Source organism: Acinetobacter sp. WCHAc060033, assembly GCF_004209125.1.
Lineage (GTDB): Bacteria > Pseudomonadota > Gammaproteobacteria > Pseudomonadales > Moraxellaceae > Acinetobacter > Acinetobacter wuhouensis.
The window spans coordinates 1-57,671 of sequence record NZ_SGSW01000020.1 but is presented as its reverse complement, the minus strand read 5'-3'; the positions used below and the strand labels follow the sequence as shown (position 1 = coordinate 57,671).

At 38.5% G+C, this 57,671-nt stretch carries 52 protein-coding genes and 1 pseudogene (1 of these 53 running past the window's edge); 35 read left to right on the top strand and 18 right to left on the bottom strand.

The genetic code is table 11. The features are described from left to right. From EXE10_RS10820 to EXE10_RS10790, 7 genes are all read left to right on the top strand, one after another. On the top strand, positions 1-779 hold the 3' portion of the coding sequence (locus EXE10_RS10820) for a D-arabinono-1,4-lactone oxidase (RefSeq protein WP_130113368.1). It extends 520 nt beyond the left edge of the window; the window shows 779 of its 1,299 coding nt (coding positions 521-1,299); its start codon lies off the left edge, out of view; it ends in the stop codon at positions 777-779. A 76-nt stretch (positions 780-855) separates the two neighbouring features. Continuing rightward, on the top strand, positions 856-2,016 hold the full coding sequence (locus EXE10_RS10815) for an alanine racemase (protein WP_130113367.1): 1,161 nt from the start codon (positions 856-858) through the stop codon (positions 2,014-2,016). A 443-nt stretch (positions 2,017-2,459) separates the two neighbouring features. Continuing rightward, complete coding sequence (thrS, locus tag EXE10_RS10810) at positions 2,460-4,382, top strand: threonine--tRNA ligase (protein WP_130113366.1); 1,923 nt, start codon at positions 2,460-2,462, stop codon at positions 4,380-4,382. 5 nt (positions 4,383-4,387) lie between these two features. Further along, positions 4,388-4,939 (top strand): translation initiation factor IF-3, encoded by a 552-nt coding sequence (infC, locus tag EXE10_RS10805; protein ID WP_086322731.1) that lies wholly within the window; start codon positions 4,388-4,390, stop codon positions 4,937-4,939. A 290-nt stretch (positions 4,940-5,229) separates the two neighbouring features. Next, positions 5,230-5,847 (top strand): glutathione S-transferase N-terminal domain-containing protein, encoded by a 618-nt coding sequence (locus tag EXE10_RS10800; protein ID WP_130113365.1) that lies wholly within the window; start codon positions 5,230-5,232, stop codon positions 5,845-5,847. A 65-nt stretch (positions 5,848-5,912) separates the two neighbouring features. Beyond that, positions 5,913-6,197: a hypothetical protein gene (locus EXE10_RS10795; protein ID WP_130113364.1), complete on the top strand. Its 285-nt coding sequence runs from the start codon at positions 5,913-5,915 to the stop codon at positions 6,195-6,197. 29 nt (positions 6,198-6,226) lie between these two features. Further along, entirely contained in the window at positions 6,227-6,652 is a 426-nt protein-coding gene (locus EXE10_RS10790) for a YqaA family protein (RefSeq protein WP_130113363.1), read from the top strand. Here the strand turns inward: EXE10_RS10790 and EXE10_RS10785 are convergent. From EXE10_RS10785 to EXE10_RS10775, 3 genes are all read right to left on the bottom strand, one after another. Beyond that, positions 6,649-7,371: an energy transducer TonB gene (locus EXE10_RS10785; RefSeq protein WP_130113362.1), complete on the bottom strand. Its 723-nt coding sequence runs from the start codon at positions 7,369-7,371 to the stop codon at positions 6,649-6,651. The two genes, EXE10_RS10790 and EXE10_RS10785, sit on opposite strands and share 4 nt — an antisense overlap. Before the next feature lie 111 nt (positions 7,372-7,482). Further along, positions 7,483-8,235, bottom strand: a complete 753-nt coding sequence (locus EXE10_RS10780; protein WP_130113361.1) for an energy transducer TonB — start codon at positions 8,233-8,235, stop codon at positions 7,483-7,485. Between the two features lie 125 nt (positions 8,236-8,360). Then, positions 8,361-9,620, bottom strand: a complete 1,260-nt coding sequence (locus EXE10_RS10775) for an MFS transporter (RefSeq protein ID WP_130113360.1) — start codon at positions 9,618-9,620, stop codon at positions 8,361-8,363. A gap of 224 nt (positions 9,621-9,844) precedes the next feature. On the opposite strand from EXE10_RS10775, the gene rpmI reads away from it, so the two are divergent. After that, positions 9,845-10,039, top strand: a complete 195-nt coding sequence (rpmI, locus tag EXE10_RS10770) for a 50S ribosomal protein L35 (RefSeq protein ID WP_002054552.1) — start codon at positions 9,845-9,847, stop codon at positions 10,037-10,039. An 11-nt stretch (positions 10,040-10,050) separates the two neighbouring features. After that, a complete protein-coding gene (gene rplT, locus EXE10_RS10765) occupies positions 10,051-10,410 on the top strand; it encodes a 50S ribosomal protein L20 (RefSeq protein WP_004723060.1) in 360 nt (119 codons plus the stop codon). Positions 10,411-10,491: 81 nt separating this feature from the next. Here the strand turns inward: rplT and EXE10_RS10760 are convergent, their stop codons facing one another. Continuing rightward, positions 10,492-11,655: a hypothetical protein gene (locus EXE10_RS10760; protein WP_130113359.1), complete on the bottom strand. Its 1,164-nt coding sequence runs from the start codon at positions 11,653-11,655 to the stop codon at positions 10,492-10,494. A 53-nt stretch (positions 11,656-11,708) separates the two neighbouring features. Here EXE10_RS10760 and EXE10_RS10755 point away from each other — a divergent pair, with 53 nt between their 5' ends. Together EXE10_RS10755 and EXE10_RS10750 are read left to right on the top strand one after the other, a co-directional pair. Next, complete coding sequence (locus EXE10_RS10755; protein ID WP_130113358.1) at positions 11,709-12,089, top strand: hypothetical protein; 381 nt, start codon at positions 11,709-11,711, stop codon at positions 12,087-12,089. A gap of 110 nt (positions 12,090-12,199) precedes the next feature. After that, positions 12,200-12,406: a hypothetical protein gene (locus EXE10_RS10750; protein WP_068972882.1), complete on the top strand. Its 207-nt coding sequence runs from the start codon at positions 12,200-12,202 to the stop codon at positions 12,404-12,406. A gap of 109 nt (positions 12,407-12,515) precedes the next feature. On the opposite strand, the gene EXE10_RS10745 is transcribed toward EXE10_RS10750, so the two are convergent. Further along, on the bottom strand, positions 12,516-13,547 hold the full coding sequence (locus tag EXE10_RS10745) for a hypothetical protein (RefSeq protein ID WP_130113357.1): 1,032 nt from the start codon (positions 13,545-13,547) through the stop codon (positions 12,516-12,518). A 217-nt stretch (positions 13,548-13,764) separates the two neighbouring features. Here EXE10_RS10745 and pheS point away from each other — a divergent pair, with 217 nt between their 5' ends. From pheS to EXE10_RS10720, 5 genes and pseudogenes are all read left to right on the top strand, one after another. Next, a complete protein-coding gene (gene pheS / locus EXE10_RS10740; RefSeq protein ID WP_130113356.1) occupies positions 13,765-14,745 on the top strand; it encodes a phenylalanine--tRNA ligase subunit alpha in 981 nt (326 codons plus the stop codon). Between the two features lie 131 nt (positions 14,746-14,876). Beyond that, on the top strand, positions 14,877-17,258 hold the full coding sequence (gene pheT / locus EXE10_RS10735; protein WP_130113355.1) for a phenylalanine--tRNA ligase subunit beta: 2,382 nt from the start codon (positions 14,877-14,879) through the stop codon (positions 17,256-17,258). Next, positions 17,255-17,551 carry an integration host factor subunit alpha gene (locus tag EXE10_RS10730; RefSeq protein WP_004723042.1) on the top strand — a complete coding sequence of 99 codons (297 nt, stop codon included), beginning with the start codon at positions 17,255-17,257 and terminating at the stop codon, positions 17,549-17,551. Before pheT ends, EXE10_RS10730 begins: the two co-directional genes overlap by 4 nt. Before the next feature lie 276 nt (positions 17,552-17,827). Next, a pseudogene (locus tag EXE10_RS10725) lies at positions 17,828-18,175 on the top strand (IS630 transposase-related protein). A gap of 149 nt (positions 18,176-18,324) precedes the next feature. Beyond that, positions 18,325-18,666: a transposase gene (locus EXE10_RS10720; RefSeq protein WP_130113354.1), complete on the top strand. Its 342-nt coding sequence runs from the start codon at positions 18,325-18,327 to the stop codon at positions 18,664-18,666. A 186-nt stretch (positions 18,667-18,852) separates the two neighbouring features. On the opposite strand, the gene EXE10_RS10715 is transcribed toward EXE10_RS10720, so the two are convergent. The 3 genes from EXE10_RS10715 to trxA all read right to left on the bottom strand — a co-directional run bounded on the left by EXE10_RS10715 (position 18,853) and on the right by trxA (position 21,435). Continuing rightward, the gene (locus EXE10_RS10715) at positions 18,853-19,110 is read right to left on the bottom strand and encodes a hypothetical protein (protein ID WP_130113353.1); all 258 of its coding nucleotides are present in this window, start codon (positions 19,108-19,110) and stop codon (positions 18,853-18,855) included. Between the two features lie 382 nt (positions 19,111-19,492). After that, entirely contained in the window at positions 19,493-20,761 is a 1,269-nt protein-coding gene (gene rho / locus EXE10_RS10710) for a transcription termination factor Rho (RefSeq protein WP_068972889.1), read from the bottom strand. Between the two features lie 347 nt (positions 20,762-21,108). Further along, positions 21,109-21,435, bottom strand: coding sequence for a thioredoxin (gene trxA / locus EXE10_RS10705; protein ID WP_130113352.1), 327 nt, complete (start codon positions 21,433-21,435; stop codon positions 21,109-21,111). Between the two features lie 293 nt (positions 21,436-21,728). Between trxA and ppx the strand changes: the two genes are divergently transcribed. From ppx to EXE10_RS10675, 6 genes are all read left to right on the top strand, one after another. Beyond that, a complete protein-coding gene (gene ppx / locus EXE10_RS10700) occupies positions 21,729-23,249 on the top strand; it encodes an exopolyphosphatase (protein ID WP_130113351.1) in 1,521 nt (506 codons plus the stop codon). A gap of 103 nt (positions 23,250-23,352) precedes the next feature. Next, positions 23,353-24,177, top strand: a complete 825-nt coding sequence (locus tag EXE10_RS10695) for an acetyl-CoA carboxylase carboxyltransferase subunit alpha (RefSeq protein WP_068972892.1) — start codon at positions 23,353-23,355, stop codon at positions 24,175-24,177. After that, positions 24,114-25,466, top strand: a complete 1,353-nt coding sequence (gene tilS, locus EXE10_RS10690; RefSeq protein WP_130113350.1) for a tRNA lysidine(34) synthetase TilS — start codon at positions 24,114-24,116, stop codon at positions 25,464-25,466. The genes EXE10_RS10695 and tilS overlap by 64 nt, the downstream gene beginning before the upstream one ends. 24 nt (positions 25,467-25,490) lie before the next feature. Continuing rightward, positions 25,491-26,321 (top strand): pyrroline-5-carboxylate reductase, encoded by an 831-nt coding sequence (gene proC / locus EXE10_RS10685; RefSeq protein ID WP_068972894.1) that lies wholly within the window; start codon positions 25,491-25,493, stop codon positions 26,319-26,321. A 51-nt stretch (positions 26,322-26,372) separates the two neighbouring features. Continuing rightward, positions 26,373-26,942, top strand: coding sequence for a YggT family protein (locus EXE10_RS10680; RefSeq protein ID WP_130113349.1), 570 nt, complete (start codon positions 26,373-26,375; stop codon positions 26,940-26,942). 84 nt (positions 26,943-27,026) lie between these two features. Beyond that, positions 27,027-27,470 (top strand): DUF2314 domain-containing protein, encoded by a 444-nt coding sequence (locus tag EXE10_RS10675; protein WP_165382289.1) that lies wholly within the window; start codon positions 27,027-27,029, stop codon positions 27,468-27,470. A 132-nt stretch (positions 27,471-27,602) separates the two neighbouring features. Here the strand turns inward: EXE10_RS10675 and polA are convergent, their stop codons facing one another. Next, positions 27,603-30,362, bottom strand: a complete 2,760-nt coding sequence (polA, locus tag EXE10_RS10670; RefSeq protein ID WP_130113347.1) for a DNA polymerase I — start codon at positions 30,360-30,362, stop codon at positions 27,603-27,605. A gap of 162 nt (positions 30,363-30,524) precedes the next feature. Between polA and EXE10_RS10665 the strand changes: the two genes are divergently transcribed. Continuing rightward, positions 30,525-33,248, top strand: coding sequence for a DUF2339 domain-containing protein (locus tag EXE10_RS10665; protein WP_130113346.1), 2,724 nt, complete (start codon positions 30,525-30,527; stop codon positions 33,246-33,248). Between the two features lie 70 nt (positions 33,249-33,318). On the opposite strand, the gene EXE10_RS10660 is transcribed toward EXE10_RS10665, so the two are convergent. After that, positions 33,319-34,494: a thiolase family protein gene (locus tag EXE10_RS10660; RefSeq protein ID WP_130113345.1), complete on the bottom strand. Its 1,176-nt coding sequence runs from the start codon at positions 34,492-34,494 to the stop codon at positions 33,319-33,321. A gap of 157 nt (positions 34,495-34,651) precedes the next feature. Further along, positions 34,652-35,179, bottom strand: coding sequence for a GspH/FimT family pseudopilin (locus tag EXE10_RS10655; RefSeq protein WP_130113378.1), 528 nt, complete (start codon positions 35,177-35,179; stop codon positions 34,652-34,654). A 375-nt stretch (positions 35,180-35,554) separates the two neighbouring features. Between EXE10_RS10655 and omp38 the strand changes: the two genes are divergently transcribed. The 3 genes from omp38 (at position 35,555) to EXE10_RS10640 (ending at position 37,798) form a co-directional block, all read left to right on the top strand. Then, positions 35,555-36,586, top strand: a complete 1,032-nt coding sequence (gene omp38 / locus EXE10_RS10650; protein ID WP_130113344.1) for an outer membrane protein Omp38 — start codon at positions 35,555-35,557, stop codon at positions 36,584-36,586. Positions 36,587-36,703: 117 nt separating this feature from the next. Next, a complete protein-coding gene (locus EXE10_RS10645) occupies positions 36,704-37,171 on the top strand; it encodes an OmpA family protein (protein WP_068972902.1) in 468 nt (155 codons plus the stop codon). Positions 37,172-37,264: 93 nt separating this feature from the next. Further along, positions 37,265-37,798, top strand: coding sequence for a cysteine peptidase family C39 domain-containing protein (locus tag EXE10_RS10640; RefSeq protein ID WP_068972936.1), 534 nt, complete (start codon positions 37,265-37,267; stop codon positions 37,796-37,798). A 112-nt stretch (positions 37,799-37,910) separates the two neighbouring features. On the opposite strand, the gene EXE10_RS10635 is transcribed toward EXE10_RS10640, so the two are convergent. The 4 genes from EXE10_RS10635 to EXE10_RS10620 form a co-directional block, all read right to left on the bottom strand. Then, positions 37,911-39,116, bottom strand: a complete 1,206-nt coding sequence (locus EXE10_RS10635) for an RtcB family protein (protein WP_130113343.1) — start codon at positions 39,114-39,116, stop codon at positions 37,911-37,913. A gap of 367 nt (positions 39,117-39,483) precedes the next feature. After that, positions 39,484-40,947: an amino acid permease gene (locus EXE10_RS10630; protein ID WP_130113342.1), complete on the bottom strand. Its 1,464-nt coding sequence runs from the start codon at positions 40,945-40,947 to the stop codon at positions 39,484-39,486. Next, positions 40,947-41,981, bottom strand: a complete 1,035-nt coding sequence (locus EXE10_RS10625) for a class I SAM-dependent methyltransferase (RefSeq protein WP_130113341.1) — start codon at positions 41,979-41,981, stop codon at positions 40,947-40,949. The genes EXE10_RS10630 and EXE10_RS10625 overlap by 1 nt, the downstream gene beginning before the upstream one ends. Before the next feature lie 108 nt (positions 41,982-42,089). Beyond that, positions 42,090-43,463: a uracil-xanthine permease family protein gene (locus EXE10_RS10620; RefSeq protein WP_130113340.1), complete on the bottom strand. Its 1,374-nt coding sequence runs from the start codon at positions 43,461-43,463 to the stop codon at positions 42,090-42,092. A gap of 174 nt (positions 43,464-43,637) precedes the next feature. Between EXE10_RS10620 and typA the strand changes: the two genes are divergently transcribed. The 5 genes from typA (at position 43,638) to EXE10_RS10595 (ending at position 49,312) form a co-directional block, all read left to right on the top strand. Then, entirely contained in the window at positions 43,638-45,473 is a 1,836-nt protein-coding gene (typA, locus tag EXE10_RS10615; RefSeq protein WP_068972907.1) for a translational GTPase TypA, read from the top strand. A 107-nt stretch (positions 45,474-45,580) separates the two neighbouring features. Next, positions 45,581-47,035, top strand: a complete 1,455-nt coding sequence (locus tag EXE10_RS10610; protein ID WP_130113339.1) for a DKNYY domain-containing protein — start codon at positions 45,581-45,583, stop codon at positions 47,033-47,035. A 160-nt stretch (positions 47,036-47,195) separates the two neighbouring features. After that, a complete protein-coding gene (gene mscL, locus EXE10_RS10605; protein WP_068972909.1) occupies positions 47,196-47,627 on the top strand; it encodes a large conductance mechanosensitive channel protein MscL in 432 nt (143 codons plus the stop codon). 142 nt (positions 47,628-47,769) lie between these two features. Beyond that, positions 47,770-48,384: a hypothetical protein gene (locus EXE10_RS10600; RefSeq protein ID WP_228256818.1), complete on the top strand. Its 615-nt coding sequence runs from the start codon at positions 47,770-47,772 to the stop codon at positions 48,382-48,384. A 4-nt stretch (positions 48,385-48,388) separates the two neighbouring features. Beyond that, on the top strand, positions 48,389-49,312 hold the full coding sequence (locus EXE10_RS10595; protein WP_228256817.1) for a hypothetical protein: 924 nt from the start codon (positions 48,389-48,391) through the stop codon (positions 49,310-49,312). On the opposite strand, the gene EXE10_RS10590 is transcribed toward EXE10_RS10595, so the two are convergent. Continuing rightward, positions 49,309-49,593 carry a peptidylprolyl isomerase gene (locus EXE10_RS10590; protein ID WP_087552675.1) on the bottom strand — a complete coding sequence of 95 codons (285 nt, stop codon included), beginning with the start codon at positions 49,591-49,593 and terminating at the stop codon, positions 49,309-49,311. The two genes, EXE10_RS10595 and EXE10_RS10590, sit on opposite strands and share 4 nt — an antisense overlap. Then, positions 49,590-50,444, bottom strand: coding sequence for a bifunctional DNA-formamidopyrimidine glycosylase/DNA-(apurinic or apyrimidinic site) lyase (gene mutM, locus EXE10_RS10585; protein ID WP_130113337.1), 855 nt, complete (start codon positions 50,442-50,444; stop codon positions 49,590-49,592). The genes EXE10_RS10590 and mutM overlap by 4 nt, the downstream gene beginning before the upstream one ends. A gap of 389 nt (positions 50,445-50,833) precedes the next feature. Here mutM and EXE10_RS10580 point away from each other — a divergent pair, with 389 nt between their 5' ends. The 4 genes from EXE10_RS10580 to EXE10_RS10565 all read left to right on the top strand — a co-directional run bounded on the left by EXE10_RS10580 (position 50,834) and on the right by EXE10_RS10565 (position 56,569). Continuing rightward, positions 50,834-52,132: a carbohydrate porin gene (locus EXE10_RS10580; RefSeq protein WP_130113336.1), complete on the top strand. Its 1,299-nt coding sequence runs from the start codon at positions 50,834-50,836 to the stop codon at positions 52,130-52,132. Positions 52,133-52,178: 46 nt separating this feature from the next. Beyond that, a complete protein-coding gene (locus tag EXE10_RS10575) occupies positions 52,179-54,347 on the top strand; it encodes a TonB-dependent receptor (RefSeq protein WP_130113335.1) in 2,169 nt (722 codons plus the stop codon). A 39-nt stretch (positions 54,348-54,386) separates the two neighbouring features. Beyond that, positions 54,387-55,523, top strand: coding sequence for an NADH:flavin oxidoreductase/NADH oxidase (locus tag EXE10_RS10570; protein WP_130113334.1), 1,137 nt, complete (start codon positions 54,387-54,389; stop codon positions 55,521-55,523). Positions 55,524-55,645: 122 nt separating this feature from the next. Further along, positions 55,646-56,569, top strand: a complete 924-nt coding sequence (locus EXE10_RS10565; RefSeq protein WP_130113333.1) for an AEC family transporter — start codon at positions 55,646-55,648, stop codon at positions 56,567-56,569. Positions 56,570-56,640: 71 nt separating this feature from the next. Here EXE10_RS10565 and EXE10_RS10560 read toward each other — a convergent pair whose 3' ends face one another. Next, on the bottom strand, positions 56,641-57,453 hold the full coding sequence (locus tag EXE10_RS10560) for a tetratricopeptide repeat protein (RefSeq protein WP_130113332.1): 813 nt from the start codon (positions 57,451-57,453) through the stop codon (positions 56,641-56,643). Positions 57,454-57,671 lie beyond the last annotated feature (218 nt).

Below are 57,671 nucleotides of genomic sequence, written 5' to 3'. Positions count from 1 at the left end.
TGGGAATTTTGACCAAAATCACTATGCAAAATAAACCACGTTATAAGCTCAAAGAACATGTGAAGCTCTGTGATGTGCAGGACTTTATGCAAAATATTGCACAATGGAAAAATGAACATCGGCATATCGAATGTTTTGCCTTTTCACATGCGTCTAAGTTGATGTTGAAAACCTTGGATATTTCGGAAGAAGAAATTCAGCCACGTAAAAACGCTTTTCCATCAGAAGATACATTATTGACGGTGTGTTGTGAGTTGACCAAGACATTTCCTTCATTAAATCCGAAATTGCAAAAGCTGTTGGGGGTATTTATTCAGCCAACAACTTTTGTGGATTGGTCGAGCAAGATATTTCCAACGCCACGCAATACCAAGTTCAATGAAATGGAATATCAAGTTCCTGTCGAGCTGGGCGTGGATTGTTTGCAGGACGTGCTTGCTAAGATGAAACAATCCAAACAGCAAACTTTTTTCCCGATAGAGTTTCGTTTTGTCAAAGGCGATGATATTTGGCTAAGTCCATTTTATCAGCGTGATTCGATTTCGATTTCGATACATCAATACATTAAGCAAGATCCACAATTGTTATTTAATGAAATTGAACCCATTTTACAGCGCCATCAAGGTCGTCCACATTGGGGGAAAATGCATAGCATGACCACAGCGCAATTAAGGGCAATGTATCCGATGTGGGATCAGTTTCAACAAATACGTGAGTACTTGGATCCTGAGCGGAAATTTTTGAATCCGTATTTAGAAAAATTATTTTTGTCAGAATGAGTTGATGGACTTTGAATGTGCTATTGATGGAAAAGTAACATTGGCATGACGTTTAAAATATAAAAAAGGGCAGGATATGAATCATTTTTTTGCACAACTCAATCAAGACTTGAAGCAGAGTGAATTGGCTTTGCCACGACTGATTGTAGATGCTCAAGCATTTGAACAAAACCTGCATTATGCAGCAAAGAAATTTCAGTATGCGCCACATGTACAACCTCGTTTGGTGGTGAAGTCATTGGCATGTTTGGAACTACTGAAACAGATCAGTCAACGGCTGGCGACGCAACGCTTTATGGTGTTTCATTTGCCACAGCTCTTGCCGATTTTGGAAACATTTTCAGATGCAGATGTTTTGCTTGGAAAGCCAATGCCTGTGTCGTTGTTGCAACATTTTTATCAAGAAAATCATCATTGGCAACATGCAAAAATTCAATGGTTGGTGGATACACAACAACGCCTTGAACAGTATTTAGACGTTGCTAAAAAGTTTGCGATCAAACTGAAAATAAGTATAGAAATTGATGTCGGTTTGCATCGTGGTGGTGTGTCATCAGAACAAGATTTGCGATCTATTTTATCGTTCATTCAGACACATGCTGAATATTTAGAATTTGCAGGGTTGATGGGCTATGACGCACATGTGACAAAACTTCCTTCGATCATCAAAAAATCTGAAGATGCTTATGCAGAATCTCAGCAGATCTATCAAAACTATCAATTGCTGATTCAACGACAATTTCCACAGCTTTGGCATGATGAGCTTTGTTTCAATGGTGGCGGAAGTCCAACTTTTGCGTTTCATGTGGAACAAAGTGTATGTAATGATTTGGCTTTTGGTTCGATGTTGCTGAAACCGAGTGATTTTGATTCTGAGAGTTTACAGGTTTTAAAATCCGCATTGTGGATCGCAACCCCTGTATTGAAAGTATTGCCTTATACGCAATTACCAGGATTGACACTTTTAGATCGTCTACCACATCGAACTAAGGCTTTGTTTGTGTATGGTGGTTATTGGATGGCGGGTTATGTCCATCCGCAAGGTATTCATCCACATGCATTGTATGGACGCAGTACCAATCAGGAAATGGTCAATGTGCCAAAACAGACGCAAATTGATGTGGATGATTTTGTCTTTTTAAGACCGACACAGAGTGAAGCGATTATTCCGCAATTTGCCAAACTTTGGTTTTATAAAAATCGCCAATTTGAAGCGTGGGAGACGTTTAGAGAGTAGTTTTTATATTTTCCCTTAAAATTTCGAATTAATAGACCTCTTGTGAAAGTGATTTCCAAAGTGAATGAGCCAAAAATGGAGGTTCCCTCTCCTGCTAGGAGAGGGTTAGGGAGAGGTTTTTCTTTAAAAATCCCCTCATCCTCTTGCGGAGTTACCTCCTCATCCCTGAGCCATATATGGCGCAAGAGAAGGAACTCCTGATACTTTTTAGATTAATATTTGGATTTAATGCTTGCTTATTTTTTGATTTACGCAAGAGGTTTAATAGAAGTGGATTGAACATAATTTTTTGACAAAGGTTTATAAAAGCCGATTTAAGGTGTAAAATTCGACACACTTTTATTCTGTTCCACCGATTTTATCTTTTGAGGGTTTCCCTCGATCATAATCTCGCGGTGATATGCTCTATTGTACGGGGCATCACTCCTTAAGGATTTTTAAATATGCCTATTATCACATTGCCAAATGGCGATCAAAAACAATTTGATCAAGCAGTTTCTGTGATGGAAGTTGCGCAAAGTATTGGACCTGGACTGGCGAAAAATACGCTGGCAGGTAAAGTGAATGGTCGCTTAGTCGATGCAAGTGATTTAATTACCGAAGATGCAACACTGGAAATCATTACCCCTAAAAATCAGGAAGGTGTTGAAATCATTCGTCACTCATGTGCTCACCTTGTGGGTCATGCGGTAAAACAACTTTTCCCTGAAGCCAAAATGGTGATCGGTCCCGTTATTGAAGATGGTTTCTATTACGACATTTTCAGTCAAAAACCGTTTACACCTGAAGATATGGCTGCCATTGAAGCACGCATGAAAAAGCTGATCGATGAAGATTATGATGTCATTAAAAAAATGACACCGCGTGCTGATGTGATCAAACTGTTCACTGAGCGCGGCGAAGATTATAAGTTACGTTTAATTGAAGATATGCCTGATGAAACGCAAATGGGCTTGTACTATCATCAAGAATACGTAGATATGTGTCGTGGTCCACACGTACCGAATACTAAATTCTTAAAATCATTCAAACTCACTAAAATGTCTGGTGCGTACTGGCGTGGTGATGCGAAGAATGAACAATTGCAACGTATTTATGGTACTGCTTGGGCAGATAAAAAAGAACTCGCTGCTTATATCAAACGTATTGAAGAAGCTGAAAAGCGTGATCACCGTAAAATCGGTAAAGCTTTAGACTTGTTCCATATGCAAGAAGAAGCACCAGGTATGGTGTTCTGGCATCCAAATGGTTGGACAATTTACCAAGTGCTTGAACAGTACATGCGTAAAATTCAACAAGACAATGGCTATGAAGAAATCCGTACTCCGCAAATTGTAGACTTTACCCTGTGGGAGAAATCGGGTCACGCAGCCAACTATGCAGACAATATGTTTACGACTCAGTCTGAGAGCCGTAACTATGCTGTAAAACCAATGAACTGCCCATGTCACGTACAAGTGTTTAACCAAGGCTTGAAGTCTTACCGTGATTTGCCAATTCGTTTAGCTGAGTTCGGTTCATGCCACCGTAACGAGCCATCAGGTTCTTTACACGGCATCATGCGTGTACGTGGCTTTACTCAAGATGATGCACATATTTTCTGTACCACTGAACAAATTGGTAAAGAAGTTGCAGATTTCATTAAGCTCACTTTAGATGTGTATAAAGATTTTGGCTTTGAAGAAGTACAAATGAAATTGTCTACACGTCCTGAAAAACGTGTTGGTGCAGATGAGCTTTGGGATGTTGCTGAAAAATCTTTGGCAGATGCTTTAGATGCAGCAGGTCTTGATTGGCAAGAACAGCCTGGTGAAGGCGCATTCTATGGTCCGAAGATTGAATTCTCATTGAAGGACTGTTTAGGTCGTATCTGGCAGTGTGGTACAATTCAGTGTGACTTTAACTTGCCGTTACGTTTAGATGCCTCTTATGTAACAGAAGATAACGATCGTGACCATCCTGTGATGTTGCATCGTGCAATTCTTGGCAGTTTCGAACGTTTTATTGGTATACTTATTGAACACTACGCTGGCTTTATGCCACCATGGTTGGCGCCAATCCAAGCATGTGTCATGAATATTACAGATTCACAAGCGGAAGCATGTGAGTCAGTGGTCGCAAAACTCAAAGAAAATGGAATTCGAGCAATTTCAGACTTGAGAAATGAGAAAATCGGCTTTAAGATTCGTGAGCGTACATTAGAGCGTATTCCATACTTATTGGTACTTGGGGACCGAGAAGTGGAAGAAGGTACTGTAAACGTACGTACCCGTTCTGGAAAAAATTTAGGTACTATGTCAATTGATGCATTTGTTGACTTAGTGAAAGCAGCCGTTGCCGAACGCGGCCGGTACATTGTGGAGTAAGAAAGATTAAACAGCCTGACCGTAACCAACAACAAGGTGCTAAAAGCAATCGTCCTGCATTGAACGACGAGATTAAGGCAAAAGAAGTCCGTCTCGTTGCTGCAGATGGTGAACAGAAAGGTATCGTAACGCTTGCAGAAGCGTTGCGTGCTGCTGAAGACGCAGATCTTGACCTTGTTGAGATTGTGGCAAATGCAGAACCGCCTGTTTGTAAAATCATGGATTTCAACAAACATTTATTTGATCTGAAGCAAAAGCAAAAAGATGCGAAAAAGAAACAGCATCAAGTTCAGGTCAAAGAAATCAAGTTACGTCCTGGTACAGATGTTGGTGATTACAACGTTAAGTTGCGTGCTATTCTCAAGTTCCTTGAGGAAGGTAACAAAGTCAAAATTACTCTACGTTTCCGTGGTCGTGAAATGGCTCACCAACAGTTGGGTCTTGCTCAATTACAAAAAATTGAAGCAGATGTGGCTGAGTGTGGTGTTGTTGAACAAGCACCAAAAATGGAAGGTCGTCAAATGGGTATGTTACTTGGTCCTAAAAAGAAAAAGTAATCCCTTGTTGATCTTGGAAAAGCACTGCATTTGCAGTGCTTTTTTATGGGCAGCGTTTTCAGATTTAATGGCGCTGGTTTTTTGGATAAATAAACTTTAATAGTGTCGTAATTCAAATATCAAAATATGATAATTAGGATTGTTTAATATAAGTTTATTGCTTTATTTTGGAATAAATTATGAAAATATCTTGATTGATGACATATTCGATTTAGCAAAATCATGTTATAAAAGTACAATACTAAAGTCATAAAATATAGAAAATACGCGAGAAAGCGGAAGGATGAAATATGATTGATCTGTATTATTGGGGGACACCCAATGGACATAAAATAACTATTGCACTTGAAGAAATGGGTTTGGATTATCAAATTTTCCCGATCAATATTTTAGAAAATGATCAATTCCAACCTGATTTTTTACGCATATCCCCAAATAATAAAATTCCAGCCATTGTCGATCAAAATGGCCCAAATGGCGAAGCGATTTCAGTGTTTGAGTCGGGTGCGATTTTACAATATTTAGGGCGTAAAACAGGCTTATATTATCCTGAAAATGAACAAGAGCGTGTTGAGGTTGAACAATGGTTGATGTGGCAAATGGGTGGTTTGGGTCCAATGCTCGGGCAGAACCATCATTTTGGAAAATTTGCCAAAGAACAAATTCCTTATGCAATTGATCGCTATGTGACTGAAACAAAGCGTTTATATGGGGTTCTAAATCATCAATTGATCGGTCAGAAATATGTGGCAGGTGAGTATTCGATTGCAGATATGGCAATCTTACCTTGGGTGTTGCGCCATGAATGGCAACAAATAGACCTTGATGATTATCCTTATGTGAAAGAATATGTTGAGCGTTTAACTGCGCGCCCAGCTGTTCAACGTGCATTATCCATCAAAGTTTAAAATCAGAATATGCTAAACTGCTGAACCACCAAATCTGGTGGTTTTTTTAATGTTGGATATGAGCAATGAAAGCATTCTTTTTAAATCTCACGTATATTTTAGAGAAAAATCCTAAAATTTATTGGTGCGTGATTATGGGGATCGCCCTATGTTCAGTGTTATATATCGTGGAAGTGGTGCATATTCAGAGCCTATTGCCCGATGTAAAAGTGCAAGATACCTCAGTATTACGTGCGACGATTGATCCAATCGCGCAACGTTATTCTTGGGCACGTATTGCAGTGATTATCGTGGCAATTATTGCTGCGAATTTTCAATATTTTAAAACCAAAAAATCTTTAAATTTGTAAATTAAGCATCGCTAATTTTCTGAATTTTCATGGCTTATCTTTTACTTTTTTTATCTGCCTTTGGTGCAGCAACATTACTGCCTTTACAGTCTGAAGCGGTATTGGTTGGACTGTTGTTACAAACGCAATATTCAGCTTATTTATTACTTATTATTGCAACGATAGGTAATGTATTAGGCTCGTGTGTGAATTGGTATTTAGGTTTGAGAATAGAGCGATTTAAAAATAAAAAATGGTTCCCAGTTTCTGAAAAAAATATGATAAAAGCGGAGAAAATTTACCAAAAATATGGTTTTTGGTCTTTGTTGCTGAGTTGGACGCCCGTGATAGGTGATCCAATCACACTCATTGCAGGTTTGATGAAAGAAAACTTTTGGCGCTTTCTATTCATCGTCACAATTGCAAAAGCAGGGCGCTATCTGTTTATTTATTGGGTTTACTTAGGTCTGATTTAAGGACATTTATTCAGGTCAAATACAATCTGATCTTGATGCGTCACTTTATAGAATTGCCACCATTTTTTATCAGCCGTCACTTTAGTGGTGGAGAAAGCTGAAATCACTTGTTGATCAAGATGAGTTAAGCCAGAGCTTTTATTGATTTTAATATTTGAAATTTGGTCTTTATTGGACAGTTTAAACGAAAAATGAACTTCTCTGCTTTCGCCTTTTAGTTCATCTTTGTGAATAAAAAATTTAGGCACTTCTTTATATTGAAAAGGAGTCTTATGTTTTAAAATTTGTTCGCCTAAAACTTTGGTTTCAAATAAATACACACAAGTATTTTGCTGTTTTACAGGTCTACATGATGCTGTTGGTTGTCCTGTGAAATTTAAAGCAAATGCTTGGCTCACAGTAAAAGTTTCGCCAGTGGGTCTAAAGCGAGATGCATATACTGTTTTTATAATCTTTTGATCGAGATGGTCAACACCAGTACTTTCTAAAACTTTTACATCAGTCACTTTCCCTTGCGGATTTGCTGTGATCTGAAGATCAAGTTTACGGTTTTGATTTTCAAGGTCGCAGGGTTGGATACGAATGCGAGGTGCGATGCGCCATTGTGCTGAATCCCGTGTAAGTTTAGCCGCTTGTTGGGCAGAAGATGTTTGCGCGACATCTGCAAGGATTGATTGGTTAAGTAAGAGTGCGGTACTGATTAAAAATATTTTTTTCATATCGTATAAAGTGTTTTATCGCAGTTTTAGTCGTTTCGCCATTCTAGTTGTCTAGGTGAAAATTGCTAGATCAGTAGCTCAGTTATTTTTCACCAAGTTACTGAATTTATTTTATTGACAATCATTGGTTTTGAAATGAATTTCATCACTAAAACTAGATGGTTTATATGTCCATAAAGTTCGATATGAGCGTTTTACTTCAATTCGTGAATTTTCAACCGCTGTAAGTACTTGCTGATCTAAAGCATTGACACCAGAAAGTTTGGTTAATTTTGCTTGAGTCACATCACCCTGTTTATTCACTTTAAATTTGAATTTCACTACGCGATTTTTAAACTTCAATAACGATTCATGAAGTGCAAGTTGAGGTTGTTTGGTATAGCGGAATGCAACAGATTTGCCATTTTCCTGCTTGTTCCAATGATTTGAATGAAATGTATAGGTGCATTGTGCCGATGGCTTGTGGTCTGTTGCATTATTCATAGTTAAGGTGAATGTCTGATAACCCACCATTGCAACGGATTTACCATTCTTTATTGCAGGTTTAACTTTGGCAACTTCAACAGCATCAATAATTTTTTGATCAAGCTGGCGAATGCCTGTGCTTTCTTGAATTTCAGCATCAATCACTTTACCGGAATGATCTGCTTTGACGCGAATAATGGCTGAACGTTCTTGGTCTTTTAATTCATTACTTTGGTATTTAACTTGCGGGAACTTAAGCCATTGAATACGAGTAGTTAAATGTTGTAAATCATTTTGTTCTAATTGGTTACCTTGCACTTTAATGGTAGGTAATTTTTCAGCACTATAACTATATGTAGAAAGGCATAAAAGGCATGTTGTAAAAATAACTTTATTCATAGCTTTGGCAATTCATGCAAATTGAACTTGCATGTAAATAATTTAATTGTGCAAAGTATTTATCGAAATACCAAATCTCGCAATAGAAAATGTACCCGAAGGCACATTTTTCTCAGTTTTTAACTTTATTTCGATTGTTCTTGTCCTTTGGTAATGTCAACTTTGAATAAATCCTTGGTTTTAATCCAACTGATCGCAACGACAGCCATGGTCATACAGCCCCCGAAAACTGTTGCGGTAATCGTCCCTAGATATTTTGCAGCCAACCCCGATTCAAACGCACCAAGTTCATTACTGCTGGAAACAAACATGCCGTTGACCGCCGCAACACGACCACGCATATTTTCAGGTGGGTAAACTTGTAAAATAGTTTGACGAACCACAACTGAAATACTGTCGCATGCCCCAGTCATTGCCAAAGCAATCAATGAAAGCCACATACTGTTCGAGAATGCAAAGATGATGGTAAAAATCCCAAAGCCTGCAACAGCTAAAAGCATATTGCGCCATGCATGATGGGTAGGCGGAAACTTGGTTAATGCGATCATCGTGATAAGCGCACCAATGGATGGCGCTGCACGTAAGTAGCCTAAACCTTCGGGACCCACTTTTAAAATATCTTCAGCAAAGATCGGCAGTAGGGCAATCACACCACCAAATAGCACGGAAACTAAATCTAAAGAGATCGCCCAAAGGACGATTTTGGTTTTCCAAATGAAGCGGAAACCTTCGCTTAAGCTGTCTTTTAAATTACTCTGTTCCATTTTTGGAAAGGTTCTTTTCTTTAAGCGCGCAATAAGACAAAAACAGACAAATAGAAGTACGGCTACAGATAAAAGACTGTTTTCACGTCCTAACCATGCCAACATGAAACCGCCGAGCATTGGGCCAATAATGACGCCACTTTGCCATCCAATCGTAGTCCAAGTTGCACCATTGGCATATAACTCACGGGGAATTAAGAATGGTTTGAGAGAGGTTGCTGATGGATTATAAAAACCTCGAATCGTTCCTAAACCAAAAATCACCGCATAGATTCCCCATGACAAGGTCTGAATACTGATTTGAGCGTGATCAAAACTATGGAATAACCACCACAGTACGAGTGGTAATGGAACTGAGAAAAATAAACAAATTTTCATAATCGTTTGTTTATTAAACTTATCTGCGAAATATCCACCCCAAAGTGACAGAGCGATAAATGGAATGGCTTCAGCCAAACCAATTAGACCGAGGGTCAAAGGATCTTTGGTAATTTGATAAAGTGAATAAGCCACGATAATTTCTTGGATTAAAATTGCCAGTGTTAAGCAAAATTGATTGATGGTGACAATTGAGAAATCTCGATAGCGGAGTGCAGCAAAAGCATCCTGTGCAGGGTTCATAACTGTCCAGTTTTATCATGATGTGACGATTATAAAGATTTATAAGCCTTTTTAATTGTCATCATGCGTGAAATTAACATCGGAAATTACATTAAGAAAATAGGAAATAGTCCGTAGTTTTGCTTTTGTTTTATACAGAGATGATTTAGAATATTGCCTCCCTTACCTGCAGGTCGTCTTCGCAATGGTGCGAACGTTCCGAACAGGTGTTTAAAGAGGTTGTTATGGCTAAGTTAAAAACTCGCCGTGGTGCAGCTAAGCGTTTCAAAGCGACTGCTAACGGTTTCAAGCGTAAACAAGCGTTCAAACGCCACATTTTGACCAAAAAATCTGCTAAACGTATTCGTCAATTGCGCGGTTGTGTCATGGTTCACGTAAGTGACATGAATTCAGTTCGTCGTATGTGCCCATACATCTAAGGAGATTATAAATGGCTCGTGTAAAACGTGGTGTACAGGCTCATCGCCGTCATAAAAAAATTCTTGCTCGTGCTAAAGGTTACTATGGTGCGCGTTCACGTGTTTATCGTGTAGCGTTCCAAGCGGTAATCAAAGCAGGTCAATACGCTTACCGTGACCGTCGTCAAAAGAAACGTCAATTCCGCGCTTTGTGGATTGCACGTATCAATGCTGGTGCTCGTCAAAATGGTTTGTCGTACAGCCGCATGATCGATGGCTTGAAAAAAGCTCAAGTGATCATCGACCGTCGCGTACTTGCTGACATCGCTATGCATGATTCAGTTGCATTTGCTGCTTTAGCTGAAAAAGCTAAAGGTGCATTGGCTGCTTAATCATCATTGATGATTTAAAAAAGACCGCTTTTAGCGGTCTTTTTTATTTTAAGAAAAATAATTTTAATGAGTTAAAAATAGCTATTCAGATTGTTCATTTGATTTAGGTAGTATTTTGTACAGTGCATATAGAAATGCGATTCCAAGTACAAAAATATTTCCCCAGCGTACCGTAAAATATGCCAATGTCCATAAGGCGCAGTAACACCACAACATAAACCATAAAAACTTAATCAGCCCAAACCATTTAAAACCAGAAGATACTTCATTTGATTCAGAATTTTCAGGTTCAATATTTTCTAAATTTGATGTTGACGTATCGCGTGAATTTTCTATGGTTTTTGAGATGGAAACAAAAGGGGTGTTTGATTGTGTTTGTGCATCGAGGGTTGCATTTTGATAATGGTTAGCTGAATGTTTTAAGATAATAGGAAGAAATTTCTCTACAATATTTGAGGCTTGAGAAAATTCAATTTTTTCATTATCTGTCATACGCCAATAATCTGCATATTCATTTTTAGCATGAGATTCATTATTAAAGCGATAACGTAGTGCAACTGCATTGATAATTAAATTACTCACATAATTTCGTTTTAAACTATACGGTAATAGGGGAAATTGTTCCTCTTTTTGATAGAGATTACCTTCATAGCAATTACTTTCTGTCAGTGGAACGGGAAAAGAACCATAGCGTTTTGAGATTTCAAAATCGTAGACTTCTTTTTGATATTCAGCATAAAAAGATTGCCATGAAAGAGGCTGTAAATCCGCTAATATTTTGTCTGAAAAATCAGGTGATACATTCATCAATACATAGTTTTCTACGCTATCATGATAATTATTATAGTTAGATTGTAATGGAAATTGATTCGTATCATATTCTTGCCATAGTGGTTTCTCATCAACATGAATGAGCACTTTAAATATTTGATTTGGGAAATGACAGACAATGCAAAAATTGTATTCACCTACATTAAAATCAAAGATTTGAGAATCAGTACGTGGCTGTAATACATCAGATGCAAAGTGTAAACTAATTTTATAAAGCCCCTGTACTTTGAGATGATTGAGTAAATGTGAAGCAGAACCTGCCAGTAAAGTACCTTTTTCAAGATCACGCAAAATAGGAAAATGAGTAAAGAGTAGAGGATGGCGATCTAAAATTTCTGAATCCACTGCGCCAGTTAAAAATTCATTTCCATAACTGACCAAAGCCACTTGGCGATAAGCTCTTTCAAAATGCATGTATTTTCCTGTTATTATATTTTCTGATCGTCATATAGCATGTGTGAAAAAATATGAGAAAACAATACCATTTCCGCCAAGTGGGTGACGATACTTGTATTTGGGATGTATATCGCTTGGTTGAGTTAAGCCAAAACGTTCCAACAATTGAAATTCTATTGACTGAAATTCGAGAATTGAATGAAAGTTATTGGTTTCCTGACATATATCCAACGACGCAACAAATTATTGACCATATTCAATTGGTTCAAGATGCTGATTTAAAATATCCGATTATTGTCTGTGCAGAAGGGCGCGTAATGGATGGAATGCATCGTGTTGCTAAAGCTAAACTACAAGGACAATTGACCATTCAAGCAGTCAAATTTGAAGTTACACCACAGCCAGATTTTATCAATGTTGATGCTGATGATTTAAATTATGACGATGAATAAATAAAGGCTTTGAAGCTAAATTACACAATATCAACATGAAAAGATTGTCGAATTGAATTGCGCTCGCATACATTAAGACTATCCCCAAATAAAAGGATAGGAAAAGAATAATGCGTGTAGAAATTGAAGGCGTTCCACAAGGTGCAATTGAAGTTGAGTTACAACTCCTGCCGAGAATCGGAGAAACCATTAAAGTAATGTATGGAGCAGATGCAGAAGTGAAGGGTGAAGTGACTGGTTTACAACATTATATCAACCAACATGCCAATGATCATAAAGTGATTCTCACTATTCGCCCTATTATTTCACCAGAGTAAGTTGAGCAACTTTACCTAATTAACTAGAGCAACGACGATTGTAATCAGCTAAATGAACATACAAAAAAAGCAACTTTAATGTTGCTTTCTTCAAGGTATTAAATTGATTTTATAAACCAAAATAATACGCGGCTAAGCAGATCAAAATCGTAATCACAATTAAAGCAAAAACACTGGTTTTCCCTGGTTTATGCTCACCACTTGGTTTGCTGTTAAAACTCTGACGTTGCTCCGTCTTTGTATTGAAATTGCTATTGTCAAAAGGCGATTCAACGACTTTAGGTGTTAATCGTGCTGTTTTATAGTGGTTTGCAATTTTGACAATAAACTTGGCTTTTAAATCTTCAACTTTTTGTAAAAAATGACGCAAATTCATCTGTTCTTCTGGACTGAAAATTTGTTCATTTTCATCATAAGGATGCTGTAGTTTTGTAGAAATAAAGCTTTCTAAAGCGTCAAAACGATAGAAAGTTTCATGTCCATAATCAGATTGGTAATCAGTCGGAAGTAATGAAAGTTTTACACTCGCATCATTTTCAACTTGATCATTATTTTCTAAGCCATAGTAAGGCAAATCTTTATTGATGGGTTCAACAAAGCCTTGTGCATATTTGCTATCAAATAATTCATTATCTGTATAAATTTGAATATCATCCCAATTGGGTTGTACCAAATCCTGTTCGATGCGTTTCACCAATTTAGCGTTAAGATCAAATCGCCAAAAAACTTCTGTACGAATGTTAGGACGTTGAGCTAATGGTGCTTCGTAGTCATTGTCTGCACTGTACCATTCAGCCAGTTCTTTACCGAAGATCCAAGCCGTTTTCTTTTGCTTATCGTGACTAACAATAAAATGTGGAATGGCTAAAAGCTCAACATTGGCATTTGGATTCTGTTCATCATTCAGCAAGCTTGAGCTATGTAAACTCAGACGATAGACGCCTTGTTTTTTTAAACCTTCCAGCCAAATTTGAAAATGTTGTGCTAACAAATGTTGCGTCATCAAATCACGAAAGCCAAAGGCATGCTGATTAAAAATGGCATGATTAACCCAGCGAGAGAAGCCGATCTCTTGGGTTAAATATTCATTACCATAAGTCACAAGGGTAAGTTGTCGTTTCCAGATTTGATCGAGTGCCATTTGTTATAAATCTCAGTGACATTGAACCCATTTTATACTTTTTATAAATCAAAGTTCTAGCATTGCAACAGTATTCACACAGGGAAATTCACAATTTATTTGGAATAAGTGCTGTCTAATCGTATTTTTCATCATGCGGAAACTTCATTCAACTGCATAAAAACTGTTAGAATATGCAGTTATATTATTTTTCTAAATTGTTGCTTTGAGAGTTACTATGTCACTGGAAGCCCTGACCACTGAAGCGCTCGCTGCGATTGCAGCAGCTCAAGACCTTGCTACACTCGATCAAGCTCGAGTGCAATTTACAGGGAAAAAAAGCCAGCTTGCGGAACAGTCGAAATCATTAGGTAAAATGGATGCGGAAGAGCGTAAAGTTTTTGGTGCGCAAATTCATGCCGTACGTGAAGCAATTACGACAGCACTCACTGAACGTCAAACTGAATTACAAAAAGCTGCACTAGAACAAAAACTTGCAAGCGAAACGATTGATATTACGTTGCCTAGGCGAGGGCAAACTATTGGTAGTATCCATCCTGTGACTCAAGTTCAAGAACGTATTTGCCAATTCTTTACCAAAGCAGGCTTTACCGTTGCGACAGGTCCAGAAGTTGAAGATGACTATCACAACTTTGAAGCATTGAATATTCCAGGACACCATCCTGCACGTGCAATGCATGACACTTTCTATTTTGATGCCAATCATTTGCTACGTACGCATACTTCTGGTGTGCAGGTACGTACCATGGAAAAGAATCAGCCACCGATTCGTATCGTGTGTCCAGGTCGTGTATATCGTTGCGATTCTGACCAAACCCATTCACCAATGTTCCATCAAATCGAAGGTTTATACGTCGCTGAAAATACCAGCTTTGCTGAATTAAAAGGCTTGTTGGTCAATCTCCTCAATGAATTCTTTGAAAAAGATTTGAAAGTACGTTTCCGTCCATCTTATTTCCCATTTACAGAGCCAAGTGCGGAAGTGGATATCATGGATGAGCGAGGCAAGTGGTTGGAAGTTTTGGGTTGCGGCATGGTGCATCCAAATGTACTCCAAGCTGCAGGCATTGACCCTGAAAAATATAAAGGTTTTGCCTTTGGTTTAGGTGTAGAACGTTTCGCGATGTTGCGTTATGGCATCAATGACTTGCGTATGTTCTACCAAAATGATGTGCGTTTCTTACGCCAATTTGCTTAACAAGTTTATACCTCTCCCTGACCTCTCCTGAAAGGAGAGGGGTTGTCCATTGTGATGAGATGACGGGTACTTTGCTTTTAAAAGTGGAGTGAGAGGGGATTAGAAATTTAGAAATTATAGGTTTTTACGAAATGAAAATTAGCGAAAATTGGCTACGCACGTGGGTAAATCCTGCAATTGATAGCGAAGCTTTATCTGACCAGCTGACTATGCTTGGTTTAGAAGTTGATGATTTAACACCAGCAGCAAAACCATTTACAGGTGTAGTGGTTGGTGAGGTTCTTACTGTAGAGCAACATCTTGATGCAGATCGTTTACGTGTAACCACAGTCAATATTGGTTCGGGTGAACCATTGCAAATCGTTTGTGGTGCGCCAAATGTCCGTGCAGGGATGAAAGCACCTGTTGCAACGATTGGTGCAGTATTACCTGGTGATTTTAAAATCAAAAAGGGCAAACTTCGTGGCGTTGAGTCACAAGGAATGCTGTGCGGTGCTTCTGAAATTGATCTTGAAGATAAAATTGATGGTCTTTTAGAACTTCCAGATGATGCGCCTGTTGGTGTGAATATTCGTGAATATCTCAATCTTGATGATCATGTGATTGATATCAGTATCACGCCAAACCGTGGTGACTGTTTCAGTATCCGCGGTATTGCGCGTGAAATTGGTGTGATTAACCAGCTTCCTGTGACTGCACCTGAAATTCAAGAAGTTGCAGCAACAATTGCAGATCAAAAACAAGTTGTGATTACCACTGAAGGTTGCCCACGTTACTTAGGTCGTGTCATCAAAAACGTCGATACCAAAGCACCGACTCCTGCATGGATGGAACAAGCTTTAGCACGTTCAGGTATTCGTCAGCACAGTATTTTAGTAGATATTACCAACTATGTATTGATGGAATTGGGTCAGCCTTTACATGCTTTCGATGGTGGTAAGGTACAAGGTTCAGTCCATGTACGCCAAGCGACTGCTGCTGAAAAACTTGTTTTGCTGAATGAACAAGAAGTTGAATTGTCTGAAAATGTCATGGTGATTGCTGATGATGCAAAAGCATTGGCAATTGCAGGTATTATGGGTGGTTTATCTTCTTCTGTGACTGATGAAACCACTGAGATTTTCTTGGAATCAGCATTCTTCGCGCCACTTGCGATTGCAGGTCGTGCGCGTAGTTTTGGTTTACATACGGATGCATCGCAACGTTATGAACGTGGTGTGGATTTTGAACTGCCAATGATTGCCATGCACCGTGCATCACAATTAATTGCTGAACTTGCAGGTGGTGAATTTGGTCCGATCACTGTGGCTGAACAAGCAACGTTATTACCAACACGTGAAGCGATTGAATTGAATCAAGCGCAAGTTGATCAATTGTTGGGTTATAAAGTTGAATCAGATTTTATTACCGATGCTTTACAACGTTTAGGTTGTAATGTAACCGTTAAAGCACAAGGTGAATGGACTGTTGTTCCGCCATCACATCGTTACGATATGGCAATTTATCAGGATTTGATTGAAGAAGTTGCGCGTATTCATGGCTATGACAATATTCAAATGAGCTTGCCAGTCATTGATGTGAGATTAGCAAAACATCAAGACCAGTTTGAATTACCACAATTACGCCAAACTTTGGTGGCTTTGGGCTACCAAGAAGCGATTAGCTTCAGCTTTGCAGATTTAAAACTTGAAAAACAATTGAATTCACAAGTGAATCCTTTGGCATTGGCAAATCCAATCTCAAGCGATTTAGCAGTAATGCGTTCAACCTTGCTTTCAAGCCTGATACCTTGTGTTCAGTACAATATTAATCGTCAACAAAGCCGTGTACGTTTCTTTGAGCTTGGTTTACGTTTTGATTATCAGAATGCACAAAATATTGATGATCTTAAACAGATCCCTACTTTGGCAATCATTGCTGTGGGTTCTAAGCAAGCAGAATCTTGGCATGCTAAGCCCCAAGCGATGGATTTCTTTGACTTAAAAGGTGAGGTTGAAGAGGTTTTGGCGGCAGGTCGTGTCCAAGTTGAGTATGTACGTTCTGAACGTGAATGGTTACATCCAGGGCAATCCGCTGAAATTTTGGTGAGTGGTCAATCGATTGGTTATTTAGGTCGTTTGCACCCATCTTTAGAAAATGCACTCGATTTGGGCACAACTTGGGTTGCTGAGCTCGATCAATCGGCTGTTTTGCAAACTTATGTATCTAATTTTACAGAATTATCACGATTTCCATCGGTTAGACGTGATATTGCTCTTGTAATTAGTGATAAGATTAATGTCAGTGAAATTCAGCAACTTATCGAAAAGACTGGTGGAGAGTTACTCGACTCAAGTTGGTTATTCGATGTGTACACTGGGCAAGGGGTTGAACAAGGTAAGCGCTCATTGGCATTTGCATTGTTATGGCAACATCCAACTCGTACACTTGAAGATGCTGAAATTAAATCCGGTATGGATCATATTATTCAAGTGTTAGAAAGCACTTACCAAGCGACATTGAGGGCCTCATGACAGCATTAACAAAAGCAGAAATGGCTGATCATTTAAGTGAGCTTACGAGTTTAAATCGTCGTGAAGCGAAACAAATGGTTGAATTGTTCTTTGACGAAATTAGCCAAGCATTAATTGCAGGTGAACAAGTTAAACTTTCAGGTTTTGGTAATTTTGAACTACGTGACAAACGTCAACGTCCAGGTCGAAATCCAAAAACTGGGGAAGAAATTCCGATTTCAGCACGTCGAGTGGTAACGTTCCGTGCAGGTCAGAAATTTAGACAACGTGTAGGTACAGAACAAGAAGATTAATTTTCGATTCGTTATGTATAAATAAAAGCCCTGAGTATTTACTTGGGGCTTTTTTGTATGTGCGGGGCAAAGGTGAATATAATCGTTTTGAAGATCAGACTATTTGCAAAAGTTGGTTTTGAATAGATAGAGATCAATAATGAATGTTCTCTTTCCTTGCGGAGAGAGAATCAGTGTTTTGCAAGCGGGAGAAACTTCATTCTCTTGTGGAATTGTGCTCTTCATTTCTGAGCCATATATATAGTCAATCCGTTAAAAAAGCAATACAATGATTAAATGAGTTATCCAGAACATTTTAGAAAGAAAATATTAGCCAAGCTTGAAGAAGGACATTCTATTCGAGCCGTTGCTCAACAATTCGAAATTGATAAAAATACAATTGTCGAATGGAAGAAACGGATTGAAATAAAAAGAACCCGTCCAAGAACCCCATCTAAAGTTGATGATGATGCATTACGTGCAGATGTTGAGGAATACCCAGATGATTTTTAATATGAACGAGCTGCACGTTTTGGCTGTGGTAAATCCACGATTGGAGATGCCCTCAAACGGTTAAAAATCACTGTTAAAAAAAGACCTTATGCCACCCGAAAGCAAAAATCGAAATCAGAGAACAATACCTAAAAGATTTAGATCAATTAAAGTGCCAACATCCCATTATATATCTTGATGAAAGTAGCTTTAAATCACATGAACATAGGTCTCATGGTTATTCCAGACAAGGGACACCCTGTTATGGGACATACAACTAGCAGTTAAAAAATCAAACGAATGTGATCGGCGCGATTTATCAAAATAAGTTATTCGCAGTGGGTTTATTTGATTGCAAAGTAAATTCTGATGTATTTCACTTTTGGGTAGATAAGTTTCTAATACCTGAATTACCAAAGAACAGTGTAATTGTTATGGATAACGCAGCATTTCATAAACGTCAGGATATACAAGAATTATTAGCACGACATGGGCATCAAATACTTTGGCTACCGCCCTATAGTCCTGATCTCAATCCCATTGAAAAAATGTGGGCTTGGGTGAAGAAGAAACGGAGAGAATGGCTGGTTGACTCAATAGATCTTCTTTTCAAATTATTTTTTGATATTTGTATGAAAAATTAGACGGTTTCACTATAGTTAATAGAAGTACACTTTTGGATACATTTTAAATATATAGTTTGAGTGCTTTATGAATTAGCCAAGAAGTTTATTGCTGTGTGAGTAAACTAGAGTATAGAGATATTTTTTATAGACATAAAAAAAGAGAACCTAAGGTTCTCTTTTTTCTGATAATAATCTAAGTGATTATTATTGAGCAGCAGAAGCTGGAGCAGAAGCGTCAGCAGCAGCAGTAGCTTCAGAAGCAGCGTCAGTAGCAACTGCAGCAGCGTCAGTAGCAGAAGCAGCAGCAGCGTCAACAGCAGCAGTAGCTTCAGAAGCAGCTTCTACAGCTTGAGAAGCAGCAGCAGTTGCGTCAGCAGCAGCTTCTTCAGTTTTTTTAGCACAACCAACGAAAGCTAAAGTAGTAGCAACTGCAGCAGCAATAGCGATTTTTTTGAATAACATGGCATCACTCTCATAAATTAAATTGAGACAAAAAACCCAAGTTAGCCTGTTTATTGCTTTTTGCATGAGCAGTCTAACTGGTATGCGAATATGCTATCACTGCGCATTTTGAATTGCTACTGTCTAAATTAAAAAAACTGTCAAAAATGATGCAAAAATGATGGTTTTTTAACAGATATTTACAATTGATTTTGAGTTTTAGATTGGTTTATTAAAGGGTAAATACTTAAAAAACATGGGGAAAACTATTTATTAATTTTAATTTTCAAACATTTGCAACTTTGTGTTAAATCAAAACGCTGCAATTGTATATTTATGTAAATAATGTCAACCAAATAAAAAGGCTATCGTTATAGATAGCCTTTTTATCATTTTCTTTAAATTAGTTTGCAGCTTTACGCTTCATTTGATCAAAGAAATCATCATTGGTTTTGGTTTCTTTCATGCGATCTAGCAAGAATTCCATTGCTGCAAGTTCATCCATAGGGTGAAGTAATTTACGTAAAATCCAGACTTTACGTAGGTTTTCTTCGCTCATGAGACGTTCTTCACGACGCGTACCTGATTTTTTGATGTTCATTGAAGGGAAGACGCGTTTTTCAGCAATACGGCGATCAAGTGTAATCTCTTGGTTACCTGTACCTTTGAATTCTTCGTAGATCACTTCATCCATTTTACTGCCTGTTTCGATCAATGCAGTAGAAATAATGGTCAATGAGCCACCTTCTTCGATATTACGTGCAGCACCAAAGAAGCGTTTAGGGCGTTCTAGGGCATGTGCATCTACACCACCAGTTAACACTTTACCTGATGATGGAACAACCGTGTTGTAAGCACGTGCTAAACGCGTGATTGAGTCGAGTAGAATCACAACATCTTTCTTGTGCTCAACGAGGCGTTTGGCTTTTTCAATCACCATTTCAGCCACTTGTACGTGACGTGCAGGCGATTCGTCAAATGTAGAAGCAACAACTTCACCTCGAACTGTACGTTCCATTTCGGTTACTTCTTCAGGACGTTCGTCAATAAGAAGTACGATGAGGAAGCATTCTGGGTTGTTACGAACAATCGATTGCGCGATGTTTTGTAACAACATGGTTTTACCAGCTTTTGGTGGTGCAACAATGATTGAACGTTGACCTTTACCAATTGGCGCAATTAAATCGACTACACGTGCAGTTAAATCTTCAGAAGAACCATTACCCAATTCCATAACCAACTGTTCAGTTGGGAAAAGTGGGGTTAAGTTTTCAAATAAGATCTTATTACGTGAGTTTTCAGGTGTATCGTAGTTAATTTGGTTTACTTTTAATAATGCAAAGTAACGTTCACCTTCTTTCGGTGGGCGAATCGTACCTGTAATCGTATCACCTGTACGTAGGTTAAAACGACGAATTTGTGATGGGCTTACATAAATGTCATCCGGACCAGCAAGGTAAGAACCCGCTGCTGAGCGGAGGAAGCCGAAGCCATCCGACAAAATCTCTAGAACACCATCACCAAAAATTTCTTCGCCATTCATTGCATGGCGTTTCAAGATGGCAAAAATGATGTCTTGCTTACGGTTACGCGCCATTCCTTCAAGGCCCATAAACTCAGCAATTTTAATGAGTTCGCCGATCGGTTTTTTCTTGAGTTCAGTTAAATTCATAGATGGTCAGATTGAATAAGGATGTGTGGAACACAGATAAAAGAGAAAAGAAGCAAAAGTCGTCCGCAGTGCAATCGTTGAGCTGAAAATGCATTTGAGCAAAAACAGACTCAGAAGCTATGTAGTTCTTTCGAGGAGAAATGTGTTAAACAATTTCTGTTGCCGAGCGGCGATCTTATGTGTTGTCTTTTAAGAAACAGGAAAAAGATAATCCTAATGTTCCTTGTGCATGAAATATAAGTGAGATCAATGTATTTGTCAAATTATAGTCAAAAAAATACGCTAGTTTTTCTAGCGTATTTTTGAATATTTTAAATTTTGCAGATCAGTACTGTAAAAATCTAAAATTAGATATTTTCATCAATGAATGAAGTCAATTTAGACTTTGGCACTGCACCGATTTGTTGCGCAACAACTTGACCATTCTTGAACATTAATAATGCTGGGATATTACGGATGTTGTAGTTTACAGCAGTTTGTTCGCAAGCTGTTACATCAACTTTAACGATTTTAACTTTGCCTTCGTATTCATTAGAAAGTACTTCTAATACAGGTGCAATGGCTTTACATGGTGCACACCAACCTGCCCAGAAATCAACAATTACAGGAATGTCAGATTGAAGAACATCAGCGTCAAAGTTTGCATCAGTTGTATTTACGATATTGCCAGACATGGATTTTGCTCCAAAAATATTTTAAAGATGAATCTATCTATGGATATAAGTATTACACAGTCATCTTTAACAATGTAGGGGAATGCGTAAATTTTCAGGCGAATTGATTAAATTGTCCAATTGATGCTCACGATATTTACAATCGGAACTTTGAAAAAAGGGTGGTTTTTGTAACACAATTGTCATATATGCTGAAAAAATAATGACTCGTCAAATTGTCTAAATAAATGGCTTTTAAATTGCGTGCATGTGAATTAATCTAGGCAACAATTCAGTATGAGTTTGTATAAATAATGTCTGATTTTTTGATTGATGAAGAATTACTTGCTGCCATTGATATGGGGTCAAACAGTTTCCACTTGGCAATCGCACGTGTGGATCATGGTGAAGTTAAGAAAGTTGCTTCTATGTCAGAAAAAGTTCAGCTTGCTGCTGGATTGGATGAAAATAAGAATTTAACTGAAGCTGCACAACAACGTGGTTTGGCGTGTTTAGCACGTTTTGTCGGGCGTTTGAGTTCTGTACAACCAACGCGTTTGCGTATTGTGGCGACCAATGCTTTGCGTCAAGCTAAAAATGGTCACGAATTTATTCAAAAAGCTGCCGAAATTTTACCAAAGCCAATTGAAATTATTGCAGGCCGTGAAGAAGCGCGTCTAATTTACTTAGGTGTTTCGCATACTATGGTCAATAGTGGTCGTCGTTTGGTGATTGATATTGGTGGTGGATCGACTGAGCTGATTATTGGTGAAGAGTTTGAACCGATCCATACCGAATCTTTGCAAATGGGTTGCGTTGCATTTACCAAAGCCTATTTCCCAGAAGGCGATATTAATAGTAAAGCTTTTGATAAAGCTGTAGTGGCTGCACGAAAAGAATTGACCTCAATTGCCAATACTTATAAAGCTGCTGGTTGGGATACGGTGGTTGGTTCAAGTGGAACAATCAAGGCTTGTCGCCAAATCGCAGTCAATATGGGGTGGAGTAATGAACAAGAAAACTTGACCCGTGAAGGCTTAGAAAAATTAAAAGAAAAAATGCTGAAATTCAAACACATTTCAGATATGGAGTTTGAAGGTTTAAAAGAAGATCGTCGAGCTGTTTTACCAGCAGGTGTTGCGATTCTTTATGCTGTATTCGAAGTACTAAATATTGATAAATTGGTTTATTCCGATGGCGCATTGCGTGAAGGGGTGATGTACGATCTTCTAGGGCGTTTTCAACATGAAGATGTCCGTGATCGTAGCGTACAAGCCATGATGGGACGCTATGGCGCAGACCAAAAACAAGCAGAACGTGTAGTAGAAACCGCACAGCATTTATTTGATGGCGTGGCTGTTGCACTGAATTTAAACAGTGATGATAGTGATTTATTGCGTCGCGCTGCGTATTTACATGAAATCGGTTTAGCCATTAGTCATAGTGGTTATCATAAACATAGTGCTTATTTATTACAGCATTCTGACATTCCTGGTTTTTCGCAAATCGATCAAAACCATTTGTCACATTTGGTCGCTCATCATCGTCGTAAATTACGTCCAGATGCCAAATTAGATGTGCTCAAGGTCGGTAGTCACAAGCTTGTCTACTTATGCTTATTGCTTCGTCTTGCCGTTTTACTGAATCACAGCCGTAGCGATGAGATGCTTCCTGCCATTGAATTGACGGTGGATAATGAGCAACAATGGCATCTCAGCGTTTCTGGTGATGCCAAACAATGGCCACTGCTGGTTGCAGATTTGCATGATGAGCAAGTGCAATTTAAGCATTGGGACATTGCATTGAATATTCAGTCGGAACAGTTTATCGATTAACTTCAGGTCGGGTGATGATTGTGTGAGATCAGTCATGCAATATCACCCGAGCCTAAACTTCCGCAGGGTGAACCCTCGGTAAATTAGGGATAATACTCGACTTATGAAAAGTAAAGCTGCTCAATCTAAAGCTTGGAAAACGGTTCAAATTGCACGTCATCCTGAACGTCCGCAATTTTTGGATTATGTAGGCGAAATTTTTACAGAATTTGATACCTTGCATGGTGATCGTCTTTATGGTGATGACGGTGCAATGGTCGGTGGTTTAGCACGTTTTAATGGTCAACCTGTGATGGTGGTTGGTCAGCATCGTGGTCGTAGTACCCGTGAGAAATTACAACATAACTTCGGTATGTGTAATCCTGAAGGTTACCGTAAGTCACAGCGTTTGCTCGATATGGCAGAGCGTTTCAATCTACCTGTATTTACTTTTATTGACACAATGGGAGCTTACCCAGGTGTTGGTGCGGAAGAGCGTGGTCAAGCAGAAGCGATTGCAACCAGTCTTGCTCAGCTTTCTAGTTTGAAAGTGCCTGTTATTGCGACCGTTTTAGGTGAAGGCGGTTCTGGTGGTGCACTCGGTATAGGTGTGGCTGACCGTGTGGTAATGCTTTCACACAGTATTTACTCAGTTATTTCACCAGAAGGTTGTGCATCAATTCTTTGGAAAACGGCTGAAAAAGCAGAACAAGCCAGCGAAGCACTTGCATTAACCGCAGACAAACTTCAAAAAATCGGTATTGTTGAATACGTGGTAGATGAAGGTGAGGGCGCGCATTTACATCCATTAGAAGTTATGGAAAAACTCAAGGATGTGTTACAACAAGCGCTTGATGAATTACAGCCTCTAACTGCGGAAGAACGATGCGAAGCACGTTATCAACGTTTAATGAAGTTTGGCAGCGACAACTTAGGACTCGCTTCTTAAAACAGCATTCTCAATTTGCTGAAAATACGCAATTTCTGATCGGATGTAGTGGTGGCATGGACTCCATGCTGTTGCTACATGTGATGTCTCAGCTTTTCCCTCATCAAATTCGTACGATTTACGTCAATCATCAACTACAACAAGTCAGTGATGAATGGGCTGATTTTGTCGCTGAACAATGCACACAACTGAATATTCCTTATATTATTCAGCCTGTTCAAGTTGCTCAAGGTAATCTTGAAAATCAGGCACGCCAAGCGCGCTATGATGCCTATCTACAACATTTAAAAGAAAATGAAGTTCTTGTTTTAGCACATCATCAACAAGATCAAGCTGAAACTTTATTGTTACGTCTATTCTCGGGCACTGGCGTTACTGGTTTATCGGCAATGCAAGCCATTGATCAGCGTGATGATTTGACCATTTGGCGACCTCTGTTAGATACGACGCGTGAGCAGATTTGCCAATGGGTAGCGCAATTACACATTTGCTATGTTGATGATCCAACCAACTTAGATACGCATCATGATCGGGCATGGTGTCGACATGAACTTTGGCATATTTTGCAAAGCCGCTATCCCAAAATGCAGCAGGCTTTGGCTCGAACCAGTTATCTAATGCAAGATGCTGATGAAATTCTCAATGAAGTTTTACAGCAAGATTTACAGTTGTGTGGAAATGCTGAACAGCTTGATTTAGAAAAATTACAACAATTGTCATTGGCACGACAAAGACAACTTTTATCCGCATGGATGAAAGGACAGGATACTTATCGCCCCGCATTTGAAATGGTGCAACGCCTACAAGATGAAGTGATTTATTCAAAAACAGATTCGAAAGCGGCTTTACATTGGAATCAGTTTTATTATTTACGTTATCAAAATCAGCTTTATCGGATTGCACAAACACAATATTTGGCATCAAAATCTAAACAATTGATTCCCATACAAGCGTTGCAATTACAGCTTCATCAACAGCTACAATTAGCTGCTGGTAACTTTCAATTAGAACGTTCTAAAATAGGTTTAGCTTTTACATTGCTTGGAAAACAACTGACATTGAAAGCACGTCAAGGTGGGGAGAAAATTCATCTATATGGTCGGGTCGGTGCTTGGCCATTGAAAAAAGCCATTCAAGATGCGCATATTTTTCCTTGGAAGCGTCATACAATTCAAATATTAAGTGTAGATAATGTTATGCTTGGTGTGTTTACACCAAACGGTTTTTGGTTGGCGCAATCTGAATATTGTGAAGTCGACGGTTGGCAACCAAATTTAATCTCAGCGTAACAAAACTAAGGTCGAGTGTGATTCATGAGTGCAGTGTTAAATTGTAATATTACTTTTATTGGTGGTGGAAATATGGCTCAAGCCCTGATTGGTGGCTTGTTGAGTCGTGGTTTACCTGCAACACGTATTACAGTTTCAGACCCCGTTGAAAAAGTTCGTGAATTACTCAAAGAAAAAGATGTGCATGTGACTGATGATAATGTTGCAGCGATTAAAGATGCCGATATTGTTGTATTTGCTGTGAAACCGCAAGTTTTAGGCACAGTATTAAAACCATTAAACGGTTTATTTGCGAATAAATTGATTATTTCGATTGTGGCTGGTGCTGAAATTAAAACGATTTCAGACTTGACTGGCAATAATCGTATTGTCCGTGTGATGCCAAATACACCGGCTTTGGTGCAAACGGGTGCGCATGGTATGTATGCGAATGAAGAAGTTGAAACAAAAGATCGCGAGTTGGCGACACAAGTTTTGGCTTCAACAGGTTTAACCATTTGGGTAGGTTCAGAAGCGCAAATTGATGCTGTAACTGCGGTTTCTGGTTCAGGTCCTGCATATTTCTTCTATATGATGGAAAGTATGATTCGTGCAGGTAAGAATATGGGCTTGGATGAAAAGGTGGCAACGGCTTTAACCTTGCAAACAGCGCTAGGCGCTGCGCAAATGGCGATCACCAGTTCAAGTGCGCCGTCAGAGTTGCGTAAAAATGTGACCTCACCAAATGGTACGACTCAAGCCGCAATCGAAGTATTTGATCGCGCACAAATTTCACAGAATATTCAAACAGCTTTGGCTGCTGCGCAAAAACGTAGTCAGGAATTGGCTGTAGAGTTAAGTGACAGCATTAAATAATTTTTTAATCATCGTTTTAAGCATATATTGATTTTTTAGGAACGTTCCAATATGGGTGCAAATTCTGCGCAAATTTTTGGCATTATCATTAACGTAGCGATTTTGCTCGTATTCTTTCGTTTTTTAATGCAGTTGGCGATGGTCAGTCCATACAATCCAGTGGTTTTGTCGACGGTCAAAGCAACTAAAATTGTGGATATGTTTAGCCGAATTTTCCCAACTTTGGCGAAAGGTCGTGTAAATACTGCTGCTTTGGTTTTAGTCGTTGTTCTATATCTGCTGAAGATTTTTGGCATGATGTACTTGCAAGGTGCGATACCGAATAGCCCTGTGCATTTAATTATTTTGACTTTTGTGACGATGATTCAGGATTTGATTCGTTTCTGCCGTTATTTAATTTTTGCAACGATTATCTTAAGTTGGGTGGTGATGTTTACACAGTCACGTTCACCTTATATTGAAGTGATTCAAGAGCTTGCTGAACCATTATTGGCGCCATTCCGTCGTATTATGCCCAATATGGGGATGATTGATTTATCTCCGATCTTGGCATTCCTAGCACTCTATGTTGCTGAAATCCTGATGAATGAAGTCGCTAAGGTTTTATTGACTGGTTTGTAATTCATTCTTGTATAAGTAGAAAAGGACTCGAAAGAGTCCTTTTTACTATTATTAGTTATTTAAAATAAATGAAGTATGAAAATAATGAGCAATAAAAATGATCCTATCTTTATGAATTTAGATAAGAAAGTTGACGGATACGAAAATACAATTCAATTGGCTGTAGGTTCACTTTCTATTTTCAAAAGCCAAATAGAGCAGTTATCTAAAGGTGATTTTGCTTGTGTGAAATTTTATATTCCAGAATATCAAGATGCTTCTCATGGTGCAAATATTTGGCTGATGAGTCCCTTTTTTGAAGAGGGATTTTGTTATGCACAACCATTTGAGTTGCCAAAAGAATTTGAATGGATCCATGTGGGACAATGGTTGAAGTTTGCTGAAGAGGATTTATTGGATTGGTATATTTTATCTGAGAATGGGGAAATGAAAGGAGGTTATTCTTTACGTTATCATCGGTCGTTATTGCTAGAAGATGATAAGGCTGAATTTGATCAGCATATTGGCTTATCTAGATTTATTGATTGATTTTTGAAAAATGAATAAATAAAACGAAGCATTTGAGTTTTATGAAGAATAACTCTTTGAATATAAAAGAGGCACTTCTAAAAGCACCTCTTTTTAAAATTTTTATTTCAAAGTGAAAAGGTCGTTAAGGCATCAATGCGCCTCATCCCAATTACTGCCTTTACCGATTTCAACCACTAAAGGTACAGATAAGGTACATACTTTTTGCATCACATCTTTGATTTGTTCAGCCAACTGATCTGCAATCGCTTCATCGACTTCAAACACCAATTCATCGTGTACTTGCAGTAAAAGCTTAGCTTGATCATTCGGTAGGATTTTAGCCACTTCAATCATGGCCATTTTAATAATTTCAGCAGCAGAACCCTGGAGTGGTGCATTAATTGCCGCGCGTTCTGCACCTTTACGCACCATCATATTTCGAGCATCAATATCAGGTGTATATAAGCGACGCCCTGTAATGGTTTCAACAAAACCTTGTTCCAAAGCCACTTGACGCGTACGTTGCATATACTCATAAATGCCTGGATAGCGATGGAAATATTGCTTGATATAATTTTGCGATTCTTGGCGAGTAAAACCAAGCTGACGAATCAAACCAAATTCTGACATACCATAGAGCAGACCGAAGTTGACTGCTTTGGCTTGACGACGTTGATCTGAAGTCACATCTTCCAGTGCTACACCCAAGACTTCTGAAGCGGTACGACGATGGACATCTTGACCATGCTTAAAGGCATCGACTAAGGCATCATCTTGAGAGAAATGTGCCATTAAACGCAATTCAATTTGAGAATAATCGGCTGCGAGCAGTACACGTCCTTTCGGTGCGATAAATGCTTTACGAATTTGACGGCCAATTTCCTCACGAACTGGAATATTCTGCAAGTTTGGATCAGTCGATGACAAGCGCCCAGTCGCTGTTAAAGCTTGGTGATAACTGGTATGCACACGATGGGTATCATTATTGGCTTGCTTTACTAAAGCTTCTGTATACGTGCTTTTCAGTTTGGTTAAGCCACGGTATTCAATGATCAAAGCTGTAATTGGATGGTCAATTTTTTCTAAAACAGCTTCCGAAGTACTGTATTGCCCCGTTGCAGTTTTCTTACCACCTTTTAAACCGAGTTTTTCAAATAGTACTTCACCAACTTGTTTCGGTGAGGCAACGTTGAATGATTCACCCGCAATTTCAATAATCTGATTTTCCAAATTTTGAATGGTTTCCGCAAAATCGACACTGAGTTGATCTAAGAAAGTTAAATCTAGCTCAATCCCATTTCCTTCCATTGTCGTTAAAACACTGGCAACAGGCATTTCAATATTATGTAAAATTCCACTCAGTTCAGGAATTTCTTTCAGTTTGCGATCGAGAACTTCATATAGGCGGAAAGTTACATGGGCATCTTCAGCTGCATAATGTGCAGCTGTTTCAAGCTCAATTTGATTAAAGGTTTTTTGTTTTGCACCTTTACCTGCAACTTGTTCATAGGTTGTGGTCAAATGGCTAAGATAAACACGTGCCACATCATCCATACCATGACGTGTTGCTACAGCATTTAGTACATACGATGCCAACATGGTATCGAAATACCAACCTTGTAAATGGATGCCGTGATTCTCAAAAATATGTGCATCGTATTTTAAATGATGTCCAATTTTCTCAACTTTGGGATCTTCTAAAATAGGTTTGATTTGCTGAATGATGATTTCACGATTGAGTTGTTCAGGTGCACCTTCATAGTCATGCGCAAGTGGAACGTAATAAGCATCTTTGGCATCGAAAGCCACTGAAAAACCGACCATTTCAGCAACACGATAATCTAAACTTGTGGTTTCAGTATCAATTGCAAAACGCTTTTCGGTGCTTAAACGTTGGAATAATTTGTCCCAATCTGCTTGAGTCAAAACAGTATGATAATTTGCTTCACCTAGACGATCATCAACACTTGAACTGATTGCTTGATCTGTTGTTACTTCTGATACTTGTTCAGTTTTGGCAATTTCTTTCGTGGTTTGTTTATAGGCTGAACTGTTTGGATTATTCGGATGATCAAGTGATTGTAATTGGTTACGGAACTCAAGTTCGGTATAGAGATTACGCAGCTTTTCAACATCTGGATCAGCCAGTTTTAAATCGTCATAAGTCAGATTTAAATCTAAGTCGATGACAATACTTGCAAGTTGGTGATCAAGTGCAATCCCTTCAACATTGTCTTTAATGTTTTGACCAACTTTGCCTTTAATATTGTCGACATTTTCTAAAATGCCACCAATTGAATCATATTCATTTAAAAGTTTTGCAGCCGTTTTAGCACCAACACCAGGCACACCACGGATACCATCAGAGGCATCGCCCATGAGGGTTAAATAATCAATAATTTGATCTGGACGCACGCCAAATTTTTCAATGACACCATCCACATCCATAGGTTTATCTTTAAAGCTATCTTCCAAGGTCACTTTGTCAGTGACAAGTTGCGCCATGTCTTTGTCACCTGTTGAAATTAAAACTTGGTGACCAGCGGCTTCGGCACGTTTAGCTAAAGTCCCGATAATATCATCAGCTTCAGCACCTGGAAGCATGTGTAAAGGAATGCCCAGCGCACGAATTAATGCATGTAAATACGGAATTTGCTGAGAGAGCTCGTCAGGCATACTTGGGCGATCACCTTTATAAATCGGTGATAACTCATGACGGAAAGTCGGTTCAGCGGTATCGAAAATAACCGCCATGTGCGTTGGCTGAACGCGACGCATCAATTTTTGAATTGCAGAAATTGCCCCACGAATCGCATTGGTCTGTAATCCAGTTGATGTGGTTAAAGGTGGGAGTGCGTGAAAAGCACGAAATAAAAAGTATGACCCATCGACCAATACAAATGGTGGCATTGATAATTTCCTAATCCAAATAACCGCTTTATTGTACGTGATTTTTCGCTATTGCGAAGCGACAACGGTCATCCTTGTGTTACTGAATATCTGATGAATACATGCATTATCAATCTAAGGCTGTTGTATCATCGAATGACTCAGGACAGAGAAAGAGCAAATATGCTGAAAGGGCAGAGTGAAATTCGCATTATTTGGTTGATGATGCTGATGATTATCGCAGTCAGTGCATGGTTTTTTGATACAAAAATCGTGACCTATATCTGTGGCTTGGCATTTGTCATGAGTGTGATGCACTATGTCGATGCCATTCAAAATCCAATGCAGGAGATTGCATCGCAAACTCAGATTCCATTGCAGAATACCTCTAAAGTCCCGCTTTATATTTCTTCAATTGTCTCAGTCGTCGGATTAACTTTACATTTTAGTTGGTTGGTGGGATTGGGTTTAACTGCTTGGATTTTCTTTTTTCTGCGATGGCTTAGACGTTTAGAACGTTATCTGACTCAAGTGCAAACACAATTACAGCGCTTACAGTCTTCAGCTGATTTACCATTTAAAACTGATCATTCAGCACATCAATCTCTTCAGCATGCTCAAATTACTTCAGTAGATCGTTCGCCAACTGATAGCTTGATGACACAGGTTCGACAGTGGATTTTTCAAGGTAATCCCGTGTTAAAAGTCGCCATTCTAGTTTTGGTGATCGGGATTGTGCTATTGCTGCGCTTTGCCACGGAACATTGGCAACTGAGTCTGGCGGTTAAGCTTGCCATTGTTGCTTTGGTGAGTATTGGCATCACGGGGCTTGGTTTTATTTTACAGAGTAAAAATCGTAGTTTTGCTTTGGCATTGGAAGGTCTAGGCTTGGCAGGGCTTTTTCTGACTTTATTCTTTGCCTATTACAATCAAGTGATTCCCAATATTTTCATCGCAGGAATATATTTTGTGGTCATCATGCTGGTGACTTTGGGATTAAGTCTAAAACAGCAAAGTATAGAATTGGCTTTAATGGCAATGCTCATTGCCTATATTGCGCCTTTTACTTTGCCTATTCGTAGCGCAACGGCAACAGAGTTAGTTGCTTATTATTTAGTGATTAATATCGCAATTGCGATACTGAGTACATTGCGACCTTGGAAATACCTGAATCAAATTGGTTTTTTAGTGACAGCGATTGTGGGTGGTGCTTATGTTTTTTATCATGGTTATGCACAAGAAAAATCACGATTAACGCTTTTAGTTGTCGCGCATATAACAATCTTTGTTTGGCTTGGTTTTCGATTTAGTCAATTGATTGCGAAACAAGATCTAGAACAATTCAAATTGAAACCTAGCCTAGATATTGCGTTAATTTTTGGTGCGCCAATCATTGGTTTTCTGTTCTTATATTTGATGTATTTTCATCAAGAATGGCATCTAGCCAGTTTTAGTTTGGCTTTTTCTATTGTTTTCACCATTATTTATCAACTTTCAAAACGGAATCAGTCCATTCAATTGATTTCACAAAGTTATTTTAGTTTAGCTTTGATTTTCCTTGCTTTAATTCCACCGATTCTTTTGCATGGACAATGGAGTGTAGTGGGTTGGGCGACTGAGGGTTTATTGATATTTGCATTTGCACTATATCAACAATCCAATATTAGCCGTTATATGGCTATGGTATTGCTGATCGTTGCGGGGTGTTCAAGTCTGTATTATTTGGCTGAATTAGCAGATTTTCCAAACACCATGTATTGGTGCTTAAGTCTAAGTTATGTTGCTGTTGTGGTTTTAACCAATAGTCGTGCTGATTTTCAAAAGCAAATTAGTGCGATGACAACCTTATTTTTAAGTGTGTTAATGCTATCTGCAACTACAATGATGCTATATTTATTATTGGATTATTTTGAAGGTGATCATCAATATATTTATAGTTTACTGGTTCTGAGTTTTGGCTATTTAGTCTTGAATGAAGTGTTATTAAAGCGTCAAGCCACTTGGACTTGGCTCGTTCCTAAATGGATCGGTGTTATTCCGCTGTATGTTTTTGCGCTGATTCTCATTCTAGATATTAGCCAAAATGGTGTTTTACTTTGGACAAATGCTGTTGAACGATGGGGGATGCTTGTTTCAGGCGTGTTATTGACATGGATTTGGTTAAGACCTTTACGTGGTATTCGCCTTGAGAATGAATGGGTGAGTTTGGGAGTTTTGACTAGTCTGAGTCTTGCCAGTTTAAGTCTGATTCCGAGTATGCCTTATATCAGTGTGGTGATTTTACCGTTACTATTCTGCGGATGGTGTTTCTTTCAAAGAAATGCTGACTGGGCGATGTTTTGGCAAACACGTAGCAGTTTAGCGTTGATGTTGCTGTGGATGATATGCGCTCAATTATTTTCACAACAAGCATTTCAAGCCTATTTATTACCTATACTGAATCCATTCGATGCGGTGAGCATTGCAATATTGATTGGATTTCTATGGATGCTGAATTTACAAGTCAAGCAACAATATCAACAAAGCATGGATCAAGGGATTTTGGCGGTGCTTTCTGTACTTAGCGTGTTGTGGCTCAGCAGTTATATTTTACTGCGTGCTTTGCATGTGTATTTTGCGACACCGTATAACGACTTAATGTTATGGCAAGATGCAACAGTACAACTGAGTTTAACTTTGCTGTGGGTCAGTTTAGCTTTTATTGCTATGAGTTACGCGACTCAAAAAGTCATTCGTCCTTTATGGATTTTAGGTGGCAGTATTCTCGTGATTGTGACCTTGAAATTGGTGTTATTTGATCTTTCTCATATAGGAACTTTAACACGCGTGATTTCTTTCTTGGGTGCTGGTTTTATTATGTTAATTATTGCTTATATTGCACCGATTCCAGAGCTAAAAGAAAATTAAGTCGTTGTGATAATAGATAAAACAAAAAAGCATCTAGAGGTCTAGATGCTTTTTTGATGGATTGAAAGTATTAAAGAATTTCAATTGCCACAGCAGTTGCTTCACCACCACCGATACACAATGCCGCAATACCTTTTTTACCGCCAGTGCGTTTTAAAGCATGGATCAAAGTTAAAATAATGCGTGAGCCTGTTGAACCGACTGGGTGACCTAATGCACATGCGCCGCCATTGATATTGACTTTTTCAGCATCTAATTTGAATTCATCCATTGGACACATAGTCACCATAGCAAAAGCTTCATTGATTTCCCAAAGGTCAACGTCTTGAGCATCCCAACCCGTTTTATTTAACACTTTTTGGATTGCGCCAACAGGTGCGATGGTAAATTCAGAAGGATGTTGCGAGTTCGATGCATAAGCGACAATTTTCGCCAAAGGATTTAAACCTTTTGATGCAGCATGTTCAGCAGAAGTTAGCACTAAAGCTGATGCACCGTCTGAAATTGAGCTGGCATTTGCCGCTGTAATTGTTCCATCTTTGGCAAAAGCAGGGCGTAAAGTTGGAATTTTTTCAATATTGGCATTAAACGGCTGTTCATCTTGGTCAACAACCACATCACCTTTACGACCAGAAATGGTTACAGGCACGATCTCATCTTTAAACCAACCTTCGGTAATGGCCTTTTGTGCACGTTGTAAAGAACGAATCGCAAAATCATCCATCTGTTGGCGGGTATAGCTTTTGTTATTTGCCATATCTTGAGCAAAAGAACCCATTAAGCGACCTGTTTCAGCATCTTCTAGACCATCAAAGAACATATGGTCTTTCACTTCGCCGTGACCCATACGGAAACCGCCACGTGCTTTTGGAAGTAAATAAGGTGCATTGGTCATGGATTCCATACCACCTGCAACAATCACTTCTGCTGAACCAGCTTTGATCGCATCAGCAGCTTGCATCACGGCTTTCATACCAGAGCCACATAATTTGTTAATGGTGACTGCACCAGTAGAATCAGGTAAGCCCGCTTTACGCATGGCTTGACGCGCAGGACCTTGTTTTAAGCCTGCTGGAAGTACACAACCCATAATGACTTCTTGCACATCACTTGCTTGTAATCCAGAACGATTAATGGCTTCTTTGATTGATGCAGCCCCCAGTTCAGGGGCAGTTGCACTCGCAAGACTACCTTGAAAGCCACCCATTGCAGTACGTGCACCATTGACAATTACGATGTCAGTCATTGTTCTAATCTCCAATTGATTATTCTGAGAATGTATCCAAACTTAAGCAGTATATAAAAATAAATTGGAGAATAAAGTCTATTCAGCCAAGAATAGTGGACTAAACAGGTCAGTTTTTTTGAAAATTAATTACATTCAATTCACAAACACAGATCAATTAACAGGCATAGCTCTCGACTCTTAATAACCCCGTTTTGGGAAGGGCAAATCGGCGGTGTAATGAGGAAGCGTGTTGGCTACAATAATAAAAACTTCCGAAAGAGCTACGAGGTAGACCAGTATCTCCTTGAAAGGTTAATACTTTGGTACTCGTGACACCACCATCCCAAGTCAGTGAACCATATTTAAGTTTTGTATCTACAACGCTATGGATTCTTTCATCTGGGTCTACTTGTTGATTGCTATTGAGGTCACTGAACATGATTATGCCTGTATTCCATTGATCATTGGCACATTGAGTTGTATTGGCAGATGAACAAATCACAATGATAGAATGGTAAGTGACAGCATTACTTTTTGCAGATTGGTTGAGGGTGTGAATGAGTGCTGTAATGTGATTTAACTCTTGTTTCGCTTTGAAATTTAAATATGAGGGAAATGCTAAAGTTGCAAGAATGGTTAGAATTGAAATAGTGACAATCAATTCTACAAGCGTGAAAGCTTGCTCTTTACAATAAGAATACATGTGTTAATCTTCGTTTAAGTATTGTTTTTTATTTGAAAAATAATAATTTTTCTTATAAATTTAAATGAATTGCGTATAGTGGAAAAAAAATATTACTATCGCTTTCTTTTGCTGTTAAAATGCTAGCAAGTAAAAGATAAGCTATTCGCAGAAAAAAATTGAGTAAAAAGTTACCGAATTACAACGGAAATTGTAAGTAATTTTGTCAATAATTTACTTGATTAAAGTTATCAAGCACTTGGAAAAAGCCTCAAGTGTTTGTATGATTCAACGTGAGTAGCTTAAAAATAATACTGGGGTATTAAGTTTATCTCGGATAAGCCAAAAAATTTTAGGCTAAGCTTGAACAACAATTGTTATCTCTGGAGGATATCCATGAAATTGAGTCGTATCGCACTTGCTATGCTTGTTGCTGCTCCATTCGCTGCTGCTAATGCTGGCGTAACTGTTACACCTTTACTAGTTGGTTACACTTTCCAAGACTCTCAACACAATAACGGTGGTGATAAAGGCGAGTTAACAGCTGGTCCTGAATTACAAGACGATTTATTCGTTGGTGCTGCTTTAGGTGTTGAGCTTACTCCATGGTTAGGTTTTGAAGCTGAATATAACCAAGTTAAAGGTGATCTTGACGGTACTGGCGTAGCTGGTTCTGAATACAAACAAACTCAAATCAACGGTAACTTCTATGCTACTTCTGATTTGATCACTAAAAACTATGACAGCAAAATCAAGCCATACGTATTATTAGGTGCTGGTCACTATAAATACAAACTTGATGACATGTCTTACCACAACAACGAAGAAGGTACTTTAGGTAACGCTGGTGTTGGTGCTTTCTGGCGCTTAAACGATGCTTTATCTCTTCGTACAGAAGCTCGTGGTACTTATAACTTCGACGAAAAATTCTGGAACTATACTGCACTTGCAGGTCTTAACGTAGTTCTTGGTGGTCACTTGAAACCTGCTGCTCCTGTAGTAGAAGTTGCTCCAGTTGCTCCAGTTGTTCCAGCTCCAGTTGAACCAGCTCCTCAACCACAAGTTGAAGATCTACAAATGGAACTTCGCGTATTCTTTGATACAAACAAATCAAACATCAAAGATCAATACAAACCAGAAGTTGCTAAAGTAGCTGATGCATTATCTGCGTTCCCGAATGCGACTGCTCGTATCGAAGGTCACACAGATAACACTGGTCCACGTAAATTGAACGAACGTTTATCTTTAGCTCGTGCTAACTCTGTTAAATCAGCGCTAGTAAGCGAATATAATGTTGATGCTTCTCGTTTGACTACTCAAGGTTTTGCATGGGATCAACCGATCGCTGACAACAAAACTAAAGAAGGTCGTGCTATGAACCGTCGCGTATTCGCTACGATCACTGGTAGCCGTACTGTAACTAAATAATTTGTTATTTAGTTTAAAAAAAGCGACTCAATAGAGTCGCTTTTTTAATGGAAATATCTATAATTAAAATTATGCTAAATAATAATTGAATGTAAAATTAATAATTAAAGGTTAACAATGAAATTTATTATTCTCGGATTTATGCTATTGGGTCTAGTCGCTTGTACAACGGCAGATCCACTCATGCCAACAAACTCAATAACTGTTGCGATTCAAAAGCAACACCCTAAAGAGGTTAAGTCCTTAAAAAAAGGTGTGCGAATTTATTTCCAACCAAAATCAACAATGATCGATGAAGAGTATCAACCAGCTTTGTCTGTTGCAGCACAGTTACTTCAAGCAAATAAGAATTTTGCCTTACAAATTGAGGGACATACTGATAGCTCTGGATCTTTGGCATCGAATAATAAAGTGTCATTAAATCGTGCAAATCTTGTAAAAGACTATTTAATCAATGAATATAAAGTTAATCCTGAGCAGTTAATGATATTAGGCTCTGGGCCTACAAAACCGATTGCAGATAATAAAACAGCAGATGGTAAAGCGAAGAATAGACGAGTAGAGGTTATTTTAAAAATTAAATAATTGAAATTTAAAATAACAAGAGATATAGCATCTCTATATAAAATGCTTTATCGCTTATAATCATGTTTCTTGGTTTTGAAACTATGTGGTGAAATAAGCGTGCAGCTACCTGATGAGTTATTAGATTTAGAAGCGAATTGCGGTATTTATGCGATCTGGATGATTTTTCATCATTATGGTGTAGATCTTCATATTCCAGATCTTGTGAAACTCTGTAAGCATAATGATCAAGATGGTACTTTTGGTATCTCACTTGCTGTTGCATTACAAAAGTTAGGTTTAGATGTTACTTTTTATAGTGATGAAGATTTGGTTCAGCATTCAACAGAAGTCGAGTTCTACCAAGAGGCTCAAGTGCTTGGAATCAGTGTTCAACAACCTTCTTGTAGTTATCAAGATATTCAGTACGCAGTTGAAAATGGTAATTTCGTGATTGTGTACTATGACACATTAGAAGGTGTTGGGTACCATTCATTGGTATATTCAATTGATGATGTCGAAATTAGTTTCTTTGATAGTTTCGAGCCTATGCCTAAAACTGTTTTTGAACAGCAACGTCAAGTTGAAGGAATTTGTCGTCAAGTGATCATCGTTGATGATCGAAAATTTTGCATGCGTGATGCGTAATTTATTCAATATGATGTAAATTGAGTTTTTTCTAGATCAGCTTAATTGATAAAAATATGATGAAAATGTATTTCAGCAAAGCGAACTCTGCTGAAATAGGTATTCTAGCTATTTATCCTTTGATACATAATACTTGTTTAAGTGTATGAACGACTTCAATTAAATCACTTTGATTTGCCATGACTTGATGAATATCTTTGTATGCACTCGGAATTTCATCCACAACGCCTTTGTCTTTACGACATTCAATACCTTCTGTTTGTGCAATCAAATCTTGCTGACTAAATAAATGCTTGGCTTTAGTTCGACTCATTTTTCTTCCTGCACCATGTGAGCATGAGCAGAATGAATCGGGATTGCCTTTGCCTTTAACAATAAAAGATTGTGCGCCCATTGAGCCAGGAATGATGCCATATTCATCAAGCCCTGCACGAATTGCCCCTTTACGTGTCACAAATACCTCTTCACCAAAGTGAATTTCTTTACGGACGTAATTATGGTGGCAATTAATTGCTTCTTTGTTCATTTGAAAACTTGGCAGTAATGGGCGAATTGCCTCTAAGATTAAACGCATCATTTCACGTCTATTCTCATAGGCATATTCTTGTGCCCATTCTACAGCTTCAAAATAATCATCAAAGTTATTTGAACCTTCGGCAAAGTAACTTAAATCTTTATCTGGCACATGCCCAAAACGGCTTTGGGCTTCTTTTTTGGCGCGTTCAATAAAGTAAGTCCCAATCACATTGCCCAAACCGCGACTGCCTGAATGTAGCATGATCCAAACATCATCATTTTCATCTAAGCAGAGTTCAATAAAGTGATTTCCACCACCTAAAGTACCGAGCTGTTTTTGCCAAGTAGAATCAAAGCTACGTAACATACGTTTTAGCGCAGGGTGCTTATCTGTAATCAATTTCAGCCTTTTGTCTAAAGGAGAAAGCGTAGAGGCCTTGGCTTTGAGTTGCTTATGCATTTCAAAACCAACGGGTACTTTTCTTTCAATCGCATTACGTAAGGCACTTAAATTATCAGGCAACTGTGATGCTTTTAAACTGATTCGTAGTGCATTCATGCCACAACCAATATCCACACCAACTGCAGCAGGGATAATGGCATTCTTGGTTGGAATGACACTACCTACAGTTGCACCCTTACCTAAATGTACATCAGGCATCACCGCAATATGCGAGTGAATAAATTGTAGCTGTGACATTTTGCGAAGTTGCGTTAGGCTTTCTTCATCCACATCTTGTGTATAAATTTTTACTGGAACGCCATATTCTGCTTTGGCGTTCAAAATCATTTGTATTGCCATGATTTTCTCTTCTTGAATTTTTATTTTGTCCGTGCATATCAAACATATAGGCATAAAAAAACCTAGCGAATGCTAGGCTTTATTACATTGTAATATTTTGCATTCGGACACAATTGTAAACAGTGCCCGTAAGTAGACATCTGCTTGTTTAGTTTTGTTTGTTCTCTGTAAATGGCATGATGTACTCCTTAAATCTGTGAATTCAATATTTGCAAGAATTCGGTATAGGGGAATTGAACTAATCTTATTCAATTTTCAGGCTATTTTATAAATAAAAAAAAGTTTGTCAATTTATTCTTTAAATTTTATTTTTCGATAAGAATAAAAAAGCAGCCCTAAGGCTGCTTCATATTGATGAATAAAGAAATTATTCTTTTTCAACTTGCATTGGCTTTACATCCATTTCATCATATGCGACAAATTTTGATTTGAATTTCCATTTATAACCTAGCCAAATTGCAAGGAAGAGTGGAATACTGATATAGGTTGATAATACGCCCATCCAGTCACCTTTCATAAAGGCTTCATAGTTTTGACCTAAGACCACGATTGCACAGAGAATAAATGCAAACCATGGGCCGAATGGGAAAAACTTCGCACGATAAGCAAGGTCTTCGAGTTTGTAGCCTTGAGCTAAATAACCTTTACGGAAGCGGTAATGTGAAATCGCAATCCCTAGCCACACGATGAATCCACACATCCCTGACATATTGAGCAACCATGTAAATACAACACTTTCACCAATAAATGTGGTTAAGAAACACAGTGCAGCAATTGCAGTTGTTGCATAAAGGGCATTCATTGGAACACCACGAAGATCCAGTTTCGAGAATACTTTTGGCGCTTTCCCTTCACGTGCCATGTCAAACAGCATACGTGTTGAAGAATACATACCTGAGTTACCCGCAGACATGATCGCAGTTAAAATCACCGCATTCATTAAGCCCGCAGCAAAGGCTAAACCTGCTTTTTCATAGAGTAATGTGAATGGCGAAAGGGTAATATTACCGTCGCCTTCAGCAGCCAAAGCAAGGTTTGGATCTGTATATGCCACCAATGTACCGATGATGAAAATACACAAGATATAGAATAAAAGAATACGCCAGAAGATTTGCTTAATCGCAATCGGAATGGTCTTTTTCGGATCTTTAGATTCACCTGCAGCAACACCGACCATTTCGGTGCCTTGGAAAGAGAATCCAGCAATCATTGCCACACCAACTAAAGCTTGGAAACCACCTACAAAAGGAGCTTCACCAATCGTCCAGTTTTTGGTAATTGAATCTGTTGGATCAAGCATGATTTTACCGATCATGAACAGACCGATTGCAATAAAGAAGATAATCGCAATGACTTTGACCAGTGAAAATAAGAACTCACTTTCACCAAAACCTTTAACTGTTAAAGCATTGATAAAGAAAATGATGGCAAGGAACAGGGCGCTCCACCAGAAGCCTGGAATGTCTGGAAACCAAAATTTCATGATGAATTGAACAGCAACTAATTCAAATGCAACCGTAATTGCCCAGTTATACCAATAGTTCCAGCCCAGTGCGAAACCAAAGCCTTCTTCTACATATTTATTACCATAAGTAAAAAATGCGCCTGAAGTTGGGTTGTGCGTAGCCAATTCACCAAGACTGGTCATCAAGAAATAAATCATGACACCAATTAATACATAGGCAAGTAATGCACCGCCTGGACCCGCTGTCGCAATGGTTTGACCTGAAGCAAGGAATAAACCTGTTCCGATTGAACCACCAATGGCGATCATATTTAAATGTCTTGCTCCAAGCTTTCGCTGAAGTTTTGGATGACCATTATCGCTCATCATGATTCCTTACTATTTTTTTGAGTATTGGCAAATAACACTTTAAAGCCTTGTTGATCTGCTTTAGTCTCACATCGACCAAAGCTTTGCTCAATCAGTAATGGGTAATTGAGGAAGCGGTTCGCCACAATCCACAACTCCCCCCCCGATTTTAAATGTCGTCTTGCCGTTTTACATAAATTTTCACTGGCATTGTAATCTGTTTGAATCCCCTGATGAAATGGGGGATTGCTGACGATTGCGTGCAAGAATAGCGGTGCATCTTCAATTCCAGTTACAGCTTTGACTTCAAGTTGTTCTAATGGCAACGCATTTTTTTCAAAAGTCATTTGCGTCGAGGCCAATGCAAATGCATCTACATCTAAAGCAAAGATACGGTTTTTAGGATTTAATTTGGATAAATATGCACTGATCACGCCTGCACCACAACCAAAATCAGCAATTTTCCCAGCAGTCACCTGTTTTAAATAAGGCAATAATACTGCAGTACCGACATCCAAACGGTTTTGACTGAATACACCTGGTAATGCGCAAATCGTCAATTCTCCAGCTGGTGTTTCAACTGGATAGTGTTGAACCCATTCAGCAAGTGGTTTGGCAACAACAGTCTTATCAGTCGTCAGTTGCCACATTTGACAATGGCGTGCGCTATCTAATTTGATACTTCGACCATAAGGTTGTAATTGTTTGGATGCACGTTCTACACCGCCTTTTTTCTCTCCAACCAAGAAAATAGAAGCACCGACTGCTAAGCGACTGACCAAATTATGCAGAATATAATTGAGTAATTCTTTTGATTTTGGAACAAAGACGATCGCTTGATCAAAGTCTGATTCAGGAAGATCAGTTCCAAAATGTACATCTGTTTGTAGGTTTTGGAAGTATTGAAATTCATTAAAATTCCACGTCCAAACACTTGCTTCGATGTCATGAGCTAAATTTGAAAGTAGGTCATCCATTGGTGCATTGACCAATAACACGCGTCCAGAAAGGTAGTCATGCTGTCGAATGACAACTTCACTTCTCGGCTCCATATTCACCATCCATCATTAAATAAAAAAGTATGTTTATCTTCATTAAAATGAAGCTCAAACAAACCAAATGCCCAGACTAAGCTGGGCATTATACAAAGAATTGATTCGTTATTTTTTAGTTTCAGGTAAAACTAAATTTAAAATCAAGGCAGCAATACCACCAGTTGCAACACCAGAACTAAAAATGTTTTTCGGTAGTTCTGGTAAATGTTCTAAAATTTGAGGAACTTGCGCAACGCCTAAGCCTAGAGCTAAAGAAATTGCGATGATTAATAAAGCACGACGATCTAGCTGAATTCCCGATAAAATGTTAATACCAGATGCAGCAACAGCACCAAACATCACCATCACAGCACCACCAAGTACAGCTTGTGGTACAGCTTGGATTACACCTGCAACAGCAGGGAATAAACCGAGGATGATCAACATGATCGCAATCCAGATCCCGACATAACGGCTTGCAACACCAGTTAGTTGAATCACGCCATTATTTTGGGCAAAGACTGAACTTGGGAATGTATTGAAAATACCTGCAAGGAAAGAGTTTGCACCATTTACCAATACACCACCTTTAATACGTTGCATCCAAACAGGACCATCAACCGGTTGATTTGAAATTTTAGAGGTTGCGGTAACATCACCAATTGCTTCCAAAGAGGTCACAAGGTAAATGAAAGCCATTGGAATAAATAAGCTCCAAGAGAAGCTAAGACCAAAGTGCATAGGGGTAGGGATTTGAATCACAGGTGTATTTTCTAAACCTGCAAAATTTAAATGCCCCATATAGCCTGCCAGAATGTAACCAATCACCAATGCAATTAAGATCGCTGAACTTTTCAGCCATACGATTTTAAAACGATTGAGCAAAATAATGATGGCTAATACGGTGCATGACATGATTAAGTTATCAGCACTGGCAAAGGTTTTATCTGACATGGCTTGATAACCACCGCCCATACTGATGAGACCTTCTTTAATCAAAGTTAAACCGATGAGAAGTACAACAATACCTGTAACCAATGGTGTGATCAGTTTTTTTACCCAAGGTAAAATACGGGAAACACCCATTTCGATAAAAGAACCCGCAATGACGACACCAAAAATAGATGCCATGACAGCTTCTACAGGTGTGCCAGCTGCAACCATGGCTGAACCAATCCCGATGATAGGACCAATAAAGTTAAAACTTGTTCCTTGAACAATTAATAAACCAGCGCCAAATGGACCAACTTTTTTACATTGTAAGAATGTTGCAATCCCCGAAATCACCAAAGACATGGATAAAATCTTGTTGGTGTCATGTGGAGACACACCTAATGCCAAGCAAATTAATAAACCCGGCGTTACAATTGGAACAATGATTGCAAGCAAATGTTGCAGGGCTGCAAAAAAAGCGATAAGTGGTTTTGGACGATCATTTAAGCCATAAACAAGATCAATTTGACCCTGTTTTTGCTCGGGAGAGGTATGAATATCAGACATGACACAGAGAGAGAAAGCAGCAAGATGGCGCTATTCTAATCTGTTTACACACTATTACAAAACAAAAAGCCGACTGTTGTGAAAAAAACTTGTAACTGTCAATAAACTGTCACTACTAAAAGTTATATTTTTTCTGTATAATTTGCCCTCAAACTTTAGGCGTATCGAATTTACATGTCAGATATTAAAACTCTCCGTAACATTGCCATCATTGCGCACGTCGATCATGGTAAGACGACTCTTGTAGACAAACTTTTACAGCAATCTGGTGCTCTTGGTGATCGCGCGGGCGAGATTGAGCGTGTCATGGATTCGGGCGCTATTGAAAGCGAACGTGGTATTACCATTCTTGCAAAAAACACTGCAATCAAATGGTTAGACAAACGTACTGATACTGAATACCGTATTAACATCGTGGACACCCCAGGACACGCCGACTTCGGTGGTGAAGTTGAACGTGTAATGTCGATGGTTGACTGCGTATTGCTTCTTGTAGATTCACAAGAAGGTCCAATGCCACAAACTCGTTTCGTAACGCAAAAAGCGTTCGCACGTGGTTTGAAACCAATTGTGATCATTAACAAAGTCGACAAGCCAAGTGCGCGTCCAGACTGGGTTATTGATCAAGTATTTGATTTGTTTGATAACTTAGGTGGTACTGACGAACAGTTAGACTTCCCAGTTGTATATGCATCTGGTCTTCGTGGTGTGGCTGGTCCATCTCCAGAAGAACTTGCTGAAGACATGACACCATTGTTCCAAAAAATTGTTGATGTTGTTGAACCACCAGCAGTTGATGTTGATGGTCCATTCCAAATGCAAGTGTCTTCACTTGACTATAATAGCTTCGTGGGCGTTATCGGTGTTGGTCGTATCCAACGCGGTTCAGTGAAATTAAACACACCTGTAACTGTTATCGACAAAGACGGTAAAACACGTAACGGTCGTATCTTAAAAATCATGGGTTACCACGGTTTAGAACGTATCGATGTTGAAACTGCATCTGCTGGTGATATTGTTTGTGTAACTGGTATTGATGAACTTCATATCTCTGACACAATCTGTGATCCTAAAGCAGTTGAAGCGCTTCCAGCACTTTCTGTAGATGAACCTACAGTGTCTATGACTTTCCAAGTCAACAATTCACCATTTGCGGGTAAAGAAGGTAAATTCGTAACTTCACGTAACATCCGTGAACGTCTTGACCGCGAATTGATCCACAACGTAGCACTTCGTGTTGAAGATACTGACAGTCCAGACCGTTTCAAAGTTTCTGGTCGTGGTGAACTTCACCTTTCTGTATTGATCGAAAACATGCGTCGTGAAGGTTTCGAGATGGGCGTATCTCGTCCTCAAGTAATCTTGAAAGAAGTTGATGGCGAAAAACAAGAGCCATACGAAAACGTAACTTTTGATGTTGAAGAACAGCACCAGGGTTCTGTAATGGAACAAATGGGTCACCGTAAAGGCGAAATGACCAATATGGAAGTTGACGGCAAAGGTCGTATCCGTATTGAAGCAACTGTTCCTTCACGTGGTTTGATCGGTTTCCGTTCTGAATTCTTGACCATGACTTCTGGTACAGGGATCATGACTTCAAGCTTCTCTCACTATGGTCCTATGAAACAAGGTACTGTTGCGAAACGTCAAAACGGTGTGTTGATTTCTATGGTTCAAGGTACTTGCCTTGGCTATGCATTGTTCACACTACAAGACCGTGGTCGCCTATTTGCTAAGCCACAGTTAGAAGTTTATGAAGGTATGATCGTAGGTATTAACTCACGTTCAGACGACATGACTGTTAACCCAACTAAAGCAAAACAGTTAACAAACGTACGTGCTTCTGGTACTGATGATGCGTTGACTCTTGTTCCTGCAATCGAATACACGCTTGAACAAGCGCTTGAATTCATTGAAGATGATGAATTAGTTGAAGTAACACCTAAGTCAATCCGTATCCGTAAACGTTGGTTGACTGAAAACGAACGTAAACGTAACCGTAACGGCTAAGCCTTACCGTTAAGTTGAAGAAAACCGCCATTCATTGGCGGTTTTTTTATGACTGAATATTTTGCTATAGTGGTTTTATAATAAATATGATGATATAGGTATGGCGTTTGAACAGTCATTTACCCACAGAAAAACAGCAAAAACTGAAACAGCTCATGGTGATATTCAGTATTTTACTGATCACTCTTTTATCTGTGTTTATTTTTTTAATCGCTAAACCCACTCGGGAACTGAGTAGTTTTGAACTTGATCGGCAGGGTCAGAAAGTGGGCTCAGGTCCGACAGAGTTTAGAATTTATAATCAGCAGGTCTATGTCGCTGTACCGAGTAATGGTCATTATCTAATTCCTGAGGCAGATCTAAAGACGATTCGTATGCTTTCGGATGATATTGCGACCAGACAAATAGCTGTGGATCAAAAGCATGTCTATTGTGGCAATATGATTCTGAAAAATTTAAATCCGCAGACAGTTCGCTCGATTGGTGATGGTTATATTACCGATGGTCAGGTCAGTTATTATTGTTCGCAGATCACGGAACGTAATACTGAGTTGAATATTGTGAAGGAGGTCTGGCAGATTTTGCTTCATCACACTGGAATAGGTTCAAAACCGCAAAATTACTGGTATCCACATTATCAACTGGAAGTGAGCAAATTTCCGTATCAATTAACTGTTCAGGGAACGGTCAGTAATGGGGAGAATACCTATTTCAGGGGAAAACTGGTTGAACAGGCAAATGGTCATACTATGCGATATTTGCCATCTTATTCAGGCAGGTCAGATCGATTACGAGAGAGTAGCTATTACACCGCTGATGGAACACATGTTTATTATAAGAATCAAAGTGTTCCTGTTCAGGATCATCCTCAGTTAATGGTGTTTGATTTTGGTGGTGGGATTGAGTCTGAATTTTTACATGATCCTAAAACACAGAATTTTTATTATCAGACATCGCCATTTTCACAAAAATATTCACCTTATTATTTGCTCAATAAAGATGATGAACATGCGCATGATCCATTATTTCTTAGTCAGCAGGGCATTTATTTTTATCATCGAAAGGAGCAAAAATTAAAGCGTGTAGGTGATAATCCATTCAGTCAAAAGATGACACAATTGGCTCCTGATGTTTTTCATAATGGACAGGATACCTATTATCTGGGACTGTACGATAAATACATCCGCAGTAGGCGGGGAACGAAACTCTGCTATCGTTCAACTGTGCTTTATCGGTTGAAGAACGCACCTGTAAATCGTTGGCAGAAAATTGCTGAAGTGAAATATGGTGATGGTAGGTGGCGTGCTGCAACGATATGGAAAAATGGTACGCAATATTATTATTTTGACGAGTTTGGGCAGGGGCAGGGTTTTAATCAGGCGGTTTATCTGATCAAAGATGCGTATGCATTACGATTTATATTAAACCCATCGCGATCCAGTGATGATATCCGTCAGTATGTAGGTCATGGAATCTTATTATCTCCTCAGGTAGAACGGTTGTTGAAGGCAAAATATGACGAAAAATTCTGCCTAAGCTTACTTTGGTCGGAAAGTGAATAGGAAAAGAAGCCGTAATGTGAAAATAAAAGTGTTTTTAGGCATAAAATGTAAATAAATATTGGAATTTTTTAAAAACCAAGTAAATTAGCTAACTATATATATTAGAAATTAATGTATACTTCGTCACATAAAAATACGCACAAGGCGCGTGGAGATACAAATGGGTGTTATTGCTGAATTTAAAGAGTTTGCTGTCAAAGGCAATATGATGGATATGGCGATCGGTGTAATCATCGGTGGTGCATTTGGTAAAATTATTGATTCATTAGTAAAAGATATTATCATGCCATTAATCACTGTGATTACTGGTGGTGGTGTAGATTTCACACAAAAATTTTTCGTATTAGGTGCTAATCCAAACAATCTGACTTCTTTAGATGAATTGACTAAAGCAGGTGTAAACGTTTTAACTTATGGTAACTTTATTACTATTTTCTTAAACTTCCTGATTTTGGCTTGGGTCGTTTTCTTATTGGTTAAATTCTTGAATAAAATCCGTAAGCCTGCAGAAGAAGCGCCTGCAGCTACACCAGAAGATATTGAATTATTACGTGAAATTCGTGATCAATTAAAAAATCGCCCTCAGGGTTAATTGACTCAAAGCGGTTATTTTAGGTGGCTTATACTTAAAAATAATTCGAATTCAGTTGAATAAAACGGTGCAATCAAGTACCGTTTTTTTATGGAAAATTGAGTTAAGGATGATGAGTTTGATGAACAAAAGTATATGGATCATGACTGTAGTTATAAGTTTATATGCTTGTTCTGATCATTCGTCAGCCGATATTGAAAAATCAAAAAAAGAAGAACAAAAAACAGTTGAAACAGGCTTAACTTTTAAAGAGATGCCGAATGAAAATACCACCTATATTACGATTGAGACAGATACAATTGATGAAAATGATGCATTAATGTTGGCATTGCAGACTCGATTATTAAAAGCCAATTTTGAGTTTATTGAAAAAGACAGTGGTACCTCTTGGTCAGAAAATGACTGTAGTCTAAATAAAATTATTCAAGTCAAAGGACAAGGCATACGTTCTTATACTGCGGTGAGTAATGAAAAAGTAGGTGAAGATAAAAAGGTACGTCCAGACTTCGTGCTTTTGGTTTTTGGTTTTGAAAATGAACAAATTGCGGAGCAAAACTTTCAAATCATTGCATCTGCGGTGCATTCAGCCAATGGCTATTGTAATGGTAAGTCACCTGAAAATATTGTGAGAAATGGCAAGGAAGTTTTTTACTTCACAACACGCGCTGAAATGTTTAGACCTTATATTGATGAATATACACAGTTTATTCGTGATTTTAAAATTCAGAAAGAAAATTTAGAAAATAAGGCAATATAAATTGATGAAAATGCGTCTACCATTATTTGCTTTTACATGCTTTTTACTAGCAGGTTGTCAGTCTAAAGCAAAAGTAGATGAAAGTTTTCTTGATGAATTTAGCCCCTCTATTCGAGCTAAAGTACAATCATTATGTGAGCGCTATGATATAGATCACGAGAAAGAGGGTATATATTTTAGCAATCAAGCATTAGGCGTTTATACATTCATTGGTTTGAAGAATCATAATTTTGAAATTTTACGTTTTACAGATCGACGTTATCTTCCAAATTCAGAAGTAACGGATGTTTCCTCTCATTCTGGAGATTATATTCAAAATAAAAATTGGATTAATTTTAAAACAGAGCGCGCTGAAAACTCAGATCCACAGCGAAGATCATCAGATCGTTTTGATAAGTTATATTATCTAAACAGCCCAACCGCATCGTTTTTAATTCAAGACATTGAGGATGTTGCTAATTCAATTTCATGGTCTAACACGATGGGATTGGAGCAATCCTTTTTTAAGAAAATTCATTGTAATATCAATAATTATAAGGCGTATAAAGGTGAGGAAGAGCTTGCACCAAACTTTAAGAATCTTCCTGATGAAATGAAAGCGCTGGTCTTAGAACAACCTTTACATTTGAAAGTAGAGTTTGCAGAAAATATTCGTAAACAACTTGCAGAAAATGATGATCCTGAAACAGCTGTGGAACAACAGATTAGAATTTCGACCCCAATGCTTCAAAAGTTACATCAAAACCAACCCATCTGTATCATGCAAGGAAATGGAAAGGGGCTAAGTGGTTATATCGATCAATCAAAAACGCCATTCACAACTGCATGGTTAAGTGTTTACCAATTTGAAGGTGAGTCGAATGCGCAGATTGCACAACAAGGCGATCTTATTTCTACCTCTCAAGCAGAATGTGAAAGCTTGGATTAAAAATCCATCCGAAATTTAATTTCGAGTAAGTGCCAACCGAACTGACTTTTAATTGGCCCATGCAATTCACGCTCAGCTAATGTAAAAACTGCTTTATCAATTGGTGCCACCAATTGTCCTTTTTTAACATCACCGAGTTCACCACCTTTTTTAGCAGATGGGCAAGTCGAGTGTTGTTTCGCAATTTTAGTAAAATCAGCACCTGCTTTAATTTTCTTTTTCAGTTGTTCACAGAGTTCTTTATCTTTCACTAAAATGTGACGAACGATAGCAGACTTCATGATTTATTACCCTTAGATACTTTCTTTGCGATCATTTTAACTTTTTTGAGTGGCTGACATTGTGGACAAAAAACACTGGCTCTTTGACCAAGCTTTAAGTTTTCCAAGGTGGTTTCACAGTTCACGCACATTTCACCTGCACGACCATAAGCCAAAAGAGTTTGTTGGAAATAACCATTTTCCCCCATAGCATTGCTGTAGTCTCTTAACGTTGAACCGCCCAAATCAATCGCTTGTTTTAAAATGCGTTTTACTTCGATGACGAGTTTTTCAATCTGATCGATGCTTAGACTAGAAGCAGGTTGAGCAGGATGAATGCCGAGATTAAACAAGCTTTCAGTGGCATAAATATTGCCGACTCCCACGACGATATGGTTGTCCATAATCGCGACTTTTGCACCGACATTTTTATTTTTAAACTTTGAAGCAAGATATTCAGCATTAAAAGCATCACTCAGCGGTTCAGGGCCAAGTTTATCAATCAGTTTCGTTTGGCTTTGTTCATTCAGCCAAATGATGCAACCAAAACGACGAGGATCGTGATAGCGTAGCTCACTGTCTTCAAATTGAATGATTAAATGGTCATGCTTTCTCAGTTCATCCTCTGGATTGCAGATTCTAAAACTACCAGACATACCTAGATGCCATAGCATGGTGTGACGTTCAAACTCTGCCAAAATGTATTTTGAACGACGGCTCAGGTTGATTAATTTCTGCCCTTGAAGTTGCTGAATATCCTCAGGAATTGGCCAACGTAAACGTGATTCACGAACTTGTACCTGTATCACTTTTTGATCAAGTAGGGGCAGTAAGCTGGTTTTGGTGGTTTCAACTTCTGGTAATTCAGGCATTGCTCATCATTTCTGATTGGGATGTGGGCTATTGTAAGCAAGAATCACAGTAGGATAAAGCACAGTATTTACTTGTTGCCTTTTTCTACATTGGTCTAAGTGCAGATTTATTATTTAGAAATAAACATCTGTTATTTAAAACAAAGTTAACTCATAACGAGAAGTTATGAAACTAATAAAAATTATCTGATAGTTATATGTAAAAAAATGTGTAAATTTCTAGTGAATAATTTCTCTTTATTGGCTTAAAAGGTCAATTAAGTAGAGGAATTTTGTTTTTTTATAAGTTGATTTTTCAATTAAATATTTGAAATTTAGGTCTTTGAAATTTCGAAGTTTTCATATTGATTAACTCACTATTTTTGTTTTGCTTCACACTAGGCTTTCCCATGAAAAAAATTGCGCATTCATTATTGGCAATCTCGATTTGTACCATGATGTCTTCGGTTTCATTTGCAGAAGATGCTTTTGATTTAAATGGCTCAACTATGACCGGTGACTGGGGTGGTACGCGTACTGAACTGGCTGATAAAGGGGTCAAGTTCGACGGTACGATTGCAATGGATAGCTCGTATCTTGCCGATGGTGGTTATGATGCACATCAAGCTCCGACATTTGCGACGCAATTTGGCTTAGGCACAACCTTAGATATGAATAAGCTAGCTGGTTGGAGTGGTGTTACGATTCGTGCATTGGTGACTGCGCGTCAAGGTGAAAGTACGTCTTTACGCGGGATTCAAGCACCTGATGCTCCACAGTGGGCAAATTCTCAAGCCAACTGGGGGCGTGGTAACTCTGGTAGCCGTTTGAGTGAATTGTATATTGATAAAAAATTTGATTCGGGTTGGGATGTCCGTTTGGGGCGTATGGGCTTAGGCACAGAATTTAATACTATGGCATGTGATTTCCAAGGCAATGCTTTTTGTGCAGCGCAAATGGGGAAATGGCAAGGCAAGCTTTGGTATAACACACCAGTTTCACAATGGGGCGGTCGTGTGAAATATCAGTTCAATCCTGAGCTATATGCACAAGTTGGTGTATTCGAATATAACCCTGAAAATGCGTTGGAGCGTCAAGGGTGGAACCTAGACATCAAAAATGCCGATGGTGTGAATATTCTGTCAGAAGTTGTATGGTCGCCAAAACAAGGGTTGAATAATCTTCCTGGTAGTTATCGCTTTGGTACGCTTTATAACACAGCAGATGATGCGAAAAATCAGTACGATATTGCTCATAAAGCAGGAACAAAAGGCGAAGATCGTAGCTATGGTGGATGGATTGCATTTGAACAGCAATTGACTTCGACGGGTGAAGGTAAGCGAGGCTTACATAGCTTTGGTAATTTTACGTTGCATGATCGTACAACGACGGCTGTCAATGATTCACAACAGTTAGGGCTAAAATATTATGGATTATTAGAAGGTCGTTCCAATGATATTTTAGGTTTAGCAGTCAATCGTGTGCATTTAAACGATCGTTATGTCAGTTATGTGAATAATAGCCGCCTTGGCACAAATTCAAGACAGTTAAATGAAGATGCGGAGTATAATATTGAGCTGAACTACTCATATTACCCAACCAAATGGTTCATGCTTCGCCCTTTGATGCAGTATGTGGTGCATCCAGGTGCGACGAATCAAGTAGACAATGCCTTTGTTATTGGTTTGGGGTCTAAAGTTATTTTCTAAAATTATTATCTAGAGTTATTTTCTACAAGCTCCCGAGGAAACCGTTATGCAAAGTGTGAAATATTTAAATTTTAAAACAACACTACTTTGCTTAACGGCATGTATCGCACAAAATTTGTATGCTGAAGAGGAAACTCAGGTTTCCACTCAGCAATTACCCACCATTAAAGTGCAAGCAACACGTTCAGATACCAGTTTGCTTCAAACCCCAGCCTCTGTTTATCGCATTGAACAGTCTCAAAATCAAAATAATATCGGTGTGAATCTTACAGAAACACTCAAAGGTGTTCCGGGTCTACAACTCAATAATCGTGAAAATTACGCACAAGATTTACAATTATCAATGCGTGGATTCGGTGCTCGCTCAACCTTTGGTGTGCGTGGTATTCGTTTATATGTGGATGGTATTCCCGCAACGATGCCAGATGGGCAAGGTCAAACATCCAATATTGATTTGAGTAGTTTGGATCATATCGAGGTTTTAGGTGGTCCATTTTCATCGCTTTATGGAAACTCATCTGGTGGGACGATTTTAACCACAACCAAAGAAGGGCAAGGGCGAGATTCTATTGAATTGGGCTATTCAACAGGTAGTCATAATAAAAATCGTGCTGATGTTGTCTTGCAAGGCGGTTCAGGTCAAGCCAATGAACCAAGTTATGTAGTGAGTTCTTCATATTTCGATACCGATGGTTATCGTGAACATAGTGATGCCCAAAAAGTATTGAGTAATGCCAAACTCTCTTGGAACTTGGATGATGGTTCTAAAATTAACTGGTTAATGAATTATGTGGATATCTCTGCCAATGATCCACAGGGTTTGAGCCAGCAAGAATGGAAAGACAACCCGAAACAAGTTCAAGCAAATGTTTTGAAATATCAAGTTCGTAAAGATATTCAGCAAGCTCAGACAGGGCTTACATGGTCTAAACCAATCAATGATCATCATGAAATCTATGTCATGGGATATGCAGGGCATCGTGAAGTTACCCAATATCAAGGTATTCCAAATACGGTGCAAAGAAATCCTAATCATGCAGGTGGGGTGATTGATTTTGATCGTGATTATTACGGAGCTGATTTTCGTTGGACTGGGAAAGATATATTGCCGAATACACGCATTAGTCTTGGTTTAGCTGTTGATCAAATGGATGAAGATCGACGCGGTTATGAAAATTTTAAACGCACTTCTGTGAATACTTCCGCAACAGATTATGATTTTGGTAATAAGGGGAATTTACGCCGTGAAGAAGGTAATACACTTTGGAATATCGATCCGTATTTGCAAGCTTCGTGGCAGTTTTTACCTCAAGTTCGATTAGATACAGGCTTGCGTTATAGTAATGTACGTTATGAATCTAAAGATCATTATTTAGCAAATGGTGATGATAGCGGTAATAATAAGTATGATAAATTTTTACCATCAGCAGCGTTATCTTGGGAAATTATTCCCGACTTGACCAGTTATGTCAGTTATGCGAAAGGCTTCGAAACACCTACATTTACCGAAAGTGCTTACCGTTTAGATCCAATTGACCAAAGCCAAATTATTGGTGGAATAAATACCGATTTAAGTCCATCTTCAAGTGATAATTATGAGTTGGGTTTTAAAGCACAGAATGAATTTGGTTTGTTCACTTTGGCAGGATTCTATACAGAAACGCATGATGATATTGTTTCATATCTCAGCGATGCAGGTCGTACAGTTTATAAAAATGCTGATAAAACATTGAGAAAGGGCGTTGAGTTCTCTTGGCAAAATAAGCTTTGGAAAGATTTAACTGCACAGGCGAGCTATAGCTATATTGATGCAAAATTTGATTCTCCATATTCAAACTCAGATGGTTTGGCGATTGAAAAGGGTAATTACATTCCAGGTATTGCGAAGAACCAAGCTTATGTTGCATTAGGTTGGCAACCTGAAGTTGGTTTTAATGCGGGGCTTGATGTACGTTATATGGATAAAATTTATGCCAATGATGCTAACTCTGAATCTGCACCAAGTTATAGTGTGACTTCTGTTAATATTGGTTATTTATGGAAAAATAACGATTGGAAAGTACGTAGCTATGCACGTGTAGATAATGTTTTTGATAAGGATTATGTCGGTTCAGTAATCGTCAATACATCAGGGTCACAAGGCGTCTATCGTTACTATGAACCTGCGGATGGTTTAAATTGGAGCGCTGGTCTGAGCGTGACTAAGCAATTTTAATAGAAGATGATAAATTTTATAGCGTAAGAGGAAAGTGTGATGTCAGGAAAACAGCCTAAGTTATTTGAGCAAAAATTATTTGAGCAAATCCAGTTCGGATCACTTTCTCTTTGCAATAAAGTTATTATTGCACCGATGTGTCAATATTCTGCGACTGATCAAGGTGAAGTCACCTATTGGCATGAGCAACAATGGGCAAATTATGCTTTGTCTGGCACAGGCTTATGTATTATTGAAGCCACTGCGGTGCAAGCGGAAGGGCGGATCAGTTATGCAGATGTGGGACTTTGGAATGATCAACAACGTGATCAAATCAAAACACTATTAAATAAAGTCAAAACACTTTCACCGATGCCTTTTGCGGTACAGCTCGCACATGCAGGACGTAAAGCATCAACCGATAAACCTTGGTTTGGTAAAGGGCAAATTTCGCCTAATCATCAACACGGTTGGCAGACTGTTTCAGCAAGTCCAGTTGCTTTTAATTCGACGGATATCGCACCGCATGAATTGTCAAAAACTGAAATAAATAAAATCATTCAAGATTTTGCATCCGCGGCAGTTCGCGCAGTAGACGCAGGATTTTCCTTAATAGAAATCCATGCGGCACATGGTTATTTATTGCATCAATTCATGTCACCATTGTCCAATCAGCGTACAGATGAATATGGTGGCTGTTTAGAAAATCGTATCAAATTAACGTTAGAAGTTTTTAAAGCCATACAAGATGCTGTGCCACAAGACTATCCAGTCGGTGTGCGTATTTCAGCAACAGATTGGATGGATCATGAAAATGGTTGGAATATTGAGTCGAGTATTGAACTTTCTAAGGCCTTAGCACAATTAGGTGTAGCATATATTCATGTTTCTTCAGGTGGCTTACACATCAAGCAAGACATCAAAGTTGGGGCAAATTACCAAGTACCTTTTGCTGAACAAATTAAAAAGCAAGTGAATGTTCCAGTAATTGCTGTTGGGTTGATTACTGAAGCAGAACAAGCAGAACAGATTTTGAAAAGTGGGCAAGCAGATGCGATCGCACTGGCAAGAGCAATTTTATACGACCCGCGTTGGGCATGGCATGCCGCGGCAAAGCTAGGTGCTCAAGTCGCTATTGCGCCACAATATTTACGCTGTCAGCCTCATGGATTAAGAGATTTATTTAAAGAATTTTAAATTGATATGCGCTCTGATTATTGCAAAGGAGTAAGTACTTATTCCTTTAAAGTATTTAAGTTTTGATTCATTCTATTTTAGGATAGAGTTTTATTGTGTTGATAAATTACAGGAAGCTTTAGATGATTTTTTCGGTAATTTTTCCTGTATTTTTCTTATTATTTCTTGGTTTTACTTCTGTCAAAATTGCATTGATTAGTAAAGAGCAAATTACGGCTTTAGGTGCTTTTGTTATCAAAATTGCTTTGCCTGCTTTATTGCTTCACGCGCTTTCTTCTAAAGATTTGCATGAGATTTGGTATCCCTCGTATTTCTTTACTTATATTGGCATCACGGCTTTATTATTTGGTTTGTCATTTTTTATTGGTCAAAAATTCTTTAAAAACTCGTTTACCCATGCTTCGGTTTATTCGTTGGGTGCTTCGATGTCCAATACAGGACTTTTAGGTGCGGCGATTTTAACCCTGCTCATGGGCAATGAAGCTATGGTTTATATTTCTTTGATCGTGATTATTGAAAGTGTATTCCTTGTTCCATTGATGCTGACACTTGCAGAAATAGGGCGACAACGGCAAGCCAATTTATTCTCAATTTTAAAAACGACATTCATTACTTTATTTAAAAATCCGCTCTTTTTATCAGTTCTGATTGGAATGAGTTGTGCCATTTTTAAAATCCAAATTCCACATCTAGTCGATCAAGTGTTTGCAATGATTGGTCAAACCGCATCACCTTTGGCTTTATTCATTATTGGTGGGGGAATGGTTGGGTTGAGTATCCAATCTTTTAATTTGCAAACAGTCTATCTTGTCGTCTCTAAAAATATTTGTATGCCAATTTTGGTGTATTTAGGGCTGACTTATTTAACGGATTTAGAAAAAAAAATGATTTATGCAGGAACATTGATTGCTGCACTGCCAATGCCGTCAATCTTTGGCATATTTGGGCAGGTTTATGGAGTTAATGAGAAAGCATTAACACCGTTAATGGTGAGTACGCTTTTGGGATTTGTTGTGGTAAGTGTTCTGATTGGTCTTTGGTGGTAATCGCTTGAAATAATAAAATTAAAGTTAAAAAAATACTCTCGGTTGAGAGTATTTTTGTTTGTAACATGGCTTTATTTCTTTGCGGGTGCTTTCGCTGCTGGTTTCTTCCCTTGTTCAGCAATCAGCTTATTCACAATTTCCAAAGACTCTTTGGCCTTAGGTACATTACTCTTTGCAAGTTCTGAGAAGATTTTTTTCGCTTCAGGTAGATTTTGATCAATGATATTGCCATTCACCATCATATTACCTACAGCCATCGATGCAGGAATATAACCTTTTTTCGCTAAATTTTGGATTGCAGTAAGCCCTTGGTTAATGAGCGTTGCATTTTTCTTTTTTGCACCTTCGGTGATGTCATACAATGCTTTGGCATGAATGGCTGGAGCAAAGTCTTTTTTCAATAGTGGATCAAGTTTTTGTAAAGCTAGTTTGTCTGAGGCTGGTGTACCTTCTGAAAATAGTAGTACCGCCCATTCCACAGTTGCATCATCGAAACCTTGATTTGATGATTTCTCTAAGAACTCACGCATTTTTTTAGGATCTTTGGGCAAACCGAGTTGACCCACAGCATAACTTTGCGCGAGTACATAACTCGCTACTGGATAGCCTTTTGCTGATGAGTCTTGATAATATTTGAGGGCTTTTGCATCATTTTTTGCTGTGCCTTGTCCAGTTTGAGTGAGATAACCAAGGTTATATAAGGCTTGAGCATTTCCCGCTTTGCCAAGGCGATCTAACTCTTGAAAAGCAGCAGTGTAATTTTTCGCTTGGATCAATTCCTGTGCTTTGGCAAAAGCAGGATCTACATTTGATTGCGGTGCTTCTGCTGCAAACGCAGAAACACATGAAATGCTAAGTAATGTTGCTAAAAGAATTTTTTTCATTGTGACTATATACCTTGTTTTAATTTCAACACAATTCCATTTTTCGTGAGAGGATATCGTTGAAGACATATTTTATCTTAATTTGAAATTTGTAAATGTAAATATAGCAAATGTGTATGTTGATGTATTTATGTATAAATTGGGAATAAATACCAAGAAATTAAGGATTTTTAAAGATAATTAAGCGTAGAAATAAAGTTAACAACCCTTCGGGACTA

What these genes read in the sequence shown, in the direction of transcription:
- EXE10_RS10815 (WP_130113367.1), top strand. Translation starts at nt 856, where the DNA reads ATGAATCATTTTTTTGCACAACTCAATCAAGACTTGAAGCAGAGTGAA.
- thrS (WP_130113366.1), top strand. Translation starts at nt 2,460, where the DNA reads ATGCCTATTATCACATTGCCAAATGGCGATCAAAAACAATTTGATCAA.
- EXE10_RS10800 (WP_130113365.1), top strand. Translation starts at nt 5,230, where the DNA reads ATGATTGATCTGTATTATTGGGGGACACCCAATGGACATAAAATAACT.
- EXE10_RS10795 (WP_130113364.1), top strand. Translation starts at nt 5,913, where the DNA reads ATGAAAGCATTCTTTTTAAATCTCACGTATATTTTAGAGAAAAATCCT.
- EXE10_RS10790 (WP_130113363.1), top strand. Translation starts at nt 6,227, where the DNA reads ATGGCTTATCTTTTACTTTTTTTATCTGCCTTTGGTGCAGCAACATTA.
- EXE10_RS10785 (WP_130113362.1), bottom strand. Translation starts at nt 7,371, where the DNA reads ATGAAAAAAATATTTTTAATCAGTACCGCACTCTTACTTAACCAATCA.
- EXE10_RS10780 (WP_130113361.1), bottom strand. Translation starts at nt 8,235, where the DNA reads ATGAATAAAGTTATTTTTACAACATGCCTTTTATGCCTTTCTACATAT.
- EXE10_RS10775 (WP_130113360.1), bottom strand. Translation starts at nt 9,620, where the DNA reads ATGAACCCTGCACAGGATGCTTTTGCTGCACTCCGCTATCGAGATTTC.
- rpmI (WP_002054552.1), top strand. Translation starts at nt 9,845, where the DNA reads ATGGCTAAGTTAAAAACTCGCCGTGGTGCAGCTAAGCGTTTCAAAGCG.
- rplT (WP_004723060.1), top strand. Translation starts at nt 10,051, where the DNA reads ATGGCTCGTGTAAAACGTGGTGTACAGGCTCATCGCCGTCATAAAAAA.
- EXE10_RS10760 (WP_130113359.1), bottom strand. Translation starts at nt 11,655, where the DNA reads ATGCATTTTGAAAGAGCTTATCGCCAAGTGGCTTTGGTCAGTTATGGA.
- EXE10_RS10755 (WP_130113358.1), top strand. Translation starts at nt 11,709, where the DNA reads ATGAGAAAACAATACCATTTCCGCCAAGTGGGTGACGATACTTGTATT.
- EXE10_RS10750 (WP_068972882.1), top strand. Translation starts at nt 12,200, where the DNA reads ATGCGTGTAGAAATTGAAGGCGTTCCACAAGGTGCAATTGAAGTTGAG.
- EXE10_RS10745 (WP_130113357.1), bottom strand. Translation starts at nt 13,547, where the DNA reads ATGGCACTCGATCAAATCTGGAAACGACAACTTACCCTTGTGACTTAT.
- pheS (WP_130113356.1), top strand. Translation starts at nt 13,765, where the DNA reads ATGTCACTGGAAGCCCTGACCACTGAAGCGCTCGCTGCGATTGCAGCA.
- pheT (WP_130113355.1), top strand. Translation starts at nt 14,877, where the DNA reads ATGAAAATTAGCGAAAATTGGCTACGCACGTGGGTAAATCCTGCAATT.
- EXE10_RS10730 (WP_004723042.1), top strand. Translation starts at nt 17,255, where the DNA reads ATGACAGCATTAACAAAAGCAGAAATGGCTGATCATTTAAGTGAGCTT.
- EXE10_RS10715 (WP_130113353.1), bottom strand. Translation starts at nt 19,110, where the DNA reads ATGTTATTCAAAAAAATCGCTATTGCTGCTGCAGTTGCTACTACTTTA.
- rho (WP_068972889.1), bottom strand. Translation starts at nt 20,761, where the DNA reads ATGAATTTAACTGAACTCAAGAAAAAACCGATCGGCGAACTCATTAAA.
- trxA (WP_130113352.1), bottom strand. Translation starts at nt 21,435, where the DNA reads ATGTCTGGCAATATCGTAAATACAACTGATGCAAACTTTGACGCTGAT.
- ppx (WP_130113351.1), top strand. Translation starts at nt 21,729, where the DNA reads ATGTCTGATTTTTTGATTGATGAAGAATTACTTGCTGCCATTGATATG.
- EXE10_RS10695 (WP_068972892.1), top strand. Translation starts at nt 23,353, where the DNA reads ATGAAAAGTAAAGCTGCTCAATCTAAAGCTTGGAAAACGGTTCAAATT.
- tilS (WP_130113350.1), top strand. Translation starts at nt 24,114, where the DNA reads ATGCGAAGCACGTTATCAACGTTTAATGAAGTTTGGCAGCGACAACTT.
- proC (WP_068972894.1), top strand. Translation starts at nt 25,491, where the DNA reads ATGAGTGCAGTGTTAAATTGTAATATTACTTTTATTGGTGGTGGAAAT.
- EXE10_RS10680 (WP_130113349.1), top strand. Translation starts at nt 26,373, where the DNA reads ATGGGTGCAAATTCTGCGCAAATTTTTGGCATTATCATTAACGTAGCG.
- EXE10_RS10675 (WP_165382289.1), top strand. Translation starts at nt 27,027, where the DNA reads ATGAGCAATAAAAATGATCCTATCTTTATGAATTTAGATAAGAAAGTT.
- polA (WP_130113347.1), bottom strand. Translation starts at nt 30,362, where the DNA reads ATGCCACCATTTGTATTGGTCGATGGGTCATACTTTTTATTTCGTGCT.
- EXE10_RS10665 (WP_130113346.1), top strand. Translation starts at nt 30,525, where the DNA reads ATGCTGAAAGGGCAGAGTGAAATTCGCATTATTTGGTTGATGATGCTG.
- EXE10_RS10660 (WP_130113345.1), bottom strand. Translation starts at nt 34,494, where the DNA reads ATGACTGACATCGTAATTGTCAATGGTGCACGTACTGCAATGGGTGGC.
- EXE10_RS10655 (WP_130113378.1), bottom strand. Translation starts at nt 35,179, where the DNA reads ATGTATTCTTATTGTAAAGAGCAAGCTTTCACGCTTGTAGAATTGATT.
- omp38 (WP_130113344.1), top strand. Translation starts at nt 35,555, where the DNA reads ATGAAATTGAGTCGTATCGCACTTGCTATGCTTGTTGCTGCTCCATTC.
- EXE10_RS10645 (WP_068972902.1), top strand. Translation starts at nt 36,704, where the DNA reads ATGAAATTTATTATTCTCGGATTTATGCTATTGGGTCTAGTCGCTTGT.
- EXE10_RS10635 (WP_130113343.1), bottom strand. Translation starts at nt 39,116, where the DNA reads ATGGCAATACAAATGATTTTGAACGCCAAAGCAGAATATGGCGTTCCA.
- EXE10_RS10630 (WP_130113342.1), bottom strand. Translation starts at nt 40,947, where the DNA reads ATGAGCGATAATGGTCATCCAAAACTTCAGCGAAAGCTTGGAGCAAGA.
- EXE10_RS10625 (WP_130113341.1), bottom strand. Translation starts at nt 41,981, where the DNA reads ATGGAGCCGAGAAGTGAAGTTGTCATTCGACAGCATGACTACCTTTCT.
- EXE10_RS10620 (WP_130113340.1), bottom strand. Translation starts at nt 43,463, where the DNA reads ATGTCTGATATTCATACCTCTCCCGAGCAAAAACAGGGTCAAATTGAT.
- typA (WP_068972907.1), top strand. Translation starts at nt 43,638, where the DNA reads ATGTCAGATATTAAAACTCTCCGTAACATTGCCATCATTGCGCACGTC.
- mscL (WP_068972909.1), top strand. Translation starts at nt 47,196, where the DNA reads ATGGGTGTTATTGCTGAATTTAAAGAGTTTGCTGTCAAAGGCAATATG.
- EXE10_RS10600 (WP_228256818.1), top strand. Translation starts at nt 47,770, where the DNA reads ATGACTGTAGTTATAAGTTTATATGCTTGTTCTGATCATTCGTCAGCC.
- EXE10_RS10595 (WP_228256817.1), top strand. Translation starts at nt 48,389, where the DNA reads ATGAAAATGCGTCTACCATTATTTGCTTTTACATGCTTTTTACTAGCA.
- EXE10_RS10590 (WP_087552675.1), bottom strand. Translation starts at nt 49,593, where the DNA reads ATGAAGTCTGCTATCGTTCGTCACATTTTAGTGAAAGATAAAGAACTC.
- mutM (WP_130113337.1), bottom strand. Translation starts at nt 50,444, where the DNA reads ATGCCTGAATTACCAGAAGTTGAAACCACCAAAACCAGCTTACTGCCC.
- EXE10_RS10580 (WP_130113336.1), top strand. Translation starts at nt 50,834, where the DNA reads ATGAAAAAAATTGCGCATTCATTATTGGCAATCTCGATTTGTACCATG.
- EXE10_RS10575 (WP_130113335.1), top strand. Translation starts at nt 52,179, where the DNA reads ATGCAAAGTGTGAAATATTTAAATTTTAAAACAACACTACTTTGCTTA.
- EXE10_RS10570 (WP_130113334.1), top strand. Translation starts at nt 54,387, where the DNA reads ATGTCAGGAAAACAGCCTAAGTTATTTGAGCAAAAATTATTTGAGCAA.
- EXE10_RS10565 (WP_130113333.1), top strand. Translation starts at nt 55,646, where the DNA reads ATGATTTTTTCGGTAATTTTTCCTGTATTTTTCTTATTATTTCTTGGT.
- EXE10_RS10560 (WP_130113332.1), bottom strand. Translation starts at nt 57,453, where the DNA reads ATGAAAAAAATTCTTTTAGCAACATTACTTAGCATTTCATGTGTTTCT.